The following is a 57,247-nucleotide window of genomic DNA, read 5'->3' on the forward strand; positions in this document are numbered from 1 at the left end:
ATCGACGAGATCCCGACGGACACCATCAGTCTGATCGGATCGGTTGCCGATCGCTGACCGGTAACATGGTCGTCCACGTCGGGTGGGGTCAGTGCGCAGCAGTGCGCACCGACCCCACCCGGCTTTTTCGGGTAGGATGTCCTGCCGGACGTTGTGCCGGAAAAAGTTCACCAGCTTGACCTACGGGTGGCCGACCTCGGATAAACTGACCGACATGCGTATTTACCTTGGTGCTGACCATGCTGGATTCGAGATGAAGAATCTCATCGCCGACCACCTCCGGGACAAGGGTCTCGAGGTTGTCGACTGCGGTGCGCACACCTTCGATCCGGAAGACGACTACCCCGCGTTCTGCATTGAAGCGGCCCGCAAGACCGTGGATGACCCGGGTTCGCTCGGTATCGTCCTCGGCGGGTCCGGCAACGGCGAGCAGATCGCCGCGAACAAGGTCGTCGGTGCCCGCTGCGCCCTGGCCTGGTCGGTGGAGACCGCCAAGCTGGCCCGCGAGCACAACAACGCCCAGCTGGTCGGGATCGGTGGCCGCATGCACTCCGAGTCCGAGGTCCTGGAGATCGTCGACGCCTTCATTTCCCAGCCGTGGTCGGGTGCTGAGCGTCACCAGCGCCGCATCGACATCCTGGGGGAGTACGAGCAGACCGGGGAAACTCCCGAGCTGCCGTCCGCTTAACGTATCAACCTGCGGCGCACTCACCTGTGGTGCAGGTGCGTGCAGGCATGGGACAGGGCCCGGAGACCTCGGTCTCCGGGCCCTGTCGTTTCTAGGGGAGGGATGGGGTGGGCGGTCAGGACGCTTCGCCGGCTCGGGTGGTGAAGCCGCCGCGCTGTTGGCGCGATTCATGCCAACCCTTCACGGCTTCGGAATCCCACAGAGTAAGGCCCTGGTACTTCGTCACCGGCTCGGGGGCGCGGCCACGGCCGGCGTAGCTGGTGAACGTTCCGCGGGCGGTGCCGGAGTACTCCGCACACTGCGCGGCGGTCCACAGGGGCCGTCCGCTGTCTGAGTCAATGATGGTCGGGCGCATGCCTTAACCGTACTTACTGCTCTGGAAACTGCGATACGTCACCGGCTGTCACCGGTAAAACACCAGGTAAGATTCGCTCCATGTGATCTGACCCACTGAAAATACCCCTATTAGTAATATGCAACTATTTATTGTGGTATTAGCTTGTGCTGGTGCTGTCGGGGCATCGGGACGGTGTCATGCAGTGACAGGCGAGGAGGCCTACCCTCGGTAGGGGTACACGGACACCGTCCGATTGAACATCTCGGGCACACCTCGGGCACACCTTGGTCAGGAGCGAACCTCATGGCACGCACTTACGCAGAACAACTCGTCGACGCCCTGGAGGCACAGGGCGTCCGGCGTATCTTCGGACTCGTCGGCGACAGCCTCAACCCGGTCGTTGACGCCGTCAAGCGAAGCAGTATCGAATGGTTCCATGTCCGCAATGAGGAAGCCGCCGCCTTCGCCGCCGGGGCAGAGTCCCTGGTGACCGGCAATCTCGCGGTCTGTGCCGGATCATGCGGGCCCGGTAACACCCACCTGGTCCAGGGGTTGTACGACTCCCACCGGAACGGAGGGAAGGTGCTGGCCATCGCCAGTCACATCCCCTCCCAGTTCATCGGATCCCACTACTTCCAGGAGACCCACCCCGAGGCGCTCTTCTCCGAGTGTTCGGGATACTGCGAGATGGTGAACTCCGCGGCACAGGGGGCGATGATCCTGCACCACGCCATCCAGTCCACGATGGCGGGCAACGGCGTCTCGGTTCTTGTCGTTCCCGGCGACATTGCCGGCGACAACGCAGTGGAATCGCCACAGCTGAAGTCCCGGATCGCGACGGACCCTCCGGTCGTCCACCCGTCTTCGCGTGAGGTCGCGGACCTGGCTGAGGCGATCAACAAGGCCGGCAAGGTCACCATCTTCGGCGGTGCCGGTTGCAAGGACGCCCGGGACCAGGTCTTCGCCCTGGCGGAGAAGATCAAGGCACCCGTGGGCCACGCCTACGGCGGCAAGGAGTACCTGCACTACGACAACCCCTTCGATGTCGGCATGTCCGGACTGCTCGGCTACGGCGCCTGCTCCGAGGCCTTCGACGAGGCGGACCTGTTGATCCTGCTGGGTACCGACTTCCCGTACACCGAGTTCCTGCCCCGCACCACTCCCACCGCCCAGGTCGACAACAAGGGCGGCAACATCGGTCGGCGCACGAACGTGAGCTACCCGGTGACCGGTGATGTCGCTGCGACCATCGACGACCTGCTGCCGATGATCGACACAAAGCAAGACGCGAGCTTCCTGGAGACGATGCTCAAGAAGCAGGAGGCCAACCTCCGCCACGTCATCGACGCATACACACAGAACATCGAGAACCAGGTGCCGCTGCATCCAGAGCATGTCACCTACGTTCTCGACGAGCTCGCGGACGACGACGCGGTGTTCACCGCGGACACCGGCATGTGCAATGTCTGGCACGCGCGCTACATCACTCCCACCGGACAGCGGAAACTGCTGGCGTCCTTCCGCCACGGGACGATGGCGAACGCCTTGCCGCAGGCCATCGGTGCCGCAGAAGCGGTGGAAGGTCAGCGGCAGGTCATCGCCATGTGCGGTGACGGCGGCCTGGGCATGCTCATGGGGGAGTTGCTGACCATGAAACTGCACCAGGTGCCGCTGAAGGCAATCGTCTACAACAACTCGACCCTCGGCATGGTCAAGCTGGAGATGCTGGTCGCGGGAATGCCGGACTTCGGTACCGACCACGAGAAGGTCAACTACGCCGACATCGCCGAAGCATGCGGGATCAAGGCGTTCCGCATCGAGGATCCGGAGGACGTCAGGCCGGTTCTCGCCGAGGCGCTGGCCTATGACGGTCCGGCGGTGGTGGACGTGGTCACCGACCCGAATGCGCTGTCCATCCCACCGGAGATCTCCCTGGAGCAGGTCGCTGGCTTCACCCGTGCGGCGACGCGCACGGTGCTGGAAGGTGGAGTGGGCAAGATGTTCGACCTGGCGAAGTCGAATCTGCGTAATGTGCCGCGTCCCTCCGGTTTCAAGGGACTGTAGCCTGCCGGTTTTCCGCGTCAGGCGAAGGTGGTGTATCGTCGTCGGCGGAACAAGGGGAATGTCGTATAGTGGCTAATACCTCAGCCTTCCAAGCTGAAGACGCGGGTTCGATTCCCGTCATTCCCTCCACGTAGAAACCCCCTCCGGCCAGAACCAGAGGGGGTTTCGTCATTCCTGTCCGGCTTCCCCCTCCCGGGAAGTACCCCTAGTCCGCAGGGTCCGTCCAGTGATCGGGGCTTCCGCAGGTGATGCCCTCGGGGATGGGGGAACCGTCCGGCCAGGTCCCGCCGGGGTAGTGGTCGGCCGGGTGCTCCCGCTCATCGCAGTTGACGGTGGGCCAGAGCAAGTCGATGGCGTTGGTGATTGTGGTGATGATCCAGCCGACGACAGCATCGAATACGGCGGTGATGATTTCCATGGGTCTCCTCGGTGAACGTCCTGCGCACAGCCTACAGTGCGGATAGGATGCCGCTTACCGGAGCCGTTGTACTAGAGTGACCGTTCCATGAACCTTTATCTTCGTCTGCTGCTCACCATCGTGCGCAGCCGCCGACTGCCTGCCCTCGATCCGTGGGACACGGTCTCCACGCCGATGCGTGTGCTGCCCAATGACCTCGACACTCTCGGGCACATGAACAACGGCCGCTACCTGACGATGCTCGATCTGGCCCGCACCGAACTGATGATGCGCTCCGGCCTGTACCGCCGCAGCGAGGAACTCGGGTACTACCTCGTCGTCGCCGGGCAGACCATCAACTACCGTCGCTCACTGATGCCCTGGCAGAAGTTCGAGATCCGCACCCGCTTGCTCAGCGGCGACGCCCGCGCGGTCTTCGTCGAGCAGGCCTTCGTCCACAAAGGGACCGTCTGCGCCCACGCGGTGGTGCGTCTTCGCGTCCTGAAGAAGAAAGGCGGCACCGTCTCCGACGCTGAGATGGCCGACCTGCTGTCGGCGCCGCCGGCCGCGCACGGGGACGTGCCGAACTGGATCCCGGAGTGGAACGCGAACTCCCGTGACGCTGCGAAGTCGACGCCCCTCGGCGATTAAGCGGTACCCGACGTTGCCGGTCTCAACGGCGACCCCGTAACATCACACAGCAGCAGAACGACTGCACCGTCAGATCGATTTCTGCCGCCGGGATATGGCGCAGTTTGGTAGCGCACTCGCTTTGGGAGCGAGGGGTCGTGGGTTCAAATCCCGCTATCCCGACGGGTGCTGGAATGGCGGGCAGGTGCGGTTCCGGCCCTTTGGAGACATTTGGCGACAGATGTGGCCAAAGGACCGACCCCCCCTGCCCGTCCGTCTCGGCCACACGATAAAATCGGCGACGACCATGAAACCGGTGGCCGCCTCCGGCTCGTCCCCGTCCCCGCCGTCACTGACGGGGGCAGCGGGTGACAGACTGGACGGCACGCGACGACCACACCACCCGGGTCAACCCCCGGGTGGTGTCCGTGCCCGCCGGCCGACCGTACACAGACAAGAACACACAGGAGTGTGCATCCGTGAAGAGCTCCGTTGAACAGCTGAGTGCCACCCGCGCCAAGCTCACCGTCGAGGTTCCCTTCGACGAGCTGAAGCCCGAGTTCGACAACGCCTACAAGACCCTGGCCCAGCAGGTCAGCCTGCCGGGCTTCCGCAAGGGCAAGGTCCCCGCGAAGATCCTGGAGGCCCGCCTGGGCCGCGGCGCGATCCTGAACGAGGTTCTCAACGACATGCTGCCGAGCCGTTACGGCGAGGCCATCGAGGAGAACGACGTCAAGGCTCTCGGCCAGCCCGACATCGACATCGCCGAGCTCGAGGACAACGACCACGTCACCTTCACCGCCGAGGTCGACGTCCGCCCGGAGATCGATGTCCCCGACTTCGCCGAGCTGTCCGTCGAGGTTGAGCCGCTGGTCGCCGACGACGAGGCCATCGAGTCCGAGCTGACCAACCTGCGCGCCCGCTTCGGCACCCTCAAGGCTGTCGACCGTGCCGTGCAGGACGGTGACTTCGTCTCCATCGACCTGAACGCCACCGTCGACGGCGAGGCTGTCGACGAGGCGTCCTCCGAGGGGCTGTCCTACGAGGTCGGCTCCGCGTCCCTGGTCGAGGGTCTGGACGAGGCGCTCATCGGCCTGTCCGAGGGTGAGTCCAAGGAGTTCGACACCACCCTGGTCTCCGGCGAGCACGCCGACTCCGCCGCACAGGCCACCGTCACCGTTGGTTCCGTCAAGGAGCGCGAGCTGCCGGAGCTGGACGACGACTTCGCCCAGCTCGCCAGCGAGTTCGACACCCTCGACGAGCTGAAGGACTCCCTGAAGGGCCAGGTCGAGGAGCAGCTCAAGGGCCAGCAGGCCGGCGACATCCGCGACAAGGTCCTGGCTGCCGCCCTCGAGAAGACCGAGGTTCCGCTGCCGGAGTCCGTGGTCCAGGAGCAGGTCGACGGTCAGCTGCAGCAGCTGCTGAGCCAGTTCGGTGGCGACGAGAAGATCTTCGAGCAGATGCTCGCCGCCCAGGACATCACCCGGGAGAAGTTCGAGGAGGACACCCGCGAGGCCGCGGAGGACTCCGTGCGTACCCAGCTGTTCCTGGACTCCCTGGCGGACATCGAGAAGCCGGAGGTCTCCCAGCAGGAGCTCACCGACCACATCATGTTCACCGCACAGCGCTACGGCATGGACCCGAACCAGTTCGTCATGCAGCTGCAGCAGTCCGGCCAGATCGCCAACCTCTTCGCCGACGTGCGTCGCGGCAAGGCACTGGCCCTGAACATCTGCAAGGTCACTGTCGCCGACACCAACGGTGCATCCATTGACCCGAAGGACTTCTTCGGCCAGGAAGCTGAGGTTGCTGAGGGTGCCGAGGGTGCCGAGGTTGAGGCGGATGCCGACGCCGAGGCCACCGAGACGATCACCGTCGAGGCCACCGAGGACACCGAGAAGTAGTCGTCAGGCCGGGTTCCTCCAGAACTCCGGCCAGCGGGGGGGGGGGGGTCGTCGGCATCGGCCCGCCCCGGGCGTCAAACATCACACCTCCCGCGTTTTCTGCGCGGGAGGTGTTCTGTTGTTTTCCCAGGTTACGGCGTTGCATATGCAACCATGTCGATCGACCAGGTGTGACGGATGCTGGGGTACGTGGAGAAGGACGGCGGTAGCGTCCTGATGTCAGTTGACCAGTCAACGCACCACGGCACACCATGGGCGCACCGCCCAGTCCGTCACTCAACACCGCACCCCGTGCGCTGACAGCGAACACGCCACCTGACGGCCGCATACGACCCGGCACTTGACTACGCTGGACCTCATTCCAACCACGTGAACTTGAGCGAGGAGCATAAGTGAGCACAAACGACATGTCCGCCGGTCAGGCACTGCGTACGGCGCAGATGACCGCGGCCACGGGGATGAACCTCAACGATTCGGTGTTCGAGCGCCTGCTGCGCGAGCGCATCATCTTCCTGGGCACCCAGGTCGATGACGAGATCGCCAACAAGCTCTGTGCACAGATCCTCCTGCTGAGCGCAGAGGACCCGGACAGCGACATCAAGCTGTACATCAATTCCCCGGGTGGCTCGGTGACCGCCGGTATGGCGATCTTCGACACGATGCAGTACGCCCCGTGCGACGTCGCCACCTACGGCATGGGCCTGGCTGCCTCCATGGGCCAGTTCCTGCTGTCCGCCGGCACCCAGGGCAAGCGTTACGCCCTGCCGCACGCCCGGATCATGATGCACCAGCCGTCGGCCGGTGTCGGTGGTACCGCCGCAGACATCGCCATCCAGGCTGAGCAGTTCGCCCAGACCAAGCGGGAGATGGCAGAGCTGATCGCCGAGCACACCGGACAGTCCCTGGAACAGATCCAGAAGGACTCCGACCGTGACCGGTGGTTCACCGCACAGCAGGCACTGGAGTACGGCTTCGTCGATCACGTCATCGGCTCGGCCAAGGACCAGTAGGGAGAAGAAGTACACATGGGAAGCGAGAACATGACCGGATTCACCCACGCCACCGAACTGTCGGGGCTGACGGGCACGGCAGGGACGGCAGCGCCGACCGGAGAGGTGTCTGGTGTCCAGATGCCGACGTCGCGCTACATCCTCCCGTCCTTCGTGGAGCACTCCTCCTGGGGCGCCAAGGAGTCCAACCCCTACAACAAGCTCTTCGAGGAGCGCATCATCTTCCTGGGTACCCAGGTCGACGATGCCTCGGCGAATGACATCATGGCCCAGCTGCTGGTCCTGGAGGGACTGGACCCGGACCGTGACATCACGATGTACATTAACTCGCCCGGTGGTTCCTTCACCGCGCTGATGGCCATCTACGACACGATGCAGTACGTGCGTCCCGACATCGTGACCGTCTGCCTCGGTCAGGCTGCCTCCGCGGCCGCTGTGCTGCTGGCCGCCGGCACCAAGGGCAAGCGCGCCGCACTGCCGAACGCACGTGTGCTGATCCACCAGCCGGCCACCCAGGGCACCCAGGGTCAGGTCTCCGATCTGGAGATCCAGGCCAATGAGATCGAGCGCATGCGCCGTCTCATGGAGTCCACCCTGGCCCAGCACACCGGCCAGACCGAGGAGCAGGTCCGTAAGGACACCGACCGCGACAAGTTCCTCACTGCCGAGGGTGCCAAGGAGTACGGCATCGTCGACCAGGTCTTCGAGTACCGGAAGCTGTCGGCCCAGAAGTAGGACACAGCAGTAGGACGCTTCGGCGTCACAGCACGAAGCCCGCGGGGACCTCCCCGCGGGCTTCAGCGTTTTCCGGTGACTGCCCGAGGAGCGCAGTGGCTGCCGTAGTGTTAGAACACGATCGTGTGGTTCCCGTTGCGGATCACACGATCTTCTGCGTGCCAGGTCACCGCACGGGACAGCACGGACCGCTCGACCTCGGCACCACGCTGGCGCAGGTCGGCCACCGAGTCACGGTGGGTCACCCGCACGGTGTCCTGTTCGATGATCGGGCCCTCGTCCAGGTCCTCGGTGACGTAGTGGGCGGTCGCGCCGATCAGCTTCACGCCGCGCTCCCACGCCCGACGGTAGGGGTCGGCGCCGACGAAGGCCGGCAGGAAGGAGTGGTGGATGTTGATCACCGGTACGCCCAGTTTCTCCAGGAAGTCATTGGAGAGCACCTGCATGTAGCGGGCCAGCACCACGAAGTCCACGTTGCCCTTGAGGAGTTTGAGGATCTCCGCCTCCGACTCGGCCTTGTCCGGCCCCTTCTGCGAGGGGACGTGGAAGAAGGGCACACCGAACGTGCGGACGTCGTCTGCGGTGGTGGTGTGGTTGGATATCACCATCGGGATGGTGACCGGAAGCTCCTCGCGCCGGTGTCGCCACAGCAGGTCCAGCAGGCAGTGGTCGCCGGCCGAGGCCAGGACTGCCATGCGCTTGGGCTGCGACCGGTCGCTCAACGACCAGCTCATGTTGCAGGACGCCAGAGTCTCGGACAGGTCGGCACGGATGTCGTCCATCGCGGTGATGAGGTTGTGGCGGTGGAAGACGATGCGCTGGAAGAAAACACCGTCCTGGTCATTGCTGGAGTACTGGTCCAGGGCGGTGATGTTGCCCTCGTTGCGGGTGATCGCGGCGGTGATGTGGGCGACGAGGCCCGGCTGGTCCGGTCCGTGGACGATGAGGCAGGCCTGGTCGACCAGGGACGGGATGGTGTTGCCGGACGCGGACACGGGTGTACTCCTTGGATCAGGTGTGGGGTGGGGCCGAGTGGCCAGAACGAGGGTTGCTCAGGGCTCAACACTACTGGTGACGGCCCACAACACCAGCTACGGCCCCCAGAACTCCTGCAGCAGATCAGCTACCCGCTGGGCCTGCTGTACCGGCAGCAGGTGTGCGCCGGGTTCGATGACCTCGTGGCGGACCACGCCGTCAGAGAGACCGTTGCCTGCCACGGCCTCGGACATCGCCTTCAGCGTCTCCGGCGGGCAGGTCGGGTCGGACGCGCCGGCCACCGTCAGCGTCGGCACCGTGACCTGCCCCAGCAGGTCAGTGCCGTTGAAGGACGAGAGGGCCTCGCAGCACTGCGCGTAGCCTTCCGGGGAGGTTCCGGCGATCATCGCGACGATGGACGCCGCGGTCGCCGGGTGGTCGGCGAGGTAACCAGGTGTCAGCCACCGCTGGACGGTGTCCTCGCCGAGGTCCTGCAGGGTGGCCAGTCCACCGGCGCGCACCGCGGTGGCTTTCGCTGTCCAGGTTTCCGGGGAGCCGAAGCTCGGCGCGGTGCACATCAGGGTCAGTGTGCGTACCCGGTGGCTGGCGTCGGGGGATCCGGCAAGGTGCTGGGCGATCGCGCCGCCGATGGACAGGCCGACGAGGTCGATTCGGGTGGCGTCCCTCCCACCGTCGAGACCGAGTCGGTCGAGGGTCTCGGTGACGTCGCCGGCGAGGTCGGCGATGGTCACCGGAGCGTCCTGCGTGCCGTCCGGCAGGACGGAACCACCGTGACCACCGTGGCTACCGTGACCACGGTGGTCGACGGCGATGACGCGGGCACCGGGGACACTGTCGGTGCCGGGGCCGGGGACGCTGAGTCGGTTCTGGACGCCGGTCCACATGTCCACGCCCGAGCCCAGGGCGCCGAGCAGGACCACGGTGCGGCGGCCGCGTCCGGTGATGCGGGTGTGGAGAATACTCATGGTGTTCAGCGTACTGAACATCCCGGATTCTCGAGCTGGGGGACGGGCTGCGTCAGCGTGCGACGGACTCCTGCGCGGCTGCCTTCATCGTGGCTTCCTCGACCTCCGGGTTCGACTGCTGCTCGATCTCCTCCAGGGTGCGGCCCCGGGCCGCCGGGACGCGCTTCGTGACGAACAGGACGCCGACACGAGCCTCGCGGACTTCCTGGACCAGAAGATCTTCGCCGGCCAGGAGGCCGAGGTTCTCGCACCGGTCGACCGCGACGTCCGCGGCTTCGCCGCCTACCTCGAGCGGTTCCGCGCTGTCGTCGAACTGGAACGCGCGGCCACCGACCTCATCCCCGCCGACTTCACCGCCGACTCCACCACTGCAGCAACCACCCACCGAAAGGACCACCGATGAGTAACCGCCCACTGTCCGACTAGCCGCAGTCAGTGCAGGACGCCGTCGCCGCAACCCGCGTCCGCGTCTGCGACCTGCACGCCGAACTGCCCCGCTGGGAACTCGTCGTCTGGACCGCCGGCAATGTCTCCGAACGCGTCATCGTGAATGAGGACGGCACCCCCGGCACCAACGACCTCATCGTCATCAAGCCCTCCGGTGTCAGCTACGACGGGCTCACCCTGGAGGCCATGGTCGTCTGCGACATCAAGGGCGAACTGGTCGACGGTGACCGGGCACCGTCCTCGGACACCGCCGCCCACGCCTACGTCTACGAGAACATGGACCACATCGGCGGCGTCGTCCACACCCACTCCAGCTACGCGACGGCCTGGGCCGCCCGCGGCGAGGAGATCCCCTGCGGACTGACCATGATGGCCGACGAGTTCGGCGGCCCCGTGCCCGTCGGCCCCTTCGCGATCATCGGCGACGACTCCATCGGACGCGGCATCGTCGAGACCCTGCGTGATTCCCGCTCCCCGGAGGTGCTCATGCAGAACCACGGTCCGTTCACCGTCGGCAAGGACGGCCGCTCGGCCGTGAAGGCCGCCGTGATGGTCGAGGAGGTCGCCAAGGCGATGCGCCTGGCCCGCCAGCTCGGCGACACCCTGCCGATCCCGCAGGAGAGCATCGACCAGCTCAACAACCGCTACCAGAACGTCTACGGACAGTAGGAGAGAACCACCATGATGCAGAACCCTTTCACCGACCGCGAGATCTGGTTCCTCACCGGCTCCCAGGGCCTCTACGGTCCCGAGACCCTCGACCAGGTCGCCGAGCAGTCCCGCGTCATCGCCGAGCGGCTCGACGCCTCCGACGACATCCCCGTGAAGATCGTCTGGAAGCCGGTCCTCACCGACTCCGACAACATCCTGTCCACCATCCTCGAGGCCGGGGCCCGGGACAACGTCGTCGGCGTCATCACCTGGATGCACACGTTCTCCCCGGCGAAGATGTGGATCCGCGGCCTCAAGGCCCTTCGCAAGCCGCTGCTGCACCTGCACACCCAGGCCGACGAGCAGATCCCGTGGAGCTCCATCGACATGGACTTCATGAACCTCAACCAGGCCGCCCACGGCGACCGCGAGTTCGGCTACCTCCTCACCCGCCTCGGCATCCCGCGCGTCAGCGTCGTCGGCCACACCTCCGAGCAGCGCGTCACCGCACGCATCGGCGGCTGGTCCCGTGCCGCCACCGGCTGGTACGAGGCCCAGCACCTGAAGATGGTCCGCTTCGGCGACAACATGCGCAATGTCGCCGTCACCGAGGGTGACAAGACCGAGGGCGAGATCCGCTTCGGCACCTCCGTGGACACCTGGAGCGTCAACGAGCTCGCCGCCGCGGTGGACACCGTGTCCGAGGAGACCGTCGACACCCTGGTCGCCGAATACACCGAGCTCTACGACGTCGACCCGGCCCTGTTGCCCGGCGGCGACCGCCACGACTCGCTGCGCTACGCCGCGAGGCAGGAAGCGGCGATCCGCGGCTTCCTCGAGGCAGAGGGCGCCTACGCCTTCACCGACACCTTCGAGGACCTCGGTGAGCTGCGCCAACTTCCGGGGCTCGCCGTCCAGCGGCTCATGGCCGACGGCTACGGCTTCGGCGCCGAGGGGGACTGGAAGACCGGTGTTCTGATCCGCATCGCCAAGGTAATGGGCTACGGCCTGCCCGGTGGCGCGAGCCTCATGGAGGACTACTCCTACAACCTCACCGCTGGCAACGAGAAGATTCTCGGCGCCCACATGCTGGAGATCTGTCCGACCCTGGCCTCGCAGGCCACGGAGCAGGGGAAGAAGCCGAGCCTGGAGATCCACCCGCTGGGCATCGGCGACCGGGAGGACCCGGTGAGCCTGGTCTTCGACACCGATCCCGGCGACGCCGTCGTCGTCGCCCTGTCCGACCTGCGTGACCGCTTCCGGCTCACCGCCAACGTCGTCAAGGTCGTCGAGCCGGACCAGCCGCTGCCGAACCTCCCCGTCGCCCGCGCGGTCTGGGAGCCGGCCCCGTCACTGGCGACCTCCGCCGCCTGCTGGCTCGCCGCCGGTGCGGCCCACCACACCGTGATGTCCACCGCTCTCGACGTCGAGACCTGGCGTGACTTCGCCCGCATCTCCGAGGTGGAGCTCGCCGTCATCGACGAGGACACCACCGTCGACCGCTTCGAAGACTCCCTGCGGTGGAACGCGGTGTACCAGCGCGTCGCCCAGGGCTTCTGACCTGACACAGCGTCATGCCTGACTCGGGGGAACCCGAGGAGTATCGAACCCCCGGCGTGGAGTGGGGGTCGCCTGACGCGCCGACGACAACCGGCGCTCAACACCGCCCCCAGAGGGGTACAATCGGGTGGAATTGTCCCTGACACCCACCAGTTCCCAGGAGTGTTCCCCCCAGATGCCATCGATGCAGGAAAGTGCCGAGCTGCTGAAGTGCTCGTTCTGTGGAAAGAGCCAGAAGCAGGTCCGAAAGCTCATCGCCGGTCCCGGTGTCTACATTTGCGATGAGTGCATCGAGCTGTGTAACGAGATCATCGACGAGGAACTCGCCGCCGGTGCTTCCTCCGGTGATGATTCCGGTGACCTGCCGCGTCCTGCGGCGATCACCCGTTTCCTCGACGAGTACGTCATCGGGCAGGACGATGCGAAGCGCACCCTCGCCGTCGCCGTCTACAACCACTACAAGCGTATCCGCGCCGAGTCCTCGGACGCCACCGCCCGGCGCAGTGACGACCAGGTCGAGCTGACCAAGTCGAATATCCTCATGCTCGGCCCCACCGGCTCCGGCAAAACCTACCTGGCGCAGTCGCTTGCCCGCATGCTGGACGTGCCCTTCGCCATTGCCGACGCCACCAGCCTCACCGAGGCCGGCTACGTCGGTGAGGACGTGGAGAACATCCTGCTGAAGCTGCTGCAGTCCGCCGACTTCGACGTGGCGAAGGCCCAGCAGGGCATCATTTACGTCGACGAGGTGGACAAGATCTCCCGCAAGTCGGAGAACCCGTCGATCACCCGTGACGTTTCCGGTGAGGGCGTACAGCAGGCATTGCTGAAGATCCTGGAGGGCACCGTCGCCGCCGTTCCGCCGCAGGGTGGACGCAAACACCCGAACCAGGAACTCATCCAGTTCGACACGAAGAATGTGCTGTTCATCGTCTCCGGCGCTTTCGCCGGCCTGGAGAAGGTCATTTCCGAGCGGCGCGGACGCAAGGGTGTCGGCTTCGGCGCCGAGGTCCGCGGCAAGGCCGACGAGGATCCGGATCCGTTCCGGCACGTGGAGCCGGAGGACATGGTGAAGTTCGGGCTGATCCCTGAGCTCATCGGTCGTCTGCCGGTGATCACCCACGTCGGCCACCTGGACGAGGAGTCGCTGATGCAGATCCTCACCGAGCCGAAGAACTCACTGGTGCGCCAGTACCAGCGACTGTTCGAGATGGACGGGGTGCAGCTGACCTTCGAGGAGGACGCCCTGCGTGCCATCGCCCGCAAGGCACTGGAGCGGGAGACCGGAGCCCGTGGTCTGCGCTCGATCGTGGAGAGCATCCTGCTGCCGCTGATGTACTCGATCCCCGATGACGAGGACACCGGTGAGGTGATCATCACCGGCGGGACGGTGACCGGGGAGGGAGAGCCGCAGCTGCTGACGCATGAAGAGGTCGCCGAGCGCGAGCAGCGCAGCGCCTGACGCAGGCCTCGACCGCCCGCAACACTCAGTCGTCGTACAGCCCGGCGATGTGGTCGTCGGCGGTGTTCTCGTCGTCCGGGTCTGAGTCCTCGTCGGGGTCCCAGAAGTTGTTGTAGGCCTGGTATCCCTGGTAGCTGGACTGTTCGGCCGCGGCCTCGGTGGCCTCGACCAGCTTCTCGAACTCGGTGTATTTTTCACCGGAGGTATCGACACCGGCAGCGCCGTCGTTGCCGTCAGTGCGGTCAGCACCGTGTGCGCCGTCGAACTGATCACTCCCGCTTTCTCCGGCATTCCGATCAGTAGCGGGAGCAGTAGCGTCCGCCGCCGCTGCGTCCCCGACGTCCACGGTGTCCATGTCGCCAGCCGTGTCGGACGCTCCGTCGGCTTCGGTGCTCTCGACACCGTCGACGGTGCCACCATCTTCGACAGAGCCGTTACCGCCAGCAACACCAGCACCGCCAGCGTGATCAGCTGCATCGAGGGCCCCCGCCGCGTCCTCATCCACGCCGGTCGCCGCCGACTCCTCATCCGCACTCCAGTCACCCGAGTCACCCGAGCTGTCCGGGTCAGCGGACGCAGCGTGCGCGGTGTGCCCGGAGTGCCCGCCGTGGCTGCCGTAGCCCACGACCTCGTCGTTCTCGTGGTCGTAACCGGCCTGCGCCATGCGCATGAGCTCCTCGGTGTCATGCCCGTCGCCCGCCTGGAAGGTGACCACTCCCTCGACCTCGCCGCCATCCCCGGCGGTGTACAGCGACGCCGACACGGAGGAGGGGGTGGTCTTCGTCGGGCTGGCGTGGGTGTAGGAACTGCCCTGCGTGGTGGGCATCGAGGTGGTCAGGAACGCCAGAACCGCATCGCATGCCAACTTCTCCAGGCCGTCAACCGTCTGCGCATTGTCCAGGTCGGTGCCGTAGTGGGTGTGGAAGGTGGTGCCCTGGGAGGCGGGGAAGCAACACAATGAGGTGATCAGGACGTAGACATCCTCGGCGGAGATTCCCGGCCGGAACGCACCGTAGTCCTGGCCACGCATCAGTACCCGGTCGATCTGCAGCACCACCGGGGAGGATTCGAGCACGTCGTGGCGTCCGCCGACATGTCCGTACCCGGCGATGTTCTCCGTGACGATCAGCCGGACGGCGTCCGGGTGTGCCCGGTGTCGGCGGTAGGCGGTGCGCACCAGGGTGCGGACCGCTTCGGCCGGAACGAGGTTCTCGACATCGAGGTCTTCGGGACGTGGCCAGATCAGGCGGAAGGCGTAGCGCAGTGCTTCGTCGTAGAGCACCTGGGTGTCGCGCAGCAGCGGGTGGTTGGGGGAGACCCCGGCCCCGACGGCGATGTCGCGAGTTTCGGCCGCAAGGCCCGAACGCACGAGTTCGGGGATGGCGGTGTCCAGCACGAGTCGGTAGTCCTCGACCGAGCAGCCGTAACGACGGTGGGTGCCGGGAAGCGTGGTGGACGGGTCCGGGTCGGTGGTCATGGCGGCGGGTCTCCTGGAGTGGGTCGGGTGGCCTCATCAGGGGTGCGGGGGTGTGCACCCGGTGGCGTGTCCGGTGGTTGTGGTGCCGGCGTCGGGCGGTCCACAGTCTTTCCAGGATACGGCCCCGGGAACACCTGTTGTCACCATTTTGCCGTGGTAGGTCTGTATCCGGCACGAATACACTCGACAGGGGGCACTTGAACAGGGGTAGTCCGGGTGGCGAGGGGGTGTCCGAAAGGGGCGCTACGACGGGGTCACCGGGGGTTGTCCGGGACGGTCGCGAACACGCCACCAGGCTCCTTTTCGCTAGGTTGGGGACAGAAGCACCTGTGTGACCTCCACCATAGTGGGACACGGGTGCGGGTCGACCCTGAACCGACGACACAGATGATGGAGCAATCCCCATGAACACCAGTACCGCCAACGCCGACACCGCAGGCGCCAGCCCGGTCACGGTCACGGTCACCGGCGCGGCCGGGCAGATCGCCTATTCCCTGCTCTTCCGCATCGCCGCCGGCAACGTCTTCGGCGACCGCCGGGTGAACCTGCGCCTGCTGGAGATCCCCGCAGGCCGGCGCGCCGCCGAAGGTGTGGCGATGGAGTTGTCGGACGCTGCCCTGCCGCACCTCGGGGAGATCGTGGTCACCGATGATGCGGCGGAGGGTTTCGCCGGTGCCGACGCAGCCTTCCTGGTCGGGGCCAAGCCGCGTGGCAAGGGGGAGGAGCGCTCGGATCTGCTCATCGGCAACGGGGGGATCTTCGGTCCCCAGGGCCGTGCCATCGCCGAGAACGCCGCGCCAGGGGTGAAGGTGCTGGTGGTCGGCAATCCGGCGAACACCAATGCCGCGATCCTCGCCGCACACGCGGGTCTGCCCCGTGGTCAGGTCACCGCCATGACCCGGTTGGACCACAACCGTGGCTTGTCACAGATCGGCCAGAAGCTCGATGTCGCCCCGGCCCGGCTGTCGCGGATGACGGTGTGGGGCAACCATTCCTCCACTCAGTTCCCGGATGTCGCCGAGCTCCAGCTCGACGGTTCCCCGGTCGCAGATCAGTTGGACAATCCCTGGGTCGCCGGGGAGTTCATCCCCCGGGTCGCCAACCGTGGCGCCGAGATCATCGAGGTGCGCGGATCGTCGTCGGCGGCGTCGGCGGCATCGGCGGCGGTGGACCACATGCGCGACTGGGTGGCCGGGACTCCGGAGGGCGACTGGACCTCCGTGGCACTGGAGTCCGATGGCTCCTACGGAGTCCCGGAGGGGGTGGTGTGCAGCTTCCCCTGCCGCAGCGTCGATGGTCGATGGGAGATCGTCCAGGGCCTGGAACTGTCCGATGACCAGCAGGAACGACTGACTGCTACGGTCGAGGAGCTGCAGACTGAGTGGGAGACGGTGAAGGATGCCGGAATGGTCTGACGACCTCCGGGAGCTATCGCGCATGAAATAGTTCACCCCCGTGTGTGACATATGCCACATGGTATGGCAGCCTATGGCACATGACGAACAACATCCCAGCGCACTCCTCTCCGGCATCCCACATCACCAACCCCGGCAACGGGGTGTACCGACCGGGTTTCGTTGACAAGGCCACCGCCTTCGGCGGACGCCTACTCAGCAAGATTCCCGTACCGGTTCTTCGCGCACTCGGCACCGTCCGCAACAAGGACGGTGACCTGCTCGACGCCGACGTCCGGGCGTCCCTGCTGGCACTGAAGGTCATCAGCTCCCTGGACATCGTCGAGGTTCCCCCGGTGCACTCCCGCAAGATCGTGGAGAAGGAGGCCTACATCGCCGCCGGCACCGTTCCGGTGGCTCACGTGCACGACAGCGCCATCGCCGGGATCGGGGTTCGGGTCTACCACCACGCATCACCACATGAGGACCTCGGTCCGCGCCCGGTGCTGATCTACGCCCACGGTGGTGGCTGGGTCACCGGCTCCCTCGACAGTCACGACGCCGCCTGCCGTAGCCTGTGCGCTGACGGCCGGGTCACCGTGGTGTCGGTCGACTACCGGATGGCACCCGAACATCCGTTCCCCACTCCGTTGGACGATGTCTTCGAGGTGGTCACCGCCGTACAGGACTCCACCCGGGGTGGGGAGGTGGAGCGGGTCATCGGTGTGCCGGTGGACACCTCCAGGCTGATCGTTGGCGGCGACTCCGCGGGCGGCAACCTGGCGGCCGCGTCCTGTCTGCGACTGCGCGCCGAAGGCCGCGACCAGCCGCTGCTGCAGCTGCTGTTCGTACCGGTCACCGACCTGGCGAACAAGAGCGCCAGCCGGGTCGAGTTCGGTGAACTGGGCTTCTACCTCACCGAGGAGCAGATCTCCTGGTACGAGCACCACTACCTGGGACGCGGTGGTGCCCTCGGTACCCCTGTCGACCCGACCGACCCGCTGGTGTCCCCGCTGTTGGCGGACGACCTCTCCGGCCTGGCACCGGCCTATATCGCCGTCGCCGGTTTCGACCCGTTGCGTGACGAGGGGGAGGCCTACGGGGCCCGGCTCAAGGAAGCTGGCGTGCCGGTGACCATGGTCCGCCACCGGGGATTGGTGCACCCCTTCGCCAACTCGGTGGCGGTGTGGCGAGGAGCGCGCAAGGCCATGGACCAGGCGGTCAGCGCGGTGTCCACAGCTGTGTCGCAGGTGCGCTCCGCGTAGGACGCGTCCCCCACACACAGAAAACCCCGGATGCCAGCGACCCTCCCACTGGCGCCCGGGGTTCCTTCCTGTCCCGCTGCAGGCGGTCGGCTGCCTAATCCAGGTGGTTGAACTTGCTCTTCCACGCCGAGGCGACCGGGCTGGCGTCGGCGATCATGTGGTTGAAGCGGTCGTTGGCGATCTCCACGACCTCACCCAGCAACTGCAACCGCTCCTGGGCCGGGGAGTTCTCCAGGCGCCGCACGCCTTCGCTGATGATCTGAGAGCGGGAGTCCAGGCGTCCCAGGCACATCACGAACGGCAGACCGAAGCGTTCCTGGTAACTGGTGGAGAGCTCGCGCAGCTGCTCCTGCTCCACGTCGTCCATGGAGTCCAGGTCCTCCAGCGCCACCGACCCGGCGAAGCTGGACAGCCGCTCGTCGGCGGTGTTGTCGTCGAGCAACAGCTCGGCCATCGAGGGGTAGCTGCCGATCAGGTCGGTGTGCTCCTCACGGTCGGCGGTGAGCACGGCCTCCTGCACGGCGTCACGCAGTTCCTGCACACTGCCGAACGGTCCGGCGGCGTGGGCCCGCTCCAGCGGCCAGCTGACCCCGTTGAACAGTGGGGAGAAGGTGGAGACGAAGGTCTCGGAGTCCATGGCGTTGACGTCGTCCAGGGCGATGGCGCGTCCGGCCGCGTCCCGGGTGACCTCCGGGGAGGGGCGGCGTCCGACATGGAAGAAGAGCAGGTTGAGCAGGATCGCGGCGATGGAGCCGGTGGTCACGCCGGAGGCGAAGAACACCTGCGCCCACTCGGGGAAGATCTGGGCGATGTCCGGTTTGAAGGCCACCAGCATGCCCAGCCCGATGGAGATGGTCATCACCGCGGCATTGCGGTTGTCCGACAGGTCGGCCTTGCCGAGGGTCTGGATACCGACCAGGGCGACATTGGCGAACAGGGCCAGCGACGCCGCGCCCAGCACCGGGCCGGGGATCGCGGCGACGACCGCGCCGGCCTTGGGGATCAGGCCGATGACGATCATGATCACGCCGGCCCCGGCGACGACCCAGCGGGACTTCACCCGGGTCATGCGCACCAGGCCGACGTTCTGCGCGAAGCAGGTGTAGGGGAAGGAGTTCAGCACGCCACCGAGGGTGGTGGACAGGCCGTCGGCGCGGATGGCGGCGGCGATGTGGCCCTTGGTGATGCGCTTGCCCACGATCTCACCGGCGGCGAAGACGTCACCGGTGGTCTCCACCATGGTGATCAGCATGACGATGACCATGGAGATGATGCCGGTGAGCACGAACTCCGGGGCGCCGAAGTAGAACGGGGTGGTGAAGCCGACCCAGTCGGAGGAGCCCACGTCGTTGAACCCGGCGTCGCCGAGGATCATCGCCACACCGGTGCCGATGACCAGACCCATCAGGATGGCCAGGGTGCCGAGGAAGCCCTTGAAGAAGCGCTGGGCCAGCAGGATGACCGCCAGGGTCAGACCGGCGTAGGCCAGGTCCTTGGCGGCCGGGGTGCCGTCGGCGAAGCCGGTGATGTCGTTGGCGGAGACACCCAGCAGGGTGATGCCCATGGTGGTCAGTACGGTGCCGATGACCACCGGCGGGAAGAACCGGATGAACTTCGCGAAGTAGGGGGCGGCGAAGAAGGTGAACAGGCCGGCGACGATGATCGAGCCGTAGATCGCCGGCAGCGCCTCGGTGCCACCCTCGCCACCGGTGGTGGCCAGGCCGATGGCGATGATCGGGGAGACCGCGGTGGTTGTCACACCCTGGATGATCGGCAGGCGTACACCGACCTTCCAGAACCCGACCGACTGGATCAGGGTGGCGATGCCACAGGTGAACAGGTCGGCGTTGATCAGGTGGATGGTCGTCTCGGCGTCCAGCCCCAGGCCGCTGGCGATGAGCAGCGGGACGATCACCGCACCGGCGTAGAACGCCAGGACGTGCTGGGTGGACAGGACGGCCAGTTTTCCGGGGGCCGGGACTTGGTCAACCGGGTGTTTCTGGGAGGCGGCCGCGGTCGTGGCCGGTGTGGGCGTGCTCATGGGCTCTCTTCACGGGGAAACGTCAGGGGATTGCCGGGTAAGTGTATGCCTCGACCCGGTGAACAGCGGAATCGCGGCAGCATGTGGCTGGAGGTCGGCTGGCGGGTGGATGGCGGTCGGCTGGCGGGCGGCAGACCCAGCGATATTGGGGCGACGAATCCCGGTGGCGGGCCACCGGATGTGGCACGCTTGGGACGTAGGACCCCACAGTGACTTGCGGTGACGTGCGGTGGTTTACGGTGTGGACCTGTCCACGTTGTAATCTTCCGTCTTGACGCTCTCTCCACTTCTGCAGCAGAAAGGCTTATGTGACTCCACATGTCGGGCACGGCCGTACCGTGGCGAAGATCATCCTCTTCGGCGAGCATTCGGTGGTCTACGGATTCCCCGCGATCGCTCTGCCGCTGCGCAGCCTGTTCATGACCGCCCGCGTTGAGCCGGTGGACGGACCCAGCACGCTGACCGGTCTGGGCTGGTCGGGGTTGTTGTCGGACGCTCCGGCGCGCTTCGCCAGCATCGTCAAGGCCGCGGAGATCGCCGCCCGCTTCGCTGGACACCCCGGTACCGGGCTGACGATCACCACGGATGCCAACTTCCCGCCGGAGCGTGGCCTCGGTTCCTCCGCCGCCGCCGGTGGTGCGGTGATCCGTGCCGTCCTCGACGCCTTCGACGTCGCGGCGACGCCGGCGGAGCTCTTCGACATGACCCAGGAGGCCGAGACCGTGGCGCACGGTCGGCCGTCCGGGTTGGACGCGGTGACCACCTCCTCACAGGTGCCCGTGTACTTCCAGGACGGTGAGTCCACCGAGTTGCAGGTCGTGCCGCAGGGGTGGATCGTCATCGCCGACTCCGGTGTGGAGGGCGCGACCCGCGAGGCGGTGGCGCATGTCCGTGACCGGCGGGAGGCCGAGCCGGAGTCCACCAACACGGCGCTGGAACGTCTCGGCGAGATCACCGGGGAGGTGGTCGAGGCCCTGCGCGACGGTGACACCGTGACGGTGGGCCGGCGCATGACCGAGTCACACGGCCTGCTGAAGGAGCTGGGGGTCAGTGACCCCTCACTGGAGCGGCTCGTGGACGCGGCAATGGATGCCGGGGCCCTGGGCGCCAAGCTCACCGGTGGCGGACGCGGCGGGTGCATGATCGCCCTGGCCGAGACCGCCGAGCAGGCCCGGCGCATCGAGGACGCCCTGCTGGACGCCGGCGCGGCCGCAGCCTGGGTGCACGTGCCCGAGCGGGTCAGCGGCTCGACCAGCGCGACCAGCGCAACCAGTGCGAGCAGCAGTGCCGTCCCGCAGGAGGGCACCAAGTGACTGACTCCACGCCGGCGGCCATGTCGGTCACCGCGGTCGCGCACGCCAATATCGCGCTGATCAAGTACTGGGGCAAGGCCGATGCCGAGCTCATCCTGCCGGTGACCCCCAGCCTGTCACTGACCCTCGACGCGCTGTACACCACCACGACGGTGACCTTCGGTGCGGAGCCGGGCACTGACACCGCCACCCTCGACGGCGAGCCGGTCACCGGCAAAGCCATGGCCCGGATAACCGCCCTGCTCGACCTGGTGCGCCAGCGCGCCGGGATCGCCGCCGCCGCCCAGGTCACTTCGGTGAACACGGTGCCCACCGCCGCCGGTCTGGCCAGCTCCGCCTCGGGTTTCGCCGCCCTCGCCGGAGCCGCCGCGGCCGCCGCAGGCCTGGATCTGGACGACCGGGAGCTCTCCCGGCTGGCCCGCCGGGGCTCCGGCTCGGCCTCCCGCTCGATCTACGGCGGCCTGGCGATGTGGCATGCCGGGTTCGACGACGAATCGTCCTACGCCGAACCGGTGGACGACCCCACCGGCCTGGCGTCCTCCCTGGCGATGGTGGTGCTGGTGCTCAACGCCGGCGAGAAGTCCGTCTCCAGCCGCGACGGCATGGCCCACACGGTGGAGACCTCCCCGGAGTACTGGCCGTGGGTGGAGAGCCACAAGAACGACCTCGCCGGCGCACTGGAGGCCGTCGCCGCCGGGGACCTGGCGACCCTGGGGGAGATCGCCGAGCGTAACGCCGCGGGCATGCACCGCACGATGCAGACCGCCGTGCCCCCGGTGGACTACCTCACCGACGCCAGCCGGGCCGCCCTGGCCGCGGTGAAGGCCGCCCGTGAGGCCGGCCTGCCGGCATGGGCGACGATGGACGCCGGTCCGAACGTCAAGGTGCTCACCACCGCCGACAAGGTCGAGGAGCTCGACGACTGGCTGAAGAACCACCTGGCTGACACAGTGCCGGGACTGTCCACGGTGATCGCCAGGTCCGGCGAGGGTATGGTGGTCACCCGATGATCACCGAGGTCCGCGCCCCAGGAAAGCTCTACATCGCCGGCGAGTACGCCGTGGTGGAGACCGGCCACCCTGCCGTGCTCATCGCCGTCGACCGCTACCTGACCGTGCGGGTCAGCCCCGCGGCATCCGACACCGGTCACATCACCACCGACCAGAACGCCGGAAGTCGCCTGGAGTGGTACCGCCGTGGCACCGCCGACAGCCCGAACTCCATTGTCATCGAACCGGACCAGGACCAGTTCAGCTTCGTGCTGGCCGCCGTGCGCGTGGTGGAGGAGGCCGCGGTCGCCCTCGGGGTTCAACTGCAGGTCTATGACCTGGACATCACCAGCGAGCTGGACGACGACTCCGGACGCAAGTTCGGCCTCGGCTCCTCGGCGGCCGTCACCGTGGCGACGGTGCGCGCCCTGTGCCAGCACTACCGGCTGGATCTCGGCCTGATGGAACAGCTCAAGCTGGCCCTGCTGGCCAGTATCGAGGTGCAGCGGTCCGGCTCCGGTGGGGACGTGGCGGCCTCCATGTTCGGCGGCTGGATCGCCTACACCTCCTTCGACCGGCAATGGGCACGTCAGCAGCGTCCGGGCCGGGACCTGCTGGAACTGATCGCTGCGCCGTGGCCGGGGCTGTCGGTGCGTCCGCTGACCCCGCCGGCGCACCTGCGTCTGCTGGTGGGCTGGACCGGTTCGCCGGCCTCGACGTCCCGGCTGGTCGACGATGTGCAGTCCAACACCGAGGGAGCCGACGTGTCCGGGGGCCAGGGCACAGGCACGGCCACTGACGCGGATGAGGCACGGTCGCCGGGGCCCGGGGACTACGCCTGGTTCCTGGAACAGTCCCGTCAGTGCGTGGAGGACTTCATCGACGCGGTCGACCGGGACGACAGCACCGGGGTGTTCGCCGCAATCCGACGCAACCGGGACCTGCTGCGCGGACTGGGGGAGCTCACCGGGACCACGATCGAGACCCCGACGCTGCGCAAGCTGATCGAGACGGCCGAGGCCCACGGTGGGGCGGCGAAGACCTCCGGTGCCGGCGGAGGGGACTGCGGTATCGTGCTGATCGACCCGGAGAGTTCGGTGTCCGACATCGATGATCTGCTCGCCACCTGGGAGCGGGCCGATATCCGGATGCTGAACCTGCACGTGCACCAGCCGGACGCTGTGTCCGACGGCGTGTCAGACAAGGAGTGAGATGAGCATCGAGCGCGACCGCGCCCACGTGACGGCACAGGCCGCCACCGGCGCGGCCCCCGGAAACCGCAAGGACGAGCACGTCGACCTGGCGCAGGGGCTGCGCGGCGAGCGTGCTGCCGCTGCGTCCGGCGCCGGTGCGGGGCACCCCGGCGTGTGGGACGATGTGCGTTTCGTGCACCACTCCTTCCCCGGGATCGCACGGGATGCCGTGGACACCTCCACGGTGGTGTGCGGTCGTGACTGGGCGGTGCCCTTCCACATCAATGCGATGACCGGCGGTTCGGAGAAGACCGGGCGGATCAATGCCGACCTGGCCCGTGCCGCGGCGCAGACCGGGGTGGCGATGGCGACCGGTTCGGTGAGCCCGGCGTTGCGCGACCCTGCGCTGGCGGGGACCTTCGAGGTGGTCCGCGAGAATGCGCCGGAGGCGTTCCTGATGTCGAACATCAGCCCGGAGATGACCGTGGAACAGGCCGGTGCAGCGGTGGAGCTCATTGATGCCGATGCGCTGCAGATCCACGTCAACCCGGCGCAGGAACTGGTCATGCCGGAGGGCGACCGGGACTTCACCCACTGGCTGGACCGCATCGGTGAGATCGTCGAGGGCGTGGACGTGCCCGTCGTCGTCAAGGAGGTCGGCTTCGGGGTGTCTCCGCGCACGGTGGCCGAGGTCGCCGCCCGTGGTGTGGCGGCCGTGGACGTCAGTGGACGTGGTGGCACGAACTTCATCGACATCGAGAACCGCCGCCGCGAAAAGCAGGAGTACGCGTACCTCTCCGGCTGGGGTCAGACGGCGGCGGAGTGCCTGCTGGACCTGCAGGTTGAGGGCGCTCCGCTGGTCCGCACCTCGGGTTCGCCGGTGCAGATGCTGGCCTCCGGCGCGGTGTCAACCCCGCTGGACGTGGTCCGTGCGCTGGCGCTCGGTGCCTCGGCGGTGGGTGTGTCCGGCCACTTCCTGAACGTCCTGCTCACCAACGGCTACGACGCCCTGGTGGAGGAACTGCACGACTGGACCGAGCAGGTCCGCACCCTGATGACGTTGCTGGGAGCTTCGACGGTCGCAGAGCTGCAGAAGGTGGATGTGCTGGTCACCGGGTCGACTGCGGAGTTTGCCCGGCTACGCGGGGTGGACCTGGCGGCACTGGCTCGGCGCTCATAGACGGTCTTCGCCCATCATCATTCGGCGTGCGGAAGTAGAGCCTCTCGCCACCGAGAGCTGTTGACGGGCCAGACCGCAGCGGCGTCTTCCCGTACTGACTCTGCACCGGCTCGTGTTGCGTCAGCTTCCGCCCGGGTGGCCTCAGCGTTCGCTCGGGTGGCTTCTGCGGAGAGTTCTGCCATCCGGAGGATCCTGTCAGCAGCCCCCAGGGCTGACCAGTTCGTAGCCGCGGAACCCACTGGCTTCGGGTAGTGGTCAGCTTCTGGCCATTGCGAGGACGTTGTGGCCGATCAGCTGCTCCGTCCGCGGATCTATGAACTCCGCGTCGAGCGGTGCTGGTTCATCGCCGTCCGTAGTGACTTCCCGGTGACCTGCCATGCCTCCCGGACCACCTGGTCCGGAGGCACTATCTGCGCGCGCCGGATGCGACGAGGGGTGTGTTCCCCCGGCTGCGTCGTCTGGCGACTGTGCTGGTTCATGGTGGTCATAGGACATACCGTACCTTCCCCCGAAGCGAGTTGCGATCCCTCCCCATTGTGGATCGCCTAGAGTTGATCATTCCTCAGACCTGCGTGGTCGTCAAGAAGATGTCCGCTGAGCTGCTCTCGCTCCAGAAGGTGATGGCTGGGATGGTTGGTACTAGACTTTCCGATTACGCTACATTCTACGACCGACACTCTCCGGACCGTCTCCGACCTGCGGGAGGTGCCGGACGGCGGCACGTTGCTGTGCCTGGGAGATATTTCGGTGCATGAGGACGCCTGTGCGTTCGACTGCCTCGCCGAGCTGAAGGCGCAGAAGAATCTCACGATGTGGCTGGTCCCCGGCAACCATGACCGGGTCCACCCGATGTTCGGGTGGGATTCCGTGGCGGAGTGGACGCCGCGCTACCGGGAGATCTTCGACGTGATCGCCCTGGACCTGCAGGTCCGGATCGGACGCTGGCAGGTACTGATGACGCATATTCCCCGGGCGACGGGGAAGGACGCGGTCCCTGACCCACATCAGACACCGCTGTTGGCCCGGTGGGCGGGACGTGAGGGGTTCGACTGCACGGTCCACGGGCACACGCACTCGTCGGTGCCGGTGCGGCGCAAGCATGTGAACCTCAGCCTGGAGGAGCTGGTGCCCCAGGCAGTGCGGTTCCGGGGTTAAGCGGGCCGGTGTCTCCGGGCCTTCCTCCCCCTTCTCTGACCCCGAATGAGCAGGTAGAATGATCAGTTATGGATGAGAACAGGACCGAGGACCAGAAGGTCGCCGCTGTCGCTGCATCGATGACCATGGCGGGGCAGCCGATGACGGCGGAGACCGAGCATGAGGTGCGCCGTATCTTGCGTGGGGAGATCACTGCGGACCAGTCCGCTCTACAGCTACTCGAACAGCGCGGTCTCGGGGACTCTGCGCGGGCGCAAGAGCTTCGGCGACGCATTGCCGCGAGCGCATAGAGAGGGTAAACCGCGATGGGGGACGCACCGGAGAACTACTTCGGAATAGTCGATGACCGGGAGCTCGAGATTCTGGGAGGGGAACTCGCAGCACGCCGGCTGGCTGAGCTGGAACGCGCCGCACCACTGACCAGCTTCACCCGCGATGACCTCGTCGGCGTCCATTCTTACCTGATGCAGGACATCTATCCGTGGGCCGGAGAACTTCGAACCACAGAAGTCGGGGCCATGGGCATGGCGATGTGCCGGGCACAGTTCGTCGACCGGGAACTGGACCGGGGCATCCGCGACATTGCCCGTCGTCCTCCATCGGTCACGGACATCGACGCTGCCCTTGCCACGGTCGCTGACCATTGGGCGGAGCTGACCATGGTCCACCCGTTCCGCGACGGCGACTCACGGACCCAGCGGTACTTCTTCGGCCAGTTGCTCCGGAACGCCAGGTGGTCTCTGGACTGGACCAGGATCAACGCCGAGCAGGTGCACGCCGCCCGATACGTCGGGGCGGCGACGGTCGATGCGTCCTACCTCGCCCAGGCACTGCAGCCAGGACTAGTCACGTCAGGAAAGAGCGGCACCCCTGGCGGACACGGAAGGCATCCGTGACGACCGCGTCGCCGCCGCACTCATCCCCGCGGCACCGCATACCTGGCAGGCATCACCGACCCGGATCACCGTCCGCGGCAGTAGCGGGACACAACGATGGCCGAAAAATGACTACCCTGGGGTCGTGACGACGGGGGCTGACTACCTCCGCCGGTGACACAGCGCTGATGCTGTGTCCGCACTGCAGAAACTGGAGGTAAGACATGACCACCGACAACCACCACAACACCACCGACCACCCCTCTGCCGAGGAGGTCGCATCCCGGGGGATGTGCCCCTATTCCGGGCACTCCACCAACTTCAACGGTTCGCCCGTGACGACTGAGGAACACTCGGTGACCGTCGGCGAGCAGGGGCCCATCGCACTGACCGACGTCCACCTGATGGAGAAGCATGCGCACTTCAACCGGGAGCGCATCCCGGAGCGCAATGTCCACGCCAAGGGGTCCGGTGCATTTGGGGAGCTGACGATCACCGAGGACGTGTCGAAGTACACCAAGGCCGACCTGTTCCAGCCCGGCCGGGTGACCCCGATGCTCGCGCGGTTCTCCACCGTCGCCGGGGAGCAGGGCTTTCCCGACACGGTGCGCGACGTCCGAGGCTTCTCGCTGAAGTTCTACACCCGGGAGGGCAACTACGACCTGGTGGGCAACAACACCCCGGTGTTCTTCGTGCGCGACGGCATGAAGTTCCCGGACTTCATCCGTTCCCAGAAGCGGCTGACCAACGGTCTGCGCAGCGCCGACATGCAGTGGGACTTCTGGACGCGTAGTCCCGAATCCGCCCACCAGGTCACCTACCTGATGGGGGACCGCGGGATCCCGAAGGATTTCCGCCACATGGACGGGTTCAGTTCGCACACCTACCAGTGGATCAACGCCGCCGGCGAGCGGTTCTGGGTGAAGTACCACTTCAAGACCCGCCAGGGCTGGGACTTCTTCACCGATGACGAGGCATCCGAGGTCGTCGGCTCCGGCGATTTCGACCACTCACGGCAGGACCTCCTCGAGGCGATCGAGCGTGGCGATTACCCGACGTGGGACGTCAAGGTGCAGATCATGCCGCTTCAGGACGCTGAGAGCTACCGGTTCAACCCCTTTGACCTCACGAAGACCTGGTCGCAGAAGGACTACCCGCTGATCGATGTCGGGCACTTCACCCTGAACCGCAACCCGGAGAACTTCTTCGCCCAGATCGAGCAGGCCGCGTTCGCCCCGTCCAACATTGTGCCGGGCGTGGGCTTCTCCCCGGACAAGATGCTGATGGCCCGCTCGTTCGCCTACGCGGACACCCAGCGCTACCGGCTGGGGATCAACTATCCGCAGATCCCGGTGAACAGCCCGGTGGTCGAGCAGAACACCTACACCATGAAGGACGGTGCCTCGACCCACCAGTTCCCGGCCGCCGGGACTCCGATGTACTCGCCGAACCGCTACGAGCGGGCTGAGGGCACCGCTGATGTCGACGACGGTTCCGGTGTGGTGGAGAAGGGGGTTTCGGCCGGGGAGTCGTCCTACGGTTTCGGACGCGGCGCCGAATCCGCGGTGGGCACCGCCGACGACCTGGGACTCTTCGACGAGAACTACGGCGGTGACCTGACCCGTGGTGCGTACGTCCGCCATCCGGAGGACGATGATTTCGTGCAACCGGGCACCTTGGTGCGCGATGTGCTCGACGATGCCGCCCGCGAGCGTCTGGCCGGCAATATCGCCGGTGCGATGCAGGGTGTCTCGGAGGAGGTCGAGCAGCAGTGCTGGGTGTACTGGGGCCGGGTGGACGAGAACCTCCGCGACCGGGTCAGGGAGATCTACACCGAGATGAAGGGATGAGCTTTCCTATCCGTCCCCTGACCGTTGACGCATCCAGTCCCGGGGCCAGGGAAGGTCGAATACAGCCGGATCCACCGGAACCGCTGCTGTGGAAGGGCGGACCATCCCGGCGCCCACGATCAGGGCGCCACTGCTCATCATCGGGTCCACGAGGTTGCGGATGAACTCTCCGGTATCTTGTCCCAGTAGCTGAGCGGCATCACGTGCCCACGCCTGCCGGGTGATGTAGTCCTCCAGCTCCGTGGTGCTCATCCCTCCCCGCAGCATCAGGGCGAATGAGAGGATCCGTTTCGCCCCGTAGGCCACCGCCAGATCGAGATGGTCCTGTTGTTTCCTGATCCGCCGCAACGCCGCGTCCATTGTTGCAGTCACGTCGGTGACGGCAGGTCCGTGACCGGGCAGGATGACGCGGGCATCGAACTGCTGCAGTCGTGACAGGGAGGTCGCCGCGGTCTCCAGCATCCCGGGGCCGTCGAGCATCACGTTGACCCAGCCGATGTCGTAGTTGCTCAGGGTGTCCCCGGCGACGAGTACCCGGTGATCAGGGGCCCAGTAGGCGAGGTGTCCCGAAGTATGGCCAGGGACCTCGACCACAGTCCATTCCGTGTCCCCGAGCAGGACGCGATCACCGTCGCCGATGCCGTGGTCGACCGTGTACGCCGGGACCGGTTGGTCCAGGTACTCCGCCACACAACAGTGGGGATCGGCGCGGCGGAGGGCATCGGCGTCTCCATGGGCGCCGAAGACCTCGGCGCCGGACTGCTGGAACCGGGCATTTCCTCCGACATGATCGGAGTGTTAGTGCGTGTTCGCCACCCGGGCGACGCGGGGGAGGTGTTCGGACACGAGTGCGGCGGTGGCGTCAGCACTCGCGACGAAGCCAGTGTCCATGACGGCAGGAGACTCGCCGGGGAGGATCAACATATTCGCGTCCGGGAAGTCTCTCTCGACCCAGACTGCGCCGTCGGGGAGCAACTCGACCATGGCGTCGTCGGTGCGGAAGGTCATATTTCCCACTCTAAGGAGAATCATGGAGAAATGACCTCCGGCGACATGTCCTCGACACGGTCGCGACAGTGGGCGCGGAGTCAGGCGGACCGCGTGCGTCGGGTCAGGTGCCAGCTCATCTACACCGTCGACCGGTCTGGGTTCGTGTCCGAGCACTGGACTAGACTGTGTGACCGTGACCGATCAGACCAGCACCAGCGCCTCCGCCAGCAGTTCCACGACCGATCCTGCGTCCAACAAACGGGCCGACCGCCTGCCGAAGCAGTGGAACCCCACCGACGTTGAATCCACCCTCTACCAGGGCTGGGTCGACGCCGGCTACTTCCACGCCGACGCCAGCAGCGACAAGAAGCCTTTCTCCATCGTCCTGCCGCCGCCGAACGTCACCGGCCAGCTGCACATGGGCCACGCCCTCGACCACACGCTGATGGACTCCATGGCCCGCCGTAAGCGCATGCAGGGCTACGAGGTGCTGTGGCTGCCCGGCTCCGACCACGCCGGTATCGCCACCCAGACCAAGGTCGAGGCGATGCTCAAGGAGACCGAGGGTAAGGACCGCTTCGACTACGGCCGTGAAGACTTCACCGCCAAGGTGTGGGAGTGGAAGCAGAAGTACGGCGGTGTCATCCAGAACCAGATGCGCGCCATCGGTGACTCCGTCGACTGGGAGCGCGAGCGCTTCACCCTCGACGACGGGCTCTCCCGTGCGGTGCAGACCATCTTCAAGGAGCTCTTCGACCGCGGTCTGATCTACCGCGCGAAGCGTCTGGTCAACTGGTCCCCGGTGCTGTGCACCGCTATCTCCGACATCGAGGTCGTCTACTCCGACGACGAGGGTGAGCTGGTCACCCTGCGCTACGGGGACGTCGACGGAAAGGGCCCGCACGCGGACGTCGCCACCACCCGAGTGGAGACCATGCTGGGCGACGTCGCCGTCGCCGTGCACCCCGAGGACGAGCGTTACACCGACCTCATCGGTGCCGAACTGCCGCACCCCTTCATCGAAGGGCAGACGATGACCGTCATCGCCGACGACTACGTTGACCCGGAGTTCGGCACCGGCATGGTGAAGATCACCCCGGCGCACGACCCGAACGACTTCGAGATGGGGCGCCGCCACAACCTCGAGATGCCCGAGGTCATCGACGAGACCGGTCACATCGCCAACACCGGTACCCGGTACGACGGCATGGACCGCTTCGAGGCCCGCGAGCAGATCCGCCTGGACCTGGAGGCCCAGGGCCGTGTGCTCAAGCGCGTCTTCCCCTACGTCCACTCCGTGGGCCACTCCGAGCGTTCCGGCGAGGCCATCGAGCCGCGCCTGTCCGAGCAGTGGTGGGTCAAGGTCGAGGAGCTGGCGAAGATGTCCGGCGACGCGGTGCGCGAAGGCGACACCGTGATCCACCCCGCCTCCCAGGAGCCGCGCTGGTTCGACTGGGTCGACGACATGCACGACTGGTGCATCTCCCGGCAGCTGTGGTGGGGCCACCGCATCCCGATCTGGTACGGACCCGAGGGCGAGATCGTCTGCTGCGGCCCCGACGAGGAGCCGCCGGCAGGGGAGGGCTGGCACCGCGAGGAGGACGTGCTCGACACCTGGTTCAGCTCCGCGCTATGGCCGTTCTCCACGATGGGCTGGCCGGAGAACACCGATGAACTGGCCAAGTTCTACCCGACCACCGTGCTGGTCACCGGTTACGACATCCTGTTCTTCTGGGTCGCCCGTATGATGATGTTCGCCACCTTCGCCGACACCATCGAGGGCTCCACCCTCGATGCCGGCGAGCCCGGCACCACCAAGGACCAGCGGGCAGGACGCCCGCAGGTGCCCTTCACCGACGTCTTCCTGCACGGCCTGGTCCGCGACGAGCACGGCCGGAAGATGTCCAAGTCGCTGGGCAACGGTATCGACCCGATGGACTGGGTCCGCGACTACGGCGCGGACGCGCTGCGTTTCACCCTGGCCCGCGGTGCGAACCCCGGCACCGACCTGCCCGTCGGTGAGGACTCCGCCCAGTCCTCCCGGAACTTCGCCACCAAGCTCTTCAACGCCACGAAGTTCGCGCTGATGAACGGTGCCCGCGTGCTGCCCTACGGCGACACCGACGCATTCCCGGCCCGCGAGAACCTCACCGATGCCGACCGCTGGATACTCGACAAGCTCGAGGAGCTGCGCGTCCTGGTCGACACCCATCTGGACCGCTACGAGTTCGCCGTCGCCAATGAGGCGCTCTACCGCTTCGCCTGGAACGAGTTCTGCGACTGGTACCTGGAGATCGCCAAGGTGCAGATCCCGCGCGACTGGGACGCCGCCACCGAGTCCGAGCGCGCCCAGGGCGAGAACACCCGCCTGGTGCTCGGCCGGGTGCTGGACACCGTCCTGCGCCTGCTGCACCCCTCCATGCCCTTCGTCACCGAGACCCTGTGGACCGCCCTGACCGAGGGCACCGAAGGCTACCCGGCCAGCCTCGCCGTCGTCGACTGGCCGACCGCCGCCGACACCAACGGTGGGATCGACACAGACACCGACGCCGTGCGCCGCCTCAACGACGTGGAGAAGCTGGTCACCGAGATCCGCCGCTTCCGCGCCGACCAGGGTGTGAAGCCGTCCCAGAAGGTGCCGGGACGTTTCGACGCCGAGGCCGCCGACCTCACCGGCCTGCAGGATGCTGTGCGGTCCATCGTGAAGATCACCGCACCGGAGGAGGGCTTCACCCCGACCGCCGCTGTCGAGCTGCGTCTGTCGAGCGCCACCATCACCGTGGAGCTGGACACCTCCGGCACCGTGGACGTCGCCGCCGAGCGCAAGCGTCTGGAGAAGGACCTCGCCGAGGCGAACAAGGAGCTCGAGCGCGCCGACAAGAAGCTCGGCAACGAGAACTTCCTGGCCAAGGCCCCGGAGAAGGTCGTGCAGGAGATCACCGCACGTCGCCAGGTTGCCGTGGAGGAGGTCGAGCGCATCACCGCCCGCCTGGAGGCACTGGCATGAGCGACACCGAGCCGGAGGACATGACCGGCATGGAGCCGGAAATTGAGCCGGAGATGGAGCCCGGGATCGAGCCCGGCTTCGGCGAAGCCACCCTCGGGGCGTCCGGCCTGGACCTGCCGATCGACCTGAACTCCCCGGAGAACACCAAGGCCCACGACCGTGCCAACGGCGCCGACGGTGATGGCGATGCCGCCCCGGTGCACCGTCCGGTCACACAACAGGACCTCGCCGCCCTGGCCCAGGTCGAGGCCGAGCTCAACGAGCGCTGGCCGGAGACCAAGATCGACCCGACCCTGGACCGCATCGAGTGGCTCATGGACCTGCTCGGCAGCCCGCAGCGCAACTACCAGGCCATCCACGTCGCCGGCACCAACGGCAAAACCTCGGTGGTGCGCATGGTGGAGTCCCTGCTGCGCGCCTTCCACCGGCGCACCGGACGCACCACCAGCCCGCACCTGCAGCTGGCCACCGAACGCATCGCCATCGACGGTGCCCCCATCCACCCGGCGGACTACGTCGCCACCTGGCGCGAGATCCAGCCCTTCGTGGAGATGGTCGACGCGAAGTCCCAGGCCGAGGGTGGCCCGGCGATGAGCAAGTTCGAGATCCTCGTCGCCATGGCCTACGCCGCCTTCGCCGACGCCCCCGTCGACGTCGCCGTCGTCGAGGTCGGCCTGGGTGGCCGGTGGGACGCCACGAACGTCATCGACGCCGATGTCGCTGTGATCACCCCGATCGGCATGGACCACACCGACTACCTCGGCGACACCCTCGCCGAGATCGCCGGGGAGAAGGCCGGGATCATCAAGCAGCGTTGGGACGCCGATGACCTGCTCACCCCGCCGGACAACGTCACCATCGTCGCCGAACAGGAGCCCGAGGCCCTCGAGGTCGTGCTGAAACAGGCCGTGGCGGCGGACTCCGCCGTCGCCCGGGCCGGCTCCGAGTTCGGGGTCGTGGAGTCCACCGTCGCCGTCGGCGGGCAGACCCTGACCCTGCGTGGACTCGGTGGCACCTACACCGACATCTTCCTGCCGCTCTCCGGTGCCCACCAGGCGCGCAACGCCGCGACCGCCCTGGCCGCGGTGGAGGCCTTCTTCGGCGCCGGTGCCGGACGCATGCTCGACGAGGAGACCGTCCGACGGGGCTTCTCCCAGGTCACCTCCCCGGGACGCCTGGAACGGGTGCGCGCCACCCCGAGCGTGTTCATCGACGCCTCCCACAACCCGCACGGGGCGAAAGCACTGGCCGAGGCCGTCGACCGGGACTTCTCCTTCCGCCGCCTGGTCGGTGTCGTCGGAGTGCTCGGCGACAAGGACGCCCGCGGCATCCTCGCAGCCCTGGAGCCGGTACTCGACGAGGTTGTCATCACCCAGAACACCTCCCCGCGGGCGGTCGACGTGGAGGTGCTCGCCGAGTACGCCCGTGACGCCTTCGGCGAGGAACGCGTGCACGTCGCCGTCAACCTCCCCGGGGCTGTGGAACTGGCCGTCCAACTCGCCGAGGACGACGGCGGTTTCGGCGACACCCAGGTCTCCGGTGCCGGCGTGCTGGTCACCGGCTCGGTCGTCACCGCCGGCGAGGCCCGCGCCCTGTTCGGTAAGGACCCGGCGTGAGCGAGGGAACCGGGACCGGCAAGCGCATCGCGCTGTACCTCGGTTCGGCCCACGGTGACAGCCCCGCATACCGGGAGATGACCGTGTCGGTGGTGCGCACCCTCGCCGCGTCCGGCCATTCCCTGGTCTACGGCGGCGGCTCGGTGGGGTTGATGGGCGTGGCCGCCGACACCGCCCTGGAGGCGGGGATGGAGGTCCACGGAGTCATCACCCAGGCACTGCTCGACAGGGAGATCCGTCACACCGGGCTGACCAGCCTGGAGGTTGTGGACACCATGACCGAGCGCAAGCAGCGCATTGCCGATCTGGCCGACGCCATGGTCACCCTTCCCGGTGGCATCGGCACCCTGGAGGAGTTCTTCGAGGTGTGGACCGCCCAGGTGCTGGGCATCCACCGTAAGCCCGTCGCCCTCATCGACGTCGAGGACTACTGGGCGCCGATGCTGGAGATGATCGACCGGATGGTGGAGCGTGGCTTCTTCGCCGCCGAGCACCGCGACCGGTTGATCCACCTGACCGACCCCGCGGAGCTGACCGGTGCATTGGACTGCTGGGTACCTGCTGCGGCAAAGTGGACCTCATGAGTGACATGAATTCCTCCACCCCGCTGGGTACCCCGCACGAGATGGAGGTCGACCCCTTCAAGGGGCTCAAGGGCATGATGGCCGGGATCATGCTGATGGAGGCCATCACCGTCCTGTTGGTGCTGACCGTGATCGGCGTCATCGACGAGGGCTCCTACGCCACCCCGTTCAACCTGGGCTACGTCGGTGGCCTCGGCGTGCTCATGGTGATTGCGTCGTTCCTGCAGTTCAAGCCGTGGGCGGACAAGATGAACATCGGCCTGCAGGTACTCGCCGTCATCGGTGGCATCGTGCACCCCACCATGTTCTTCGTGGCCATCCTGTTCATCCTCGCCTGGTGGTACACCTACCACCTGCGCAGCAACGTGAAGTCCCGCATGGACAAGGGCCTGCTGCCGGCCCAGCACTTCCAGAATGTGAAGGACGCGCAGGACCAGAAAGACGCCTGACCCCGGATACCCCGGAGGGGGTGTTTCCGGGGGTGGTCTGAGTCAGGCCTCGCCGGCGTGCTGCAGCACGTACTCGTCGGCGTCCTCGGTGGGGGAACTGACCGGGCCGTCGTAGCCCTTCTTCTCGATCCAGGAGGCGACGAACTGGCAGGACGGCACGACCGTCAGCCCCTGGGCGCGGGTGTCCTCCAGTGCGGCCCCGACCAGGATGCTGCCGAGTCCACGCCCGGCGTACTCGTCACCGACCAGCGTGTGGTGGAAGATGCGCTGGTCACCACGGTCCACGAAATACGCCGCCCCCAGCCGGGTGCCGTCGGCGGCGAGGTAGACGGCATAGGCGTTGCCCTTGTCCGTCACCCGGACTTCGACGGGCGCGCCTGTCTTGTCGGTTAATTCTGCCATTGCCAGTCTCCTTAGGTACATCTCGGGGCCGTGCTCGATACTACGCCAATTGTTCCACGTGCAAACGTTCCTGTGAAGCAGCTCGGCCCGCTAGAATCCTGTGTCTATGTTGAACTACCGGCCCGGGGAACGGGCACTCGCGATGTCGCTGGCCGCGGTGGCTGGATACGTCGACTCGATTGGCTTCATGTTCTACGGCGGAGTGTTCCTGTCGTTCATGTCGGGCAACAGCACCCGGTTCGCGGTGTCCTTCGTCGAGGGGGACGCCGAACTGATGTTGCTGGCCGGGCAGTGCATCGGACTGTTCATGGCCGGGGTCATCCTGGGCGCGTTCGTCCAACGGTTCTCGACCTTCAAGCTGGGCAAGTACCGCGCCCGCGAAGCGGTGATGATCCTCGTGGCGACACTGTTCAGCATCAGTGCGCTCCTGCTTGCCGTCGGCCTGGAATGGGCCTGCCTGCTGCTGCTGTCATTGGGCATCGGGGCGATGAACTCGGTGTTCGAGCGGGACGGGGAAGTCAGTGTGGCGGTGACGTACGTGACCGGAACTCTGGTAAAGGCCGGCCAGCGGTTCGTGGACTCCTTCTTCGGCGGACGCACCGCTGCCTGGGTGTACCCACTGCTCATGGCGCTGTGCCTGTCGGCCGGCGCCGTGGTGGGTGCCGTGGCGTTCGTGAACATCGAACTTCTGGCGGTGTATCCGCTGGCCGCCTTCGTCGTCGCGCTGGCGGTCGGCAACCAGGTCGTCCGGGAGCGTCGCCGTCGTCGGGGTCTTCCCTTGTGATGGGCCTCCCGCTGTCATGCGGTGGCCATGGTATTCGGTATGCTGACCGGCATGACTGAACGCACTCTCATCCTCATCAAGCCGGACGGTGTCGCACGTGGCATCGTCGGCGAGATCATCGCCCGCATCGAGCGTAAGGGCCTGACCCTGGCAGCCCTGGACCTGCGTGTCGCCGACCGCGAGACCGCCGAGAAGCACTACGCCGAGCACGCCGACAAGCCGTTCTTCGGTGACCTCGTCGACTTCGTCACCTCCGCACCGCTGGTCGCCGGCATCGTCGAGGGCGACCGTGCCATCGACGCCTGGCGTCAGATCGCCGGCGGCACCGACCCGGTCTCCAAGGCCACCCCGGGCTCCATCCGCGGCGACTTCGCCACCTCCGTCGGCGAGAACGTCGTCCACGGCTCCGACTCCGTCGAGTCCGCCGAGCGGGAGATCGGCATCTGGTTCCCGAACCTCTAGTCCATCCGGGCCCCCACGGCCGCGACACCGGTACACACCGTGTCGCGGCCGTTTCCCGTCAGTGCCACCCAGGTCAGCACCGTGTCATTGGGCTTTCGGTCCCGCAGGGTGACCGTCTGGCCACGGGCGGTGAGGGTGTCGAGTGCCGCCCGGAAGCCCGGGCCGTCCACCCCGAGTGGGCGGACCGCATCGAGCAGGACGTCCAACCGGACCTGTCGGCCGTGCGGGACGGCCTGCAGGGCGTAGAGGGTGGCGGCGACGGCCTCGGCGTCGTCGACCGGGGTCCAGTCTTCTTCGGTGGCGAAGACCTTCTCCAGGGGGACGTATTTCAGGGGGACCATGTCGACCAGGTTGAAGTACTTCCAGCACACGCTGAAGACGGCGATCGTCACGAGACCGGCCCAGAACCAGCCGCCGATCTCCACCGGGATCCATCCGCCGGCGATCACCAGGAAATAGATGACGGGTGCGGCATAGGTGATGTAGCGCTGCCGCTTCTCGTCCGGGGTCTCGGGACTCTCCGGTGACTTCGTGCCGCCGAGGATCCGCGGGGTCTCGGAGTCCGGACGCATCGGCGCGTAGTCGTTGGGGCGCAGTCCGTCGCGGCGTTGGCGCAGCGAGATGACCACCGCGGCGGTGGCGAGAACGACGGTGAAGGGAAGGAGGAGCCAGGTTTCGGCGACGGGTGAGGCGAAGAGGCCGACGATCACCGCGAAGAGTGCGGTGAAGAGCAGCCGTGAGGGGCTGGAGAGCCTGGTGTTCTGGGGGAGGGTGCGGAGGTGGCGGAGAGGGTCGCTCATAACTTCTCAGTTTAGCAGTGAAAGTCACATTTGGTGGACGGTGATGGCGCAGGAAGTGGTGTCGGTGTGCAACAATGGTGGATGTACCGAGCAGCGCCCGTAGATCGACGTCTGGCGCGCCGTGCATCTGAAGACAACTCATACACATAACTAAATCGTCTGGCAGGTCGCCCCCTCCGCGGCCGGTGGACACGATGTGAGGCTGCGATCACAGCGCCCGTCGTGCACCGGTGTTCCGCGTGCGAGAAGGGTCACCGCTGCGACGACACCTAGGAGAACAGTGGCGAATTCAGCCGATACCACCGACAATACTGCGGTGCAGGATCTGGCCGCGGCAGCAGCCGCGGTGCAGAACAATGCGATGGGGGAGATGGGGGAGAAGGTCAGGGTCCACGCCCTCGCCAAGGCTCTGGGGATGACCAGCGCCGATCTGATCACGGTGCTCGCCGACAACGGCATCGAGAACAAACGCGCCACCTCGACGCTGCCGAAGCCGGATGTCGAGGCGTTCCTCGCCCAGCTCAACAGCGCCGGTGTGCCCGCCGCCGCAGAGGACGAGGCACAGGACGCTGCGGTACAGGACGCTCCGGCGTCCCGGTCGCGGCGGTCCCGCCGTCGTCGGACCACGCGCTCGGGGAACGGCGAGGCGCAGACGCCTGAACCGGCGGACACAGTGGACGCAGTGGAACCTGAACCGGCGGAGCCGGAGACCCAGGAGCCGGCCGTCGAACCCGTCCAAAAGCAGCGTCCGGTCTCCCGCCGCCGGGTCGTCCGTCGGGTCGGTTCGCGCAGTGCAGCCGCCGGTGCCGAGGAACTGCGCCGCGAGAAGGACCAGGAGCGGGCCCAGCGCCGCCAGCGCGCCAACAACGAAGCGAACGGTGCCAACGGCACCAACGGCACCAACGGCACCAACGGTGCGTCCGACACGGGTAGCGCTGGCGGCACCGGCAGTAACGGGACTGATTCCGTCGACGCCACCGATGCCGCCGATTCCTCTGTGAACGATGGTTCCCGCCGTCGCCGGGGCAGTCGCGGTCGGGGTCGGGGACGCAGCCACCAGAGTGATTCGGTCGACACCACTGCCGACACCCACCAGCAGGAGGCGGCCAACGCCGAACCGAAGCCCCCGACGCTCGGCGGCAAGGAGAAGGACAGGGACAAGGACAAGGAGAAGGATGTCCGCGTCGTCGACGAGCCGGTGAAGCTGAAGGGCTCGACCCGGCTGGAGTCGAAGCGTCGCTGGCGTGAGGCCCAGGGCAATGAGAAGCACCGGGCGATCTCCCGTGCCGAGTTCATTGCCCGCCGCGAGAACATCTACCGCTCCATGGTGGTGCGCGATTCCCGGCGCTCCGACCACCCCGGCACGGTCACCCAGGTCGGCGTCGTGGAGGACGGCCTGCTCGTCGAGCACTTCGTGACCAGCGAGACCCAGACCTCCACCATCGGCAACATCTACCTCGGCCGGGTGCAGAACGTCCTGGCCAGCATGGAGGCCGCGTTCATCGACATCGGCACCGGGCGCAACGCCGTGCTCTACGCCAGCGAGGTCGACTGGCGTTCCGAGCACATCCGTGGCCGGTCCCGCCGCATTGAATCCGCCCTCAAGCAGGGCGACCAGGTGCTGGTCCAGGTGATCAAGGACCCGCTGGGACACAAGGGCGCACGACTGACCAACCGGGTCAGCTTCGCCGGTCGCTACCTGGTGTACCTGCCGGGCGGAAAGACCCAGGGAATCTCCCGCAAGCTGCCGGAGGCTGAGCGTAAGCGTCTCAAGGGCATCCTGCAGCGCGTCGTCCCCGACGGTGGCGGCACCATCATCCGCACCGCCGCCGAGGGGGTGAGCGAGGAGAAGATCGCCGAGGACGTCGACCGGCTGCACCGCCGCTGGATCGACATCACCGAGCGCGAGGAGACTGAGCGCGAGAAGAAGGGCGCGACGCCGGTGACGATGTACGAGGAGCCGAACCTCCTGGTCAAGATCGTCCGTGACATGTTCAACGAGGACTTCAACGAACTCGTCGTCGACGGTGAGGCCTCCACCCGCACCGTGGTGAACTACATCAAGCGCATGGCCCCGGACCTGGTCGACAAGGTCGTGACCTGGGACCGTAGCGCCCACGACGGGCAGGACGCTTTCGCCGCCTATGAGTTGGACGACCAGCTCACCGCCGCACTGAGCCAGAAGGTGTGGCTGCCGTCGGGCGGTTACCTGATCATCGACAAGACCGAGGCGATGACGGTCATCGACGTCAACACCGGAAGTTTCGTCGGTTCCGGCGGCAACCTGGAGGAGACGGTCACCAAGAACAACCTGGAGGCCGCCGAGGAGATCGTCCGGCAGATGCGCCTACGCGACATGGGCGGGATGATCGTCGTCGACTTCATCGACATGGTGCTGGAGGAGAACCAGGACCTGGTGCTGCGCCGTCTCGAGGAGTTCCTGGTCAGCGACCGCACCAAGCACCAGGTGTCCGAGGTCACCAGCCTTGGCCTGGTGCAGATGACCCGTAAGCGTCTGGGGGTGGGCCTGTTGGAGACCTACTCCACCGAGTGTGAGGCCTGCGCCGGCCGTGGTCTGGTCGTTCACGCTGACCCGGTCGAGCACGACACCGACGCTGCGGCTGACGGCCGCGACGATGACGGCCATGGTGACGGTCACAGCGACGGTCACGGCGGTGGTAAGGGCGGTCGGCGTTCCCGCCACCGCGACCACCACAGCCAGGCCGATCGTGAAGGGCTGAAGCAGGCCCGTCACGAGCAGGAGATCCGTCGTCGCTATGAGCAGATGATGGAGGAGAACACGGTCACTGAGCTGGAGGAGACCCCGGCGACGACCGGTGTCGTGCCGTCCGCGGAGAACCCGGAGTCCGCCGAGGCTGTTGCTTCTGCTGCATCCGTTGCCGACGCTGAGCAGGACCGTCCGCGCCGCGTGCGCCGCCGGGTGGTCCGTCGCGGTCGCCAGCAGGACGCACCGGCCGCTGAGCCCGAGGCTGCCCCGGTCGCGGCGAAGGCACAGGCCGAGGAGCCTGCTGCTGCAGTCGACTCCGCCGTGGACGGGGGAGTGTCCGAGGACCTCGAGGCGACCATCGCCCGGGCGATCTCCTACGCCGACGAGGTCGACCCGGAGGAGCCCTCGGGTGCCGACTACGTCGACGACTACGTTGCCGAGGCGCCTGAGGCCCCCGAGGCACAGTCCGAGGCAAAGCCCGCGGAGGAGTCCGAGGTTGAGCCGGAGTCCGCTCCGGTCGCCACCTCGGTCCGTCGTGACCGCCGCGGCCGCCGGGTCGTCCGACGCGTCACCGAGACCCCCGAGCCGGAGGTTGAGGCAGGGCCCGAGGCAGAGGCCGAGGCTGAGTCGGCCCCGGAGACCGAACCGGTCCAGGCCGAGGTCGCCGAGCCTGCTGAGCCTGCTGAGTCCGCCGAGCCGACCGACGCACTGTCGCAGTTCCGGCAGGCCCGCCAGGAGTTCGACCGCTCACCGCGTCGTCGTCGCAAAGTCCGTGGCAACTCGCGGTCCGACGTCGCCCCGTCCCCGGAGGACTTCGGCCTCGACGCCGATGCCGAGGGTGTCGCCGAGGTCGTGGACGCCGCTACGTCCGGGACGGCACGCAACTCCCGGAAGCCGGCGCAGGATGAGACCGTGACCGAGGCTGTGACCGAGGCCGAGCCCGCGTCGAAGGATGAGCCCCAGGGACACAGTGGTGATGGTCGCCAGGGCCGTGGTGGCCGTGGTCGCCGCGGCCGCCGGAAGGTCGTCCGCCCGTCCTCCAGCTAGGAGAACGACGCGCCCGGACGATGCGTCCTGAATACACCGACGGCGCCTCCCGATGAACCGGGAGGCGCCGTCGGCGTCTGGAGAGTCAGCCAGGATCAGCCAGAATCAGACCATGTCGGTGGAGCTGTCAGCGTCTCCGCTGAGGTCGTTGAAGTCGGCGTCGGGCATCTCTGGGGCCTGGTTGTGGGTGGTGACCTCGGTCTCCTGGTCCCACACACCGTCGCCGTCGGTGTCCCGCAGCTGCACGTCGCCGTAGCCGTCACCGTCGGTGTCGATCAGGGCGGTGTCGATGCGGCCGTCACCGTCGGTGTCCTTCAGCTGGATGTCGGCCTGACCATCGCCGTCCTTGTCGACGAAGATCGTGTCGACCCGGTTGTCGCCGTCGGTGTCGATGCCGATCTCGTCGACGCGGTTGTCGTTGTTGTGGTCGGCGACGATCGCATCGCCGTAGCCGTCACCGTCGAGGTCGACCTGGTAGCGTCCCTCGCCCTCGTCGATGGACCCGGCGCTGGGGGTCGCGTCGGCCGCGGGTTCGCGGGACGCCTGGTCGGAACCGGTCGCATCCGCAGCCTCCTCCTCGGGTGCAGCGTCCTCCTCAGCGGCGTCCTCGGCGGGAGCCTCCGCCGGTGCGTCCTGCTCTGCGTCCTGCTCTGCGTCCTGCTCGTCGGCAGACGCGGCACCGGCACCAGCATCAGGGGCTGCACCGGCGTCAGCGGCGCCGGCACCGGCAGCGGTCCCTGCCACTCCGCCGGAGGCCTCGTTCGCGATGTCCCGCTGCGCCTGGGTCGGGGTTCCGGTTCCGCTGGTGGAGTCGACGACACCGTCGCCGTCGTGGTCGTACTCGTGGTAGTCGGACTGGCCGTCACCGTCGGTGTCGTAGCTGACCGAGTCGACCACACCGTCGCCGTCGTGGTCGGAGATCCGCACGTCAGCGGTCCCGTCACCGTCGGTGTCGACCTCGACGACGTTGATGTTGCCGTCGTGGTCGGTGTCGCGGACGACGGTGTCCAGCTTGCCGTCGTTGTTGGGGTCCGCGGCACCGCGGTCCAGCTTGCCGTCCCGGTTGGTGTCCTCCAGGACCACGTTGACCACGCCGTCGCCGTCGGTGTCGATCTCGACGCGCTCTGCGACACCGTCGCCGTCGCGGTCGGTGATCTGGGTCTCGCCGTAGCCGTCGCCGTCGAGGTCGACCCGGAAGGTGTCGGCCTTGCCGTCACCGTTGGTGTCGACGCCGCCCATCACGCGGCCCTCGACCTCCTCGCCGTTGACGTTCAGGGTGAAGCTGTCGGGCGTGGTGCCCTGCTGTGCGTTCTGGGTGTTCTGGTTGGAGTTCTCGCCGGACATTGCTGTTCCTTTCCTCTGCCCCCGGGCTCGCTGTCGAGCGGGGATGGTGTGCAGTTCCTTGGTTGCCTGACCTGACGTTGTCCGTCCTGTCGTACATGTAATCCCGCGGCGGGCGTAAAGGTTCCCGCGAAGTGAAGAAAAATTTTGCACTACCCTCATCAAGGTTCCACAGGTCTATAACGCGCGCATGTTTTCGGCGAACAAACCTGCATCTCCGCGCCCTGTGCAGCACCTGTGGCAGCCAGGGTTTTCGTCCGGTTCCAGGGTGACCCTCCTGAAAACTACGTAGGATGTGGAACCGTACCTGACCCCGAGCACACCGCGTGCGCTCCGCAAGGACCGGCACGGACCGACAAGGACCGAGTTCATGGACACAGCTGCGTCCCCCGCGACGCGTACCGCACGCCAGTCGCTGGAGCGCGCCACGGCGATCGCCAGGAAGTACGGCTACGACACCGCCGCCACCGCCGCGGAAACCATGGTCGACGCCTCCTTCCACGCCGGGAACGTGGTCGTCGTCGGTGAGATCAAACGCGGTAAGTCATCTCTGGTCAACGCCCTCATCGGACGCCGCGACCTGCTGCCGGTCGACGTCCTCACCAGCACCTCCGCCCCGATCCGGGTGAGCAGCCACGGTGCCGGCGACATCGGCGGGGAACCGGTCGTCAACCTCGTCCGTGGTGGACAGCGCACCCCGGTGGCCGCCGCCGAACTGCGTGACTGGGTCACCGTCGACGGCCTCGCCGCCACCGAACTCGGGCCCGACGAGGACCCGGCCACCGCCGCCACCATCGACCTGGACTACCCGGCGCTGACCGGCACCACGCTGGTCGACACCCCGGGCGTCGGCGGCCTCGACGAGCACGCCGTCAGTGCGGCCTTCAGCGAGGCACACCGTGCCGGGGTGCTGCTGGTGGTGTGCGATGCGTCCACACCCATCACGAAACCCGAGATGGAGATCCTCGCCGAGGCCCGTGAGCAGGTCGGGGCGGTGATCGTCGTGGTGACCAAGACCGACAAGAACCTGCGCCGCTGGGCCGACATCGTCGCCGACGACCGCCGCCTGATCCGCGAACACCTCGGGGTCGACGTCCCCGTCATCGGGGTGTCCAGCCTGCGCGCCCTCGACGCCGTCGACGAACCCGACCCGCAACGCGCCGGGGAGATCGCCGCCCGCAGCGGCATCGTGGAGCTGCGCGACACCATCCGACGGGCGTTGGACGCACCGGAGACCATGGGTCTGCGACGGGCACTGGAGAAGGTCGTCGCCACACTGACCTCGATCAGGACGACCATCGCCGAGGACATCAGGGTGTTCAACGAACCCTCGGAAGGTGTCGTCGCCCTCGAGCAGGAACAACAGGAACTGGAGACCCTGCGCGAACACGCCGCCGAGTGGGAACAACTGCTCGCCCGGGACATCTCCTTCGCCCGCTCCCGGATCAACGACGAGCTGGACGCCCGCCTGCAGGCCCTGGTCGACACCTGGACACAACGCATCAACAGCGAGGGCATGCGCGTCCTGCGCTCGAAACCGCAGGTGTTCACCAGCCAGATCGAGGCCGAACTCAACGCCGCGATGCAGGACACCCTGGCCCAGCTCATCGAGGGACTGCGGGAGCGGGCGGCGGAACTCTTCGACGGCAACGAGGAACTCACCGGCCTGGTCGTCGGCGCGGCACTGCAGTCGGTCGCCCCGGACGAGATCAAGGGCCGCGAGGTCGGCAAGAAGACCAAGGACCTGGCCGACCCGACGATGCTGTCGATGGGTTTCATCGGCGCCAGCATGCTGACCATGGTCATCCCGCTGGCGCCGCTGGCCGGCGGTGTCTGGATCGGCGTGAACATGGCCTACCGGGCGATGCGCACCGGCAAACAGCAGCTGGTCACCTGGCTGCGTGAAACCCACCAGACCACCCGCACGGCCACCGTCCGGCTGATGGACACCATGGTCACCGCGGCACGCACCGAGATGGTGCTGCGCTACCGGGCGCACATCCGCCAACGTCAGAAAGAGGTGCAGGAGCGGATGCAGAAGGCCAAGGATGCCGCGCGCACCTCCGAATCCGAACGTAAGCAGAGCATCGAGCGACTCACCAAGAACGAGAAGATCGTGGCCGCCACCATCGACGAGATCAACGCACACCTGGGCCGGCTCAACCAGGAGGGGGAGGCGTGATGACAGCGACAGCGGGAACGGACGCCTTCGCCGAACAGACCCGGGCGCTGCAGCAGCTGCTGGTGCAGAGCATCGACGCCCTGGCCACCGGCGGGGAGGGCCTGGGGGAGAAGGCCGCGGAGCTGCGCGACATGATCGACCGCCCGCCCCGTGTCGCGGTGATCGGCCGGCTGAAGTCCGGCAAGTCCACCCTGGTCAACGCCCTGACCGAGACCGACATCGCCGCCACCGGGTCCCTGGAGTGCACCATGGCGGTGAGCATCCACGAACAGGGCGCACCGGCGCGCGCCGAGATCCACGGTTCGGACGGACGCGTCGACACGGTCGCCCTGGCGGGCCGCCCGCTGAAGCACCTGGGCCGTCCCCTCGACGAGGTGGACTACATCCGCCAGTTCGTGCCCGTCTCCCGGCTGGACGCCCTCGGCGTCATCGACACCCCGGGTACGGCCACCCTCACCGTGGAGAATGAGCAGCGCACCCGCAGCATCCTGGTGGAGGGCAGCCGCGATACCCGCCGGGCGAGTGCCTGGGCCGACTGCGTGGTCTTCCTGTCGGACTCCGCACCCCGGGCCGATGAACGCGAGCTGCTCACCGAGCTGAACATGACCCCACTGACCACCGTCGGTGTCATCTCCCGCGCCGACTCCTTCGGCGCCGGGGCGTTCGGGACGCGCGACCCCATCGACCACGCCGGAGAGTACGCCGGACGCATCGCCGACCTGCTCGGCGGCACCGTCTCCACCGTGATGCCGCTGTCCGGTCTGCTCGCCGAATCCGCCCTGACCGGCCGGGTGAACGAGGACACCGCACGCGCCCTGCGCCCCCTGGCGGGGCTGACGCGCGATCAGCTCATCGACGCCGTCGAACTGCCGGACCCCTCCGGCGTCGTGCCCGGGCTGACCGCAGCGTCCCGCGACAATCTGCTGGACACCCTCGGCGAGTACGGCGTCTACTACGGCCGCACCGTCGCCGCGGAGTCCGGCAGTGTGGGGCTGATGCACTGGATGCTGCAGGTGTCCGGCATCGAACGCCTGTCCACGGCGATCACCGGGGAGATGGCGCACTTCGCCGTGCTGCAACGGGCGGTGCGTTTCGTGGAGACACTCGACAGCCTGGCCGGACGCCCGGAGTTCCGCGAACACGTCCGCTGGGTGCAGTCGGTCCTGCTGTCCCAGCCGGTGATGAACACGGTGCTGCTCTACCGCAGTTTCCGGGACACCGTCGCCGGCACCCCGGACTCCCAGCTGATCCCCCGTCTGCGCCATGCACTGCAGGGACGCACCGCCCCTGAGAAGCTGGGGCTGGACCCCGGCACCGGGGAAGGGGAGTTTCTCACCGAACTCCGCAGCTCCCTGGAACTGCTGCGTCAGCTGGCGATGGCACCGTTGTCCTCCGCGGAGGACGATGCCCGCGAACGGCTGATCGTGCTGTACCAGGCACTCTGGACAACCAGCACCAACGCACAATAACCCCGATAAACCCCGACAGACGTCCCTGGAGAAAGGACCCCCGCCCCAATGTCTGAAGCATGGCACCTGGCGATCGACTTCGGAACCAGCAACTCGGCCGCGGCACACACCGCGCCGGGCAGTGGTTCCGTGGAGACACTCGCGCTGACCCATCGCTCCAACCTCATTCCGTCGGCGGTCTACGTGGACGGCAACGACACGGGCGGGTCCACCGTCCTCACCGGTGACACCGCGCTGCACGCCGGACGCCGTGACCCGCTGCGGCTGATCCTCTCACCGAAGCGCTTCATCGACCACGAGACGGTCCAGCTCGGCGGTGACGACATCGAGGCCCGGCAGGTCATCGGCGCGGTACTGAACTCTGTCGTGCAGCGTGCCGTCGAGCAGCACGCCGGCACCGCACCGGCGTCGGTCACGCTGACCCATCCGGAGCAGTGGTCGGCCCACGCCCTGGGCAACCTGGTCGACGCCGCCCGTGCCCAGGACTGGGCCCGGGACGTGGACGTGCGGGTGATCTCCGAGCCGCGGGCGGCGGCGATCCACTACGTCGCGCAGCAGAACGTGGCGCCCGGTGACCATGTCGCGGTGTATGACTTCGGTGGCGGCACGTTGGACGTTGCGGTGCTGCGGGCGGAGGCGTCCGGCGACTACCGGGTGGTCGCCGCCCGTGGTGACAACAGCCTGGGTGGACGCACCATCGACAACCTCGTCTACCGGTGGCTCATCGAGCAGGTCGAGCACGACGACCCGGATCTGGCGGACTCCCTGCGTTCGGCGCCGGTGTCGGTGATGAACGCGATGGAGGAGAACATCCGGCAGGCCAAGGAGATGCTCTCCGACACCTCCTCGGCCACGATCACCATCTCCACGCCTTCGGGCGACCGCGATGTGCTGATCACCCGCGCGCAGTTCAACGAGATCATCGCGCAGCCGATCGAGCGGGCCCGCGAGATGACCCAGGCGGTGCTGCGCGAGGCCGGTGTGGAGGGGGAGTCGACGGGCATCTACCTCACCGGTGGCTCCTCCCGTATTCCTTATGTTCACGAGCAGCTGGCCCAGGTCGGCCGGGTGGTGCGCCTGGACGACCCGAAAACCGTCGTCGCCCGCGGTGCGTTGGTGGCGACGATGCGCGGCTTCTCCGCGCCCGCTGCCGGTGCTGCGGGTGGGGCAGGACGCCCGCAGGGCGGCGACAGTTCGAACCCCTTCGGTGCTGCAGCGGCAGGGGCCGCCGGAGCTGGGGCGGCCGGCGCGGCCGGTGCGGCTGCCGGCTCGGCGTGGGGCGCAGCACCCGCGTCGGGGGACACGGGCACCTCGCCCTTCGACCAGCAGCCTCCCCGCGCGCAGCAGGACGTCCCGCCCGCTGAGGCGCCCGCTCCGCAGCAGCAGACTGCGCCGACCCCGTCCAGCCTCAGCTCCGGCAACACCAACAACACCGGAAAGTCCGGCGGCTCGAAGCTTCCGCTGGCGATCGGCGCGGGAGTGGTTGCGCTGCTGGTCGGCGGCGGCATCCTCGCCTGGAGCACCGGACTCTCCGGCGGTGACGACGACGAGAACGACGGCGGCAATGGCGGAGGCGGCGGGAACCAGACCACCGCAGCGTCCCCCGATCCCGCGGAGCCGGACAACGACACCGACAACGACACCGACAACGGCACCACCGCCGGATCCGACGGTCCCTTCCTCTCCGCGAGCGAGACCTCGGGACCGTACCTGCCGGTCACCGAGATGATCCCCGGGTCAGATGCCTACCTCCCCGAGGACTTTACCGAGCGGGTCGCACGGTGCGCTGTGGACAACTCCGATGTCGCCGAGTTTGGCTTCCCCTGGTCCGGCGACGCTACATATGCCGCGCGGTACTGCACGATCGACAGTGAGTCGGAGAACCCGGTGCATTCCGACAAGACACCTCTCTCCCCGTCCCTGTACGGCGGGGACGATGCCGTGGAGATCATGGATACCCTGGAAGCCTCCGATGATGTCACGTTGACCGAGGTTGATTCTGGTGACGGGGAGGTCTACTACATCGAAACGGAAGGTGCCCTGGCCAACCGTGCTGTGGTCTGGTATCCCGACGAGGAGCTGCTGGTCCACTTCCTGATGGCCACCGGTGACGAGCAGTCGGAGGCCGAGGAGTACCTCAGCTACTACGGCTTCATCTAGAGCCCGGTCTAGAGGCTCACACCGGCGGTGGTGAGGTTCTCCCGGGCCTTGGTGCGCGCCCGGTGCAGCCGGGTCTTCACCGTCGACGCCCCGACCCCCTGGTGGGCGGCGATCTCCTCGAGGCTCAGGCCGGCGTACTCGCGCAGCACCAGTGCCTCCTTGAACACCTGGTCCAGGTCGTTGAGTGCCTCCCGCACCACGATGGTCGCTGGCACCTGCTCGGCCACCGGTGAGGCGGTGTCGACCTCGTCGACCCCGGCGTCCTCGTCCGGTACGGCCTTGCGTGCGCGGACGACCTGCAGCGCCGCATTGGAGGCGATGCGGTAGATCCAGGTGGAGAACCGGGCTTCGGGACGGAACTCCCCGATGTTCTTCCACGCCGAGATCATGGCGTTCTGCACCGCGTCCTCGGCATCGTGGGCGTCGCCGGTGATCGAGATCGCCACCGCCCACATCCGACGGTGTGCGTCGGTGACCAGTTCCGCGAAGGCCTTCTCGTCGCCCGACTGGGCCCGTTCGACCAGGACGCGCTCGTGGGTGATGTCCATCTGTCCCATACAGTCCGTCCCCTCCTAGAAGTCCGCGAGCGGGTCGTCGGGATCGGCCTCCGGGTAGGACGCTCCGGCGTCGCCGGCGGCAGCGCCGTCGCCGTCGCCGTCGGTGAGGTCGTCGGCGAACAGGTTGGGCGCAGTGTCGTCGCCGGTGTCGGCGAGAGCGTCCGGAATGTCGTCGGCGGGGGAGTGGGCGTCCGCGGCGTCCCCGGTGTCGTCGAACTCGTCGAGGTCGACCTGGGCGCTGTCACCACCGTCGCCACCGGGGATCTCCACGCCCGGGTCCGGGGTGTCCGGGTCGACGGCGTGGGCGAGCATCTCGGTGAGCCGCTCCGGGCTGAGCGGGCTGTCAGCGTAGAGCTGGTCGACGGACGGCAGGTTGAGGATGTCATCCATGTGTCGTGTCCTCCTTTCTTCTCTGCCCGTGGAATGCGCGGGATGTCCTCGGGGTTCCCGGCGGGGAACGGGCCAGAGAAATGGTGTCAGATAACATCATAGGGACGCGTGTGATTACGCGCCCTGCGAGATTTTGTTTTCCGGGGCAGTGACGGTAGCCTTGGGCAGTCGGCGTTCGACAGTTGTCCCCATGTGCCTCGTGCCGGGACCGTCGGGCGCAAAGCACGAACGAAAAACGTAAGTCCAGTCAGATTGCCTTTCAGGCCGTCGGCCCAGCACAGATGGGTCGAGACAGCGGTGGAGGGGCGGCCTGAGCCGAGTAGAGAAACAAAGGGGTAGCCCTTCCATGTACGCGATCGTCAAGACCGGCGGCAAGCAGTACAAGGTCGCCGAAGGCGACTTCGTCAAGGTCGAGAAGATCGAGGGTGAGCCGGGTGCGTCCGTGGCTCTCACCCCGGTTCTCCTCGTCGATGGCGCTGACATCACCACCGGTGACAAGCTTGCCGACAAGACCGTTGCTGCTGAGATCGTCGAGCAGACCAAGGGTAAGAAGATCAACGGCATGCACTACCGGAACAAGACCGGTTACAAGCGCCGTTACGGTCACCGTCAGCAGCTGACCGTCCTCAAGGTCACCGGCATCAAGTAAACCCAGCGACCGCTGTGCTTCGTGCGGCGGTACAACTTTTCCGAGGAGGGAAAAGACCATGGCACACAAGAAGGGTGCATCCAGCTCCAGCAACGGTCGCGATTCCGAGTCCAAGCGTCTCGGTGTCAAGCGGTTCGGTGGTCAGCAGGTCAAGGCCGGCGAGATCCTGATCCGTCAGCGCGGTACCTCGTTCCACCCGGGTGAGAACGTCGGCCGTGGTGGCGACGACACCCTGTTCGCGCTGAAGGCCGGCGCCGTGCAGTTCAGCACCCGCCGTAACCGTCGCCTCGTGAACATCGTCGAGAGCGAGACCGTCGAGGCCTAGTCCCGACGCGCGTTTTCCGCGACAACCCCCGCACGCCACAGGCTGCGGGGGTTTCGTGTGTCCGGGGGCTGCCCCTCGTTCTTCTGCTACCGCCCTGCGCTGGCGCCTGCTAGGCGATGTTTCATCCAGCCGAGGGGCCCGGAAGGTACCGAAGCCTGGCGGATTGGACCGGCCACTGGCAGCAGCTGGCTGATTCTGCCAGGCTAGGGTCCCCAGGAGCAAGCACGACCCCCTGCGAACACGGTCGCCTGCACACTAGAGACCGCCAGCGGGTGCCGTCCTCCCTACCGGCGTCTTTTCCCGAAGGGGGCGACCCGCCACGGGTGCCACAGCCACCACTCCTGGTCCGTGAGGATCTTCCTCCTACGCGCTGCACGTCCCCGTGGGTGCTCCAGGATGAACTCGATGGTGTCGCGCACCTGCTCCTGGAGGAACGGCATCGCCTGATTGACGTCCACGTCGGAGTAGCGCAGCAGCGTGTACCCCCACCGCGCTGCCGCGTTACCCTTCCACCGGTCGTTGAGGAAGGCGCTGGTCCGTGCTTTACCGGCCGCGTGGTACGTCTGACTGTCGATCTCGATGCAGACCTTCACCTCCGGGATCACGATGTCGAAGCGGTAACCCAGCACCATTTCATTGACCTGGACCGTGACGTCCAGACCGTCCAAGGCAGCGACGATCCCGCGGACGGCCTTCAGTTCCAGGCTGCTCGCGGTGCCGGTGAGGGTTCCGTCGAGGAGTTCCGCGGCGATGGCCCGGCGGCGCGGTGGCAGTGCGGCGAGATGCTCGGCGAGACGTTCATTCCCTTGCGTTCCCTGGTACTGCCACTCCACGGCGCGGTGCAGTTCATCGAGCTTCGTGTGGGTCATGGTGGTGGCTGCTTCGATGAGCGAGACCACTCGTACGCCCTTCGCCCGCGTGGTCGGCCCGGTGGCAGCGGTGGACAAGGACAGTAGCTCGCCCCCGTCGTCGCTGCGTCCCCGGACGGTGGCCGCCTGTGCCGGCCACGTCATGGGACACGCCCCGTGGATGAAGCCGGCGGTGGTGCCGGTGTAGACCAGGCCGGGGTTCATCCAGCTCAGCCCCTGGAGGGTGAGTAGGTCGTCCGGCGTTTCGGTGGTGTAGAGCCCACGGGCCAGCCGGTGCAGTTCGCCCCGCTGGAGCGCCCTGGTGATTTGTTTGCGTGTTTTTCCGGACGCTCGTAGTTCGCGCGTCCGCCAGAATTTTCTCGGTGTCCCCATGTATTCCCCTTGTTTTGTCCCCTTGGGCTGCAAGTCTACCGGCAGGACGCTACGGTGGCCGGGCTTCGGGCTTTCTGTCGGTGGGTGGGAGGCAGGCAAGGGGGGAACGTGAGGGCGAAGAGCTCGGCGGTACCCAAGCCTGGCGGATTCGGCGGTGCGTTGGCGGTGGGCGGTCAGATCCGCCAGGCTTCGGTACCCCGCGCCCGCCCCGCGCACTGGCCGCGACCCGGCCCGCCCGATGATGCCCTGCTTGACCGGACCGGTGTTGAGCGTCCCAGATGGTAGGATCAGACAGATTCACTCTTATTACTTGACCTGGGAAGGCGTTCACATATGTCACGCTTCGTCGACCGCGTCGTCCTGCATGTGCAGGCTGGCGACGGCGGGAACGGCTGCGCCTCGGTGCGCCGCGAGAAGTTCATCCCGCTGGGCGGCCCCGACGGCGGCAACGGCGGACACGGCGGGGACGTCATCCTCGAGGTCGACCCGCAGGTCCACACCCTGCTGGACTTCCACTTCCACCCGCACCTGAAGGCGAAGCGTGGCGCCAACGGTGCCGGCGACCACCGCCACGGTGCCCGCGGCGAGGACCTGGTGCTCCAGGTCCCGGCCGGAACCGTGCTGCAGGATGACAAGGGCGAGATCATCGCCGACATGACCACCAAGGGCCAGCGCGTCATCGTCGCCGCCGGCGGCCACGGTGGGCTCGGCAATGCGTCACTGGTGTCGAAGGCCCGCAAGGCGCCCGGTTTCGCTCTGCTCGGTGAGCCCGGTGAGATCAAGGACGTCACCATCGAGCTGAAGTCGATGGCGGACGTGGGCCTGGTCGGCTTCCCCTCGGCGGGCAAGTCCTCCCTGGTCAGCGTGCTGTCGGCGGCGAAGCCGAAGATCGCGGACTACCCGTTCACCACCCTGCAGCCGAACCTTGGCGTGGTCAACGTCGCCCATGACGTCTTCACCATCGCCGATGTCCCGGGACTGATCCCGGGTGCCAGCGAGGGCAAGGGCCTGGGCCTGGACTTCCTGCGCCACATCGAGCGCACCGCCGTGCTCGCCCATGTGGTGGATTGTGCGGCGCTGGAGTCCGACCGTAACCCGTTGGACGACATCCGTGCCCTGGAGGCCGAGCTGGCGTCCTACCAGTCGGAGCTGTCGGTGGATGCCGGGCTGGGCGATCTCAGCGAGCGCCCCCGCATCATCATCCTCAACAAGATCGACGTGCCGGACGCCCGGGAGATGGCCGAGCTGATGCGCCCGGACCTGGAGGAGGAGTTCGGCTGGCCGGTCTTCGAGATCTCCACCGCCAGCCATGAGGGACTGGACCCGCTGCGCTACAAGCTCATGGAGATCGTCCGCGAGCACCGCGCCGCACACCCGCCGGAGGAGGTGGCACCCCCGCAGGTCATCACCCCGAAGGGGCAGCGTCGCCGCGGTGGCAGGGACGTGGAGTTCGACATCGCCCCGGACCCGCAGTTCGAGGACGCCTTCATCATCACCGGCCGCAAGTTGGAGCGCTGGATCCTGCAGACCGATTTCGAGAACGACGAGGCGGTGGGTTACCTCGCCGACCGGTTCGCCAAGGCGGGGGTGGAGGACGCCCTGTACAAGGCCGGCGCTGTCGAGGGCAGTGAGGTGACCATCGGTGACATCACCTTCGAGTGGGAGCCGCAGACCGCCGCGGGCGTGGACCTGATGCCCTCCGGACGCGGCACTGACCGCCGTCTGGAGCGTAACGACCGCTCGACCCCGGCGGAGCGTAAGCGCGCCTCCCAGGCCCGCCGTGGTCTGATCGACGAGTTCGATTTCGGTGATGGCGAGGAGGCCAGTCGCGACCGCTGGGAGGGCTGAGACCACGGTGTCTGCATCGGCGTCTGCACTGTTCATTCCAGTTCGATGGCGATTGGGTCCGTCGGCAGGTAATAATGAAGGGCATGTCCGACACAACTGATGCCCCTGCGTCCGCCGGTGACTCCGGCTCCTCTGCTGAAAGCGAGGCCGATTCGACGTCCGTGTTCGAGTACCCCGCCTCGCTGGAGTTCGGGACGGACGCGGTGCATCAGCCCGGTCCGGTCATCCCCGCCACGACCAAGGAGTTCCCGGATTCCGAGGCCAGTGAGGAGGACCCGGAGTACGGGCACCGTTCTGATGTCCGCACCACGATCCGGACCGCCAAGCGCGTTGTCGTGAAGATCGGTTCGTCCAGCCTCACCGACGACACCGGACTGGTCAGCCCGGAGCGTATCGACGTCATCGCCGATGCCCTCGAGGCCCGCATGGACCGCGACACCGACGTGATCGTGGTGTCCTCCGGTGCGGTGGCCTGCGGTATGGGCCCGCTGGGGCTGACCCAGAAGCCGACCGACCTGGCGTCCAAACAGGCGTGCGCCGCGGCCGGCCAGGTGCTGCTCGCCCAGGAGTGGGCCCGCAGTTTCGCCCGTTACGGCCGGTCGATCGGCCAGGTTCTGCTCACCGCCTCCGATGCGGCCCGCCGTGACCGTGCCCGCAACACCCAGCGCACCATCGACCGACTGCGCCAGCTCAAGGCTGTCCCGATCGTCAACGAGAATGACACGGTCGCGACCTCGGAGATGCGCTTCGGTGACAATGACCGTCTGGCATCCCTGGTGTCCCACCTGGCCTACGCTGATGCGCTGGTGCTGCTCTCCGACGTCGCCGGCCTCTACGACCGTAACCCGGCCGAGCCCGACGCCCGCTTCATCGCGGAGGTCAAGAGCGGCAAGGATCTGCGCGGTGTCGTCGCCGGTGACGGTGGACGCCTGGGCACCGGCGGCATGGCCGCGAAGGTGTCGGCGGCACGCCTGGCGTCCCGTGCGGGTATCCCGGTGCTGCTGACCTCCACGGAGAACATCGGTTCTGCCCTGGACCAGGCGGAGGTCGGAACCTGTTTCTGGCCCCGCGAGGACCGTCTGTCGGCCTGGAAGTTCTGGGTGCTCTACGCCGCGGACTCCGCCGGCACCCTGCATCTGGACGCTGGTGCGGCGGCGGCGATGGAGCGGCACAGCTCGCTGCTCGCGGTCGGCCTGACCCGGGTGGACGGTGGCTTCACCTCCGGCGAGGTGCTGGACGTCGTCGGGCCGGACGGTGTGCTCATCGGCCGCGGCGAGGTGAACTACGACTCCGCCACACTGGAGGGCATGATCGGCAAGTCCACCAATGAGCTGCCGGAGTTCGCACAGCGTCCGGTGGTGCACGTGGACTACATGGCGACCTACTCCAACCGTCAGTCGAGGGTCTACGGCGCCACGTAATCGGGCCTCAATTAGCCCCGCCACGAGATTGTTGAACAATCTGGGTGATTTTGGGGCGTCGATCACGTACCCTTGGTAACCATGACCGACGCGACGATCACCCCAGCCACCGAATCCACCGCCGGACTTACCCCGACCCGCGCCGCCGAGCGCGAGGAGGTCCTGGCCAAGGCCGCGAAGGCCCGCGAGGTGTCGCGGCACCCCGCGCTCACCACCACCCAGAAGAACGACCTGCTCATCGATGCCGCCGACCGCCTGGTCGCCGAGACCGCCTCGATCATCGAGGCGAATGAGAAGGACATCGACGCCGGACGTAAGCGCGGGATGTCCGAGGCACTCATCGACCGCCTCGCCCTGGACGCCGCCCGTATCGAGGGCATCGCCGGTGGCCTGCGCCAGGTCGCCGACCTCGCCGACCCGGTCGGTGACGTGGTGCGCGGCTCCACCCGCCCCAACGGCCTGCAGATGCGCCAGATCCGGGTCCCGCTCGGCGTGATGGGCATGGTCTACGAGGCACGCCCGAACGTCACCGTGGATGCCTTCGGCCTGGCCGTGAAGTCCGGCAACGTCCCGCTGCTACGCGGTTCGAAGTCCGCCCAGAACTCCAACACCCGTCTGGTGGAGATCCTGCAGGAGGTCTGTGTGGAGCACGGCCTGCCGCGTGAGACCGTCCAGCTGCTGCCGTGTGAGACCCACGATTCGGTGCAGGACCTGATCACCGCCCGTGGCCTGGTCGACATCGTCATCCCGCGCGGTGGCGCAGGCCTGATCAACGCGGTGGTCACCGGGGCGACCGTCCCGGCGATCGAGACCGGCACGGGTAACTGCCACTTCTACATCGATGGCTCCGCGGATGTCGACGAGGCGATCCAGCTGGTCATCAACGGCAAGACCCGCCGCTGCTCGGTGTGCAACGCCACCGAGGTCGTCCTGTTGGACGCCGCGCTGCCCGACGAGGACAAGAAGAAGGTGCTCACCGCCCTGCAGGACGCCGGGGTCACCGTCCACGGTGAGGTCTCCGAGCTCTCCGCCCTGGGCGTCGGCGGTGTCGTCCAGGCTGAGGAGAAGGACTGGGTCGAGGAGTACGGCTCCTTCGACATCGCCGCCGCCATCGTCGACGGTGTCGAGGCCGCCGTCGACCACATCAGCCGCTACACCACCGGCCACACCGAGGGCGTCAGCGCCACCGACTACCGGGTGACCCGCTACTTCGAGCAGAACGTGGACGCCGCCGCGGTGATGGTCAACACCTCCACCGCCTGGACCGACGGCGAGATGTTCGGCTTCGGCGCCGAGATCGGCATCTCCACCCAGAAGCTGCATGCCCGCGGTCCGATGGGCCTGCCCGAGCTGACCAGCACCAAGTGGGTCGTCAACGGCGACGGTCAGGTCCGGCCCTAAGTCCTAAGGGGCTCCATCGGCGGGTTCTTCGGGGTGGGAAACGTAGTCTGGGGAACCATGGAGAGAACGCGCCCCCGCCGTACCGTTGTCGCAACCGTCGCCCTCGCCTTCGTGATCGGGGGAGCGGGGACGGCCGCCGCCGGAACCGCACAGCCGGATCTGGCGGCGGTTTCTGCTGACGACTGCCCCGAGGTGGTCGTCCTGACCGCCCGCGGCAGCGAGGAGAACGACACCTACCCGGCCAGCGCGTCCAACGGTTACTCGAACGGCTATGAGGGGGAGACTCTTCACCGCTTCCTCGACTACACCACCCAGGTTCACCCTGATCTCTTCGACGAGACCAACGCCCGGGTGCTTGCCGTCGACGCGGCCAGGTACCCGGCCCGATTCCCCGTCGGCGAGGCAGGGGAGGACATCGACCCGTTGGTCCTGGTCACCGGGGTGGGCCAGTTCGCCGACTCCATGGCCCGTGGACTGCCGGGTGGCATCGAGACCGTCGAGGACTATGAGGCCACCACCGGCTGCACCCCGGACTACGTCTCCCTGGCCTATTCCCAGGGTGTGGCCGTACTCGGGCCGGTGCAGCACCAGCTCGCCGAGCAGGGCCGGCTGCGTGGCGCGATGTACCTCGGCAATCCCTTCCACCGCACACCGGAGCTGCTGACCGGCGGGCAGACGTCCTACCCGGTGCACAGCTACTGCGTCACCGACGACTTCGTCTGTGACTTCGGCCCTCGCTCGGTGTTCCTCGCCTTAACCGATGAGGACGATGCCGGCGTTCACGCCGAGTACTTCAGCGCGGCCGTGGCGGATCCG

At 67.1% G+C, this 57,247-nt stretch carries 49 protein-coding genes, 2 tRNA genes and 1 pseudogene (1 of these 52 cut by a window edge); 38 read left to right on the forward strand and 14 right to left on the reverse strand.

Annotated elements, in window-relative coordinates; all coding sequences use genetic code 11:
* Positions 1–214 precede the first annotated feature (214 nt).
* Positions 215–688 (forward strand): ribose-5-phosphate isomerase, encoded by a 474-nt coding sequence (locus ACTXPP_RS07390; protein WP_301525647.1) that lies wholly within the window; start codon positions 215–217, stop codon positions 686–688.
* 115 nt (positions 689–803) lie between these two features.
* On the opposite strand, the gene ACTXPP_RS07395 is transcribed toward ACTXPP_RS07390, so the two are convergent.
* Positions 804–1,043: a hypothetical protein gene (locus tag ACTXPP_RS07395; RefSeq protein WP_301525011.1), complete on the reverse strand. Its 240-nt coding sequence runs from the start codon at positions 1,041–1,043 to the stop codon at positions 804–806.
* Between the two features lie 285 nt (positions 1,044–1,328).
* Between ACTXPP_RS07395 and ACTXPP_RS07400 the strand changes: the two genes are divergently transcribed.
* On the forward strand, positions 1,329–3,089 hold the full coding sequence (locus ACTXPP_RS07400) for a pyruvate dehydrogenase (RefSeq protein ID WP_301495830.1): 1,761 nt from the start codon (positions 1,329–1,331) through the stop codon (positions 3,087–3,089).
* 54 nt (positions 3,090–3,143) lie between these two features.
* Positions 3,144–3,218, forward strand: a tRNA-Gly gene (locus tag ACTXPP_RS07405).
* Between the two features lie 76 nt (positions 3,219–3,294).
* On the opposite strand, the gene ACTXPP_RS07410 is transcribed toward ACTXPP_RS07405, so the two are convergent.
* Positions 3,295–3,507, reverse strand: coding sequence for a hypothetical protein (locus ACTXPP_RS07410; RefSeq protein WP_301495832.1), 213 nt, complete (start codon positions 3,505–3,507; stop codon positions 3,295–3,297).
* Between the two features lie 87 nt (positions 3,508–3,594).
* Between ACTXPP_RS07410 and ACTXPP_RS07415 the strand changes: the two genes are divergently transcribed.
* The 5 genes from ACTXPP_RS07415 (at position 3,595) to ACTXPP_RS07435 (ending at position 7,765) form a co-directional block, all read left to right on the forward strand.
* On the forward strand, positions 3,595–4,137 hold the full coding sequence (locus tag ACTXPP_RS07415; protein WP_443341567.1) for an acyl-CoA thioesterase: 543 nt from the start codon (positions 3,595–3,597) through the stop codon (positions 4,135–4,137).
* Between the two features lie 88 nt (positions 4,138–4,225).
* Positions 4,226–4,299 (forward strand) — tRNA-Pro (locus ACTXPP_RS07420).
* Between the two features lie 296 nt (positions 4,300–4,595).
* Entirely contained in the window at positions 4,596–6,020 is a 1,425-nt protein-coding gene (tig, locus tag ACTXPP_RS07425; protein WP_301495836.1) for a trigger factor, read from the forward strand.
* Positions 6,021–6,427: 407 nt separating this feature from the next.
* Positions 6,428–7,030 carry an ATP-dependent Clp protease proteolytic subunit gene (locus ACTXPP_RS07430; RefSeq protein WP_301495851.1) on the forward strand — a complete coding sequence of 201 codons (603 nt, stop codon included), beginning with the start codon at positions 6,428–6,430 and terminating at the stop codon, positions 7,028–7,030.
* Positions 7,031–7,045: 15 nt separating this feature from the next.
* Complete coding sequence (locus tag ACTXPP_RS07435; protein WP_301495838.1) at positions 7,046–7,765, forward strand: ATP-dependent Clp protease proteolytic subunit; 720 nt, start codon at positions 7,046–7,048, stop codon at positions 7,763–7,765.
* Between the two features lie 110 nt (positions 7,766–7,875).
* On the opposite strand, the gene purU is transcribed toward ACTXPP_RS07435, so the two are convergent.
* Complete coding sequence (gene purU, locus ACTXPP_RS07440) at positions 7,876–8,760, reverse strand: formyltetrahydrofolate deformylase (protein WP_301495840.1); 885 nt, start codon at positions 8,758–8,760, stop codon at positions 7,876–7,878.
* 96 nt (positions 8,761–8,856) lie between these two features.
* Positions 8,857–9,726, reverse strand: a complete 870-nt coding sequence (locus ACTXPP_RS07445; protein ID WP_443341569.1) for an alpha/beta fold hydrolase — start codon at positions 9,724–9,726, stop codon at positions 8,857–8,859.
* Position 9,727: 1 nt separating this feature from the next.
* Here ACTXPP_RS07445 and ACTXPP_RS07450 point away from each other — a divergent pair, with 1 nt between their 5' ends.
* From ACTXPP_RS07450 to clpX, 4 genes are all read left to right on the forward strand, one after another.
* Positions 9,728–10,129, forward strand: coding sequence for a hypothetical protein (locus tag ACTXPP_RS07450; protein ID WP_443341570.1), 402 nt, complete (start codon positions 9,728–9,730; stop codon positions 10,127–10,129).
* A 32-nt stretch (positions 10,130–10,161) separates the two neighbouring features.
* A complete protein-coding gene (locus ACTXPP_RS07455) occupies positions 10,162–10,842 on the forward strand; it encodes an L-ribulose-5-phosphate 4-epimerase (protein ID WP_443341572.1) in 681 nt (226 codons plus the stop codon).
* 12 nt (positions 10,843–10,854) lie between these two features.
* Positions 10,855–12,384, forward strand: a complete 1,530-nt coding sequence (gene araA, locus ACTXPP_RS07460; RefSeq protein WP_443341573.1) for an L-arabinose isomerase — start codon at positions 10,855–10,857, stop codon at positions 12,382–12,384.
* Positions 12,385–12,559: 175 nt separating this feature from the next.
* Positions 12,560–13,846, forward strand: a complete 1,287-nt coding sequence (gene clpX / locus ACTXPP_RS07465) for an ATP-dependent Clp protease ATP-binding subunit ClpX (protein ID WP_301495848.1) — start codon at positions 12,560–12,562, stop codon at positions 13,844–13,846.
* 25 nt (positions 13,847–13,871) lie between these two features.
* On the opposite strand, the gene ACTXPP_RS07470 is transcribed toward clpX, so the two are convergent.
* The gene (locus tag ACTXPP_RS07470) at positions 13,872–15,323 is read right to left on the reverse strand and encodes a TetR/AcrR family transcriptional regulator (protein WP_443341574.1); all 1,452 of its coding nucleotides are present in this window, start codon (positions 15,321–15,323) and stop codon (positions 13,872–13,874) included.
* A gap of 404 nt (positions 15,324–15,727) precedes the next feature.
* Between ACTXPP_RS07470 and ACTXPP_RS07475 the strand changes: the two genes are divergently transcribed.
* Both ACTXPP_RS07475 and ACTXPP_RS07480 read left to right on the forward strand, forming a co-directional pair.
* Positions 15,728–16,738 carry a malate dehydrogenase gene (locus ACTXPP_RS07475; protein WP_301520330.1) on the forward strand — a complete coding sequence of 337 codons (1,011 nt, stop codon included), beginning with the start codon at positions 15,728–15,730 and terminating at the stop codon, positions 16,736–16,738.
* An 80-nt stretch (positions 16,739–16,818) separates the two neighbouring features.
* Positions 16,819–17,982 (forward strand): alpha/beta hydrolase, encoded by a 1,164-nt coding sequence (locus ACTXPP_RS07480; RefSeq protein WP_443341575.1) that lies wholly within the window; start codon positions 16,819–16,821, stop codon positions 17,980–17,982.
* Between the two features lie 94 nt (positions 17,983–18,076).
* Here ACTXPP_RS07480 and ACTXPP_RS07485 read toward each other — a convergent pair whose 3' ends face one another.
* On the reverse strand, positions 18,077–20,023 hold the full coding sequence (locus tag ACTXPP_RS07485) for a solute carrier family 23 protein (protein WP_301496979.1): 1,947 nt from the start codon (positions 20,021–20,023) through the stop codon (positions 18,077–18,079).
* A gap of 308 nt (positions 20,024–20,331) precedes the next feature.
* On the opposite strand from ACTXPP_RS07485, the gene mvk reads away from it, so the two are divergent.
* The 8 genes from mvk (at position 20,332) to ACTXPP_RS07525 (ending at position 28,578) form a co-directional block, all read left to right on the forward strand.
* The gene (gene mvk / locus ACTXPP_RS07490) at positions 20,332–21,336 is read left to right on the forward strand and encodes a mevalonate kinase (protein ID WP_301496981.1); all 1,005 of its coding nucleotides are present in this window, start codon (positions 20,332–20,334) and stop codon (positions 21,334–21,336) included.
* Positions 21,333–22,346 carry a diphosphomevalonate decarboxylase gene (mvaD, locus tag ACTXPP_RS07495; RefSeq protein WP_301496982.1) on the forward strand — a complete coding sequence of 338 codons (1,014 nt, stop codon included), beginning with the start codon at positions 21,333–21,335 and terminating at the stop codon, positions 22,344–22,346. The genes mvk and mvaD overlap by 4 nt, the downstream gene beginning before the upstream one ends.
* Entirely contained in the window at positions 22,343–23,536 is a 1,194-nt protein-coding gene (locus ACTXPP_RS07500; RefSeq protein ID WP_301496984.1) for a phosphomevalonate kinase, read from the forward strand. The genes mvaD and ACTXPP_RS07500 overlap by 4 nt, the downstream gene beginning before the upstream one ends.
* 1 nt (position 23,537) lies before the next feature.
* Complete coding sequence (gene fni / locus ACTXPP_RS07505; protein WP_301496986.1) at positions 23,538–24,698, forward strand: type 2 isopentenyl-diphosphate Delta-isomerase; 1,161 nt, start codon at positions 23,538–23,540, stop codon at positions 24,696–24,698.
* 633 nt (positions 24,699–25,331) lie between these two features.
* A complete protein-coding gene (locus ACTXPP_RS07510; protein WP_443341578.1) occupies positions 25,332–25,853 on the forward strand; it encodes a metallophosphoesterase in 522 nt (173 codons plus the stop codon).
* Positions 25,854–25,921: 68 nt separating this feature from the next.
* Complete coding sequence (locus ACTXPP_RS07515; RefSeq protein WP_301494357.1) at positions 25,922–26,143, forward strand: hypothetical protein; 222 nt, start codon at positions 25,922–25,924, stop codon at positions 26,141–26,143.
* Between the two features lie 15 nt (positions 26,144–26,158).
* Positions 26,159–26,749 (forward strand): Fic/DOC family protein, encoded by a 591-nt coding sequence (locus ACTXPP_RS07520; protein WP_443341579.1) that lies wholly within the window; start codon positions 26,159–26,161, stop codon positions 26,747–26,749.
* Positions 26,750–26,952: 203 nt separating this feature from the next.
* The gene (locus ACTXPP_RS07525; protein WP_443341581.1) at positions 26,953–28,578 is read left to right on the forward strand and encodes a catalase; all 1,626 of its coding nucleotides are present in this window, start codon (positions 26,953–26,955) and stop codon (positions 28,576–28,578) included.
* Positions 28,579–28,584: 6 nt separating this feature from the next.
* Here the strand turns inward: ACTXPP_RS07525 and ACTXPP_RS07530 are convergent.
* Both ACTXPP_RS07530 and ACTXPP_RS07535 read right to left on the reverse strand, forming a co-directional pair.
* A pseudogene (locus ACTXPP_RS07530) lies at positions 28,585–29,364 on the reverse strand (MBL fold metallo-hydrolase); the annotation flags it as partial.
* A 12-nt stretch (positions 29,365–29,376) separates the two neighbouring features.
* On the reverse strand, positions 29,377–29,586 hold the full coding sequence (locus tag ACTXPP_RS07535) for a hypothetical protein (protein ID WP_301494351.1): 210 nt from the start codon (positions 29,584–29,586) through the stop codon (positions 29,377–29,379).
* A 136-nt stretch (positions 29,587–29,722) separates the two neighbouring features.
* On the opposite strand from ACTXPP_RS07535, the gene ACTXPP_RS07540 reads away from it, so the two are divergent.
* Genes ACTXPP_RS07540 through ACTXPP_RS07555 form a run of 4 tightly spaced genes read left to right on the forward strand, consistent with a single transcriptional unit; the run spans position 29,723 to position 35,224 of the window.
* Complete coding sequence (locus tag ACTXPP_RS07540) at positions 29,723–32,575, forward strand: valine--tRNA ligase (protein WP_443341644.1); 2,853 nt, start codon at positions 29,723–29,725, stop codon at positions 32,573–32,575.
* A 53-nt stretch (positions 32,576–32,628) separates the two neighbouring features.
* Positions 32,629–34,191, forward strand: coding sequence for a bifunctional tetrahydrofolate synthase/dihydrofolate synthase (gene folC / locus ACTXPP_RS07545; protein WP_443341645.1), 1,563 nt, complete (start codon positions 32,629–32,631; stop codon positions 34,189–34,191).
* Positions 34,188–34,775: an LOG family protein gene (locus ACTXPP_RS07550; RefSeq protein WP_443341582.1), complete on the forward strand. Its 588-nt coding sequence runs from the start codon at positions 34,188–34,190 to the stop codon at positions 34,773–34,775. Before folC ends, ACTXPP_RS07550 begins: the two co-directional genes overlap by 4 nt.
* Entirely contained in the window at positions 34,772–35,224 is a 453-nt protein-coding gene (locus tag ACTXPP_RS07555; RefSeq protein ID WP_301494345.1) for a DUF4233 domain-containing protein, read from the forward strand. The genes ACTXPP_RS07550 and ACTXPP_RS07555 overlap by 4 nt, the downstream gene beginning before the upstream one ends.
* Positions 35,225–35,266: 42 nt before the next feature.
* Here the strand turns inward: ACTXPP_RS07555 and ACTXPP_RS07560 are convergent, their stop codons facing one another.
* Complete coding sequence (locus tag ACTXPP_RS07560) at positions 35,267–35,626, reverse strand: GNAT family N-acetyltransferase (RefSeq protein ID WP_301494343.1); 360 nt, start codon at positions 35,624–35,626, stop codon at positions 35,267–35,269.
* Positions 35,627–35,732: 106 nt separating this feature from the next.
* Here ACTXPP_RS07560 and ACTXPP_RS07565 point away from each other — a divergent pair, with 106 nt between their 5' ends.
* Together ACTXPP_RS07565 and ndk are read left to right on the forward strand one after the other, a co-directional pair.
* The gene (locus tag ACTXPP_RS07565) at positions 35,733–36,410 is read left to right on the forward strand and encodes a YoaK family protein (RefSeq protein WP_301494341.1); all 678 of its coding nucleotides are present in this window, start codon (positions 35,733–35,735) and stop codon (positions 36,408–36,410) included.
* Positions 36,411–36,461: 51 nt separating this feature from the next.
* A complete protein-coding gene (gene ndk / locus ACTXPP_RS07570) occupies positions 36,462–36,872 on the forward strand; it encodes a nucleoside-diphosphate kinase (protein WP_301494339.1) in 411 nt (136 codons plus the stop codon).
* On the opposite strand, the gene ACTXPP_RS07575 is transcribed toward ndk, so the two are convergent.
* Complete coding sequence (locus ACTXPP_RS07575; RefSeq protein ID WP_301494338.1) at positions 36,869–37,672, reverse strand: hypothetical protein; 804 nt, start codon at positions 37,670–37,672, stop codon at positions 36,869–36,871. The genes ndk and ACTXPP_RS07575 overlap by 4 nt on opposite strands.
* Before the next feature lie 280 nt (positions 37,673–37,952).
* Here ACTXPP_RS07575 and ACTXPP_RS07580 point away from each other — a divergent pair, with 280 nt between their 5' ends.
* Positions 37,953–41,447, forward strand: a complete 3,495-nt coding sequence (locus tag ACTXPP_RS07580; RefSeq protein WP_301494336.1) for a translation initiation factor IF-2 N-terminal domain-containing protein — start codon at positions 37,953–37,955, stop codon at positions 41,445–41,447.
* Positions 41,448–41,552: 105 nt separating this feature from the next.
* Here the strand turns inward: ACTXPP_RS07580 and ACTXPP_RS07585 are convergent, their stop codons facing one another.
* The gene (locus tag ACTXPP_RS07585; protein ID WP_443341585.1) at positions 41,553–42,791 is read right to left on the reverse strand and encodes a hypothetical protein; all 1,239 of its coding nucleotides are present in this window, start codon (positions 42,789–42,791) and stop codon (positions 41,553–41,555) included.
* Positions 42,792–43,158: 367 nt separating this feature from the next.
* On the opposite strand from ACTXPP_RS07585, the gene ACTXPP_RS07590 reads away from it, so the two are divergent.
* Genes ACTXPP_RS07590 through ACTXPP_RS07600 form a run of 3 tightly spaced genes read left to right on the forward strand, consistent with a single transcriptional unit; the run spans position 43,159 to position 48,599 of the window.
* A complete protein-coding gene (locus ACTXPP_RS07590) occupies positions 43,159–44,970 on the forward strand; it encodes a dynamin family protein (RefSeq protein WP_301494333.1) in 1,812 nt (603 codons plus the stop codon).
* Positions 44,970–46,439, forward strand: a complete 1,470-nt coding sequence (locus ACTXPP_RS07595) for a dynamin family protein (protein WP_443341586.1) — start codon at positions 44,970–44,972, stop codon at positions 46,437–46,439. Before ACTXPP_RS07590 ends, ACTXPP_RS07595 begins: the two co-directional genes overlap by 1 nt.
* A gap of 48 nt (positions 46,440–46,487) precedes the next feature.
* Positions 46,488–48,599 carry an Hsp70 family protein gene (locus tag ACTXPP_RS07600; RefSeq protein ID WP_443341587.1) on the forward strand — a complete coding sequence of 704 codons (2,112 nt, stop codon included), beginning with the start codon at positions 46,488–46,490 and terminating at the stop codon, positions 48,597–48,599.
* 8 nt (positions 48,600–48,607) lie between these two features.
* Here ACTXPP_RS07600 and ACTXPP_RS07605 read toward each other — a convergent pair whose 3' ends face one another.
* Both ACTXPP_RS07605 and ACTXPP_RS07610 read right to left on the reverse strand, forming a co-directional pair.
* The gene (locus ACTXPP_RS07605) at positions 48,608–49,156 is read right to left on the reverse strand and encodes an RNA polymerase sigma factor (protein ID WP_443341588.1); all 549 of its coding nucleotides are present in this window, start codon (positions 49,154–49,156) and stop codon (positions 48,608–48,610) included.
* Between the two features lie 15 nt (positions 49,157–49,171).
* Positions 49,172–49,546, reverse strand: a complete 375-nt coding sequence (locus ACTXPP_RS07610) for a hypothetical protein (RefSeq protein WP_301494327.1) — start codon at positions 49,544–49,546, stop codon at positions 49,172–49,174.
* 346 nt (positions 49,547–49,892) lie between these two features.
* Between ACTXPP_RS07610 and rplU the strand changes: the two genes are divergently transcribed.
* On the forward strand, positions 49,893–50,195 hold the full coding sequence (rplU, locus tag ACTXPP_RS07615) for a 50S ribosomal protein L21 (protein ID WP_301494325.1): 303 nt from the start codon (positions 49,893–49,895) through the stop codon (positions 50,193–50,195).
* Between the two features lie 58 nt (positions 50,196–50,253).
* Complete coding sequence (rpmA, locus tag ACTXPP_RS07620) at positions 50,254–50,520, forward strand: 50S ribosomal protein L27 (RefSeq protein ID WP_301494324.1); 267 nt, start codon at positions 50,254–50,256, stop codon at positions 50,518–50,520.
* Positions 50,521–50,804: 284 nt separating this feature from the next.
* Here the strand turns inward: rpmA and ACTXPP_RS07625 are convergent, their stop codons facing one another.
* Complete coding sequence (locus tag ACTXPP_RS07625) at positions 50,805–51,761, reverse strand: type IV toxin-antitoxin system AbiEi family antitoxin domain-containing protein (protein WP_443341592.1); 957 nt, start codon at positions 51,759–51,761, stop codon at positions 50,805–50,807.
* A gap of 333 nt (positions 51,762–52,094) precedes the next feature.
* On the opposite strand from ACTXPP_RS07625, the gene obgE reads away from it, so the two are divergent.
* From obgE to ACTXPP_RS07645, 4 genes are all read left to right on the forward strand, one after another.
* Positions 52,095–53,609, forward strand: coding sequence for a GTPase ObgE (gene obgE / locus ACTXPP_RS07630; protein ID WP_443341593.1), 1,515 nt, complete (start codon positions 52,095–52,097; stop codon positions 53,607–53,609).
* Positions 53,610–53,692: 83 nt separating this feature from the next.
* Entirely contained in the window at positions 53,693–55,030 is a 1,338-nt protein-coding gene (proB, locus tag ACTXPP_RS07635; RefSeq protein WP_443341595.1) for a glutamate 5-kinase, read from the forward strand.
* An 81-nt stretch (positions 55,031–55,111) separates the two neighbouring features.
* Positions 55,112–56,431: a glutamate-5-semialdehyde dehydrogenase gene (locus ACTXPP_RS07640; RefSeq protein ID WP_301524778.1), complete on the forward strand. Its 1,320-nt coding sequence runs from the start codon at positions 55,112–55,114 to the stop codon at positions 56,429–56,431.
* A gap of 57 nt (positions 56,432–56,488) precedes the next feature.
* Positions 56,489–57,247, forward strand: partial view of an alpha/beta hydrolase family protein gene (locus ACTXPP_RS07645; RefSeq protein WP_443341597.1) — the 5' portion only. Its footprint extends 60 nt past the window's final position; 759 of the gene's 819 nt are visible here — the first part of the coding sequence; the start codon lies at positions 56,489–56,491; the stop codon falls past the right edge of the window.

The organism is Candidatus Corynebacterium faecigallinarum, from assembly GCF_052264515.1.
GTDB lineage: Bacteria > Actinomycetota > Actinomycetes > Mycobacteriales > Mycobacteriaceae > Corynebacterium > Corynebacterium faecigallinarum.

Coding starts and splice junctions, on each gene's coding strand:
- folC (WP_443341645.1), top strand. CDS start 32,629: ATGGAGCCCGGGATCGAGCCCGGCTTCGGCGAAGCCACCCTCGGGGCG.
- obgE (WP_443341593.1), top strand. CDS start 52,095: ATGTCACGCTTCGTCGACCGCGTCGTCCTGCATGTGCAGGCTGGCGAC.
- ACTXPP_RS07585 (WP_443341585.1), bottom strand. CDS start 42,791: ATGTCCGGCGAGAACTCCAACCAGAACACCCAGAACGCACAGCAGGGC.
- ACTXPP_RS07415 (WP_443341567.1), top strand. CDS start 3,595: ATGAACCTTTATCTTCGTCTGCTGCTCACCATCGTGCGCAGCCGCCGA.
- araA (WP_443341573.1), top strand. CDS start 10,855: ATGATGCAGAACCCTTTCACCGACCGCGAGATCTGGTTCCTCACCGGC.
- rpmA (WP_301494324.1), top strand. CDS start 50,254: ATGGCACACAAGAAGGGTGCATCCAGCTCCAGCAACGGTCGCGATTCC.
- ACTXPP_RS07610 (WP_301494327.1), bottom strand. CDS start 49,546: ATGGATGACATCCTCAACCTGCCGTCCGTCGACCAGCTCTACGCTGAC.
- ACTXPP_RS07575 (WP_301494338.1), bottom strand. CDS start 37,672: ATGAGCGACCCTCTCCGCCACCTCCGCACCCTCCCCCAGAACACCAGG.
- ACTXPP_RS07520 (WP_443341579.1), top strand. CDS start 26,159: ATGGGGGACGCACCGGAGAACTACTTCGGAATAGTCGATGACCGGGAG.
- ACTXPP_RS07605 (WP_443341588.1), bottom strand. CDS start 49,156: ATGGGACAGATGGACATCACCCACGAGCGCGTCCTGGTCGAACGGGCC.
- ACTXPP_RS07595 (WP_443341586.1), top strand. CDS start 44,970: ATGACAGCGACAGCGGGAACGGACGCCTTCGCCGAACAGACCCGGGCG.
- ACTXPP_RS07525 (WP_443341581.1), top strand. CDS start 26,953: ATGACCACCGACAACCACCACAACACCACCGACCACCCCTCTGCCGAG.
- ACTXPP_RS07640 (WP_301524778.1), top strand. CDS start 55,112: ATGACCGACGCGACGATCACCCCAGCCACCGAATCCACCGCCGGACTT.
- ACTXPP_RS07625 (WP_443341592.1), bottom strand. CDS start 51,761: ATGGGGACACCGAGAAAATTCTGGCGGACGCGCGAACTACGAGCGTCC.
- ACTXPP_RS07555 (WP_301494345.1), top strand. CDS start 34,772: ATGAGTGACATGAATTCCTCCACCCCGCTGGGTACCCCGCACGAGATG.
- ACTXPP_RS07590 (WP_301494333.1), top strand. CDS start 43,159: ATGGACACAGCTGCGTCCCCCGCGACGCGTACCGCACGCCAGTCGCTG.
- ACTXPP_RS07470 (WP_443341574.1), bottom strand. CDS start 15,323: ATGACCACCGACCCGGACCCGTCCACCACGCTTCCCGGCACCCACCGT.
- clpX (WP_301495848.1), top strand. CDS start 12,560: ATGCCATCGATGCAGGAAAGTGCCGAGCTGCTGAAGTGCTCGTTCTGT.
- proB (WP_443341595.1), top strand. CDS start 53,693: ATGTCCGACACAACTGATGCCCCTGCGTCCGCCGGTGACTCCGGCTCC.
- ACTXPP_RS07515 (WP_301494357.1), top strand. CDS start 25,922: ATGGATGAGAACAGGACCGAGGACCAGAAGGTCGCCGCTGTCGCTGCA.
- ACTXPP_RS07485 (WP_301496979.1), bottom strand. CDS start 20,023: ATGAGCACGCCCACACCGGCCACGACCGCGGCCGCCTCCCAGAAACAC.
- ACTXPP_RS07430 (WP_301495851.1), top strand. CDS start 6,428: ATGTCCGCCGGTCAGGCACTGCGTACGGCGCAGATGACCGCGGCCACG.
- ACTXPP_RS07480 (WP_443341575.1), top strand. CDS start 16,819: ATGACGAACAACATCCCAGCGCACTCCTCTCCGGCATCCCACATCACC.
- ACTXPP_RS07390 (WP_301525647.1), top strand. CDS start 215: ATGCGTATTTACCTTGGTGCTGACCATGCTGGATTCGAGATGAAGAAT.
- rplU (WP_301494325.1), top strand. CDS start 49,893: ATGTACGCGATCGTCAAGACCGGCGGCAAGCAGTACAAGGTCGCCGAA.
- ACTXPP_RS07535 (WP_301494351.1), bottom strand. CDS start 29,586: ATGACCTTCCGCACCGACGACGCCATGGTCGAGTTGCTCCCCGACGGC.
- ACTXPP_RS07400 (WP_301495830.1), top strand. CDS start 1,329: ATGGCACGCACTTACGCAGAACAACTCGTCGACGCCCTGGAGGCACAG.
- ACTXPP_RS07475 (WP_301520330.1), top strand. CDS start 15,728: ATGAACACCAGTACCGCCAACGCCGACACCGCAGGCGCCAGCCCGGTC.
- ACTXPP_RS07410 (WP_301495832.1), bottom strand. CDS start 3,507: ATGGAAATCATCACCGCCGTATTCGATGCTGTCGTCGGCTGGATCATC.
- ACTXPP_RS07600 (WP_443341587.1), top strand. CDS start 46,488: ATGTCTGAAGCATGGCACCTGGCGATCGACTTCGGAACCAGCAACTCG.
- ACTXPP_RS07435 (WP_301495838.1), top strand. CDS start 7,046: ATGGGAAGCGAGAACATGACCGGATTCACCCACGCCACCGAACTGTCG.
- fni (WP_301496986.1), top strand. CDS start 23,538: ATGAGCATCGAGCGCGACCGCGCCCACGTGACGGCACAGGCCGCCACC.
- ACTXPP_RS07565 (WP_301494341.1), top strand. CDS start 35,733: ATGTTGAACTACCGGCCCGGGGAACGGGCACTCGCGATGTCGCTGGCC.
- ACTXPP_RS07395 (WP_301525011.1), bottom strand. CDS start 1,043: ATGCGCCCGACCATCATTGACTCAGACAGCGGACGGCCCCTGTGGACC.
- ACTXPP_RS07560 (WP_301494343.1), bottom strand. CDS start 35,626: ATGGCAGAATTAACCGACAAGACAGGCGCGCCCGTCGAAGTCCGGGTG.
- ACTXPP_RS07445 (WP_443341569.1), bottom strand. CDS start 9,726: ATGAGTATTCTCCACACCCGCATCACCGGACGCGGCCGCCGCACCGTG.
- ACTXPP_RS07500 (WP_301496984.1), top strand. CDS start 22,343: ATGATCACCGAGGTCCGCGCCCCAGGAAAGCTCTACATCGCCGGCGAG.
- ndk (WP_301494339.1), top strand. CDS start 36,462: ATGACTGAACGCACTCTCATCCTCATCAAGCCGGACGGTGTCGCACGT.